A 47393-nucleotide genomic window follows, 5' to 3' on the forward strand; every position below is an offset into this window, starting at 1 on the left:
GACGGCGGTATCATGCCGGGCAAAAGCTAAACCCTTTACACCCTCGTCGATCCTAGTTCGCCCCCATCACCAGCTCACGGAGGAGGGTCCGTGGCCGCAGTGCCTAGAGGCCGCGACGTCACGTCTGGGCCCCATGAGCTCGTGGTGGAGGCGCCGGGTACTGCCCCCGGGTCCGAACGGCTTATTACGGTCGCGTTTATCGCCATAGCCGGACGAATCCGGCACGCTAAATATATGCTGGGAGGATTTGAATTAAAAGTGCCTGGACTCCGGGGCTTTCCCGGGCCTGGCCGGAACGCCGCCCCTTCCCATCGAGGACCCTTCCTTTGACGTCTCCCGCCCCCGATGCCCGCCCTGTCGCCTATCGTCCCGAAACGCCCTGGACGCCACTGGCCGCGGTCGGGGTCGTGCTCGCGGCGAGCGTTGCGCCGCTCGCCGTCGGCCTGCTCGCGTGGGCTGCGGAGGACGCCGGGCTGGTCGAGGCTCCCAGCCGGGCGGTCGGCGGCATTCCCTCGCTCGCCTCGCCGTTCGTGCTGGCGCAGATGATCGCGGGGCAGCTCCTGTCCCTCTCCATCATATGGGGGGCTGCGGGCTGGAAAGGGGCCCGCCGCGAGACGCTGCGGCTCGGCCGGCCGCAAACCGGCTGGCTCACAGCCGTGGGATACGGCCTCTTGCTGATCGCGGTCTTCGCGCCGATCGAGCTCCTCGTCTATCACCTTGCGGACGTCGCGCTCTTCACGGACGGACAATGGATCCTCGACGGCTTGAGCTCGCCCTACTGGTGGGCGGTCGTCTGCGCCGGCGTCGTGCTGGCGCCGCTGTCGGAGGAGATCACCTTCCGCGGCTTTCTGCTCTCGGCGCTGGCCAAAAGCCGCCTCGGCTTCTGGCCGGCGGCACTGATTTCGTCGACGTTGTGGACCGGGCTTCACGCCGGCTACTCCTGGCCCGGGCTCGTCAGCGTCTTCCTCGCAGGCGTCGGCCTGAGCTGGATCATGCTGCGAACGGGCTCGATGCGCGCCGTGGTGGTCGCCCACGCCGTCGTCAACGCCTTCTCGCTGACGATGATTTCGCTGTTTGCGCCATGATCCCGCGGGCGGGACTGGCGCGGGGCGCCGGTTTATCGTCCAGCGTGATCTCGGCCCGGAATCGGGATAGAAAAAAGCCATGCAACAGTATCTCGACCTCCTCAGCCGCGTGCGTGCCGAAGGCGTCGCCAAGTCCGACCGGACGGGGACCGGGACGCTGTCGATCTTCGGCCACCAGATGCGGTTCGACCTCGCCCAGGGATTTCCGCTTCTCACGACCAAGAAGCTGCATACGAAGTCGATCATCCACGAGCTGATCTGGTTCCTCGCCGGCGACACCAACATCGGCTACCTCAAGGCCAACGGCGTGCGCATCTGGGACGAGTGGGCGCGCGAAGACGGCAGTCTCGGCCCCGTCTACGGCAAGCAGTGGCGGAGCTGGGCGGCGCCGGACGGACGCGTCATCGATCAGATCAGCCAGGCCGTGGAGACGCTCAAGACCGACCCCGACAGCCGGCGCATCATCGTCTCGGCCTGGAACCCCGCCGACATTCCGAACATGGCGCTCGCGCCCTGCCACTGCCTGTTCCAGTTCTATGTCTCGGAGGGGCGGCTCTCCTGCCAGCTCTACCAGCGCTCGGCGGACGTGTTCCTCGGCGTGCCGTTCAACATCGCGTCCTATGCGCTCTTGACGATGATGATGGCGCAGGTCACGGGGCTCGAGCCCGGCGACTTCGTGCACACATTCGGAGACGCGCACCTCTACACCAACCACCTCGCGCAGGCGGACCTGCAGCTCTCGCGTACGCCACGGGCGCTGCCGCGCATGGCGATCAATCCTGACGTCCGCTCCATCTTCGCCTTCCGCTACGACGATTTCGCGCTCGAGGGGTACGAGCCCCATCCGCACATCGCGGCGGCGGTGGCGGTTTAGATGGCCGTTGATTTGCGATCCACGTGTCTGGCCACCGGCCTCCGCCGGTGTGACGGAGCGAGGGAGATGAACGGCGTCCTGACCCCCTGCCGTCATCCCGGCGCAGGCCGGGATCCAGACACGTTTCAGATCATCCGCGGACGTCACCTCCGCGCAGCACCTGCGGTGGTATAAAAGGATGCGCGTCTCCCTCATCGTTGCCGTCGCCGAGAACGGCGTCATCGGAGCCGGCGGCAAGCTGCCCTGGCGGCTGTCGGCCGACCTCAAGACCTTCCGGCGGCTCACCATGGGCAAGCCGCTCATCATGGGGCGCAAGACGTTCCAGTCGCTCAAGGGGCCCCTCGACGGGCGCGACAACATCGTGCTGACGACCGACCCCTTCTTCGAGGCGCAAGGCGTGAGCGTGGTGGCCTCGTTCGCCGACGCGCTGACGCTGGCGCGAACGCTCGCCCGCACGCGCGGGGCGGACGAAGTGATGGTGATCGGCGGGGCAGAGGTGTTCCGCGCCGCCCTGCCGCTCGCGGACCGCATCTACTGGACGGCGGTCGACGCCAGCCCCGAGGGCGACGTCCGCTTTCCCGATGCCGACCTTTCCGGCTGGACGGAGGTGGAGCGGAACGCGCTTCCCAGCTCCGAAAAGGATGACGTAACGGCCACCTTACGGGTGCTCGACCGTAAGGGCTGAGGGGGACAGCGCGAATTGGCTTGCCGCTCGTCTTGACTCATCCCCTCCGCACACCAATCTCCGTGCCGAGGGTTTGCGTCGCCGGGGGTCCTCCCCTATAAGCAAAGCGCAATTGCCATCCGGGACTTACGCGAGCCGAGGCCTATCGCCCGGTGCTCTCCTCCGCGGTTCCCGACCATCATCCACACAGCAAAGGGCCAACGACATATGCCTTGGAGCAATCAGAGCGGCGGCGGTGGAAACGGCGGCGGCTGGAAAGGCGGAAGCGGGGGCGGCGGAGGCGGGGGCGGCCCGTGGGGGCAAGGCCCCGGCAACCAGCCCCCCGATCTCGAGGAGATGCTGAGACGCAGCCAGGACCGCATGAAGCAGGTCATGCGCGGCGGCGGCATCCCGGGTCCGCTCGCGTTCCTCGCGGCCGTCGCGGCGGCCGCGGTCGTCGCCTGGTACGCCTTCTTCTTCCGCGTCGATCCCGACGAGCTCGGCGTCGTCATGCGGTTCGGCGAGTTCGTGCGCCAGGAGCCGCCGGGACTGCACTTCCGCCTGCCCTATCCCATCGAGGAGGTCGTCAAGCCCAAGGTGACGCGGCAGAACATCATCGAGATCGGCATGCGATCGGCCGCCTTCGATCGCGGCTTCGGCGGCGGCGTGCAGGACGTCAAGGAAGAGAGCCTGATGCTGACCGGCGACGAGAACACGGTCGACATCGACTTCGTCGTCTACTGGCGCATCAAGGACGCCGCGCAGTACCTCTTCAATATCCAGAACGCGGACAACACCGTGAAAGAGGTGGCCGAGAGCGCCATGCGCGAGGTGGTCGGGCAGTCGAACATCCAGCCGATCCTCACCGAAGCGCGCGCGAAGACGGAGCTGGCCGTGCTCAACCTGATCCAGCAGACGCTGGACAGCTACAAGGCCGGCATCCAGATCGACCAGGTGACGCTGCAGAAGGTGGACCCGCCGACCGACGTCATCGACGCGTTCCGCGACGTGCAGGCCGCACGCGCGGACAAGGAGCGTCTGCAGAACGAAGCCTTCGCCTATGCCAACAAGGTCGTGCCGGAAGCGCGCGGCGAGGCGGAGCGCATCCTCCAGGGGGCGGAAGGCTTCAAGCAGCAGACGGTGGCGGAGGCGCAAGGCCAGACGGCGCGCTTCCTCCAGGTCTATGACGAGTACAAGAAGGCCCCCGACGTGACGCGCAAGCGCATCTTCCTCGAAACGATGGAACGTGTCCTCGGCGGCACAGACAAGGTGATCATCGACGGCAAGAGCGGTCAGGGCGTCGTGCCGTACCTGCCGCTGGACCAGCTCCAGCAGCGCCGCCAGCAGCCGACCGAGGGAGGGAACTGATCATGCGCGCGTTTCTTCTGTTCCTCATCGTCCTCCTCGGCGCCGCCGCGGCCGCGGTCTACGCCTCGGCGTTCATCGTGCACCAGAACGAGCAGGCGCTCGTGCTCGAGTTCGGCAAGCCGAAGCGCGTGGTGTCGCAGCCGGGGCTCAACTGGAAGCTGCCGCTCGTCGAGACGGTCGATATCTTCGACAAGCGCATCCTCGACATCGACACGCAGACGCAGGAGGTCACGGCCTCCGACCAGAAGCGCCTGATCGTCGACGCGTTCGCGCGTTACAAGATCGTCGATCCGCTCAAGTTCTACCAGACGCTGCGCTACGAGGGCGCGGTGCGCTCGCGCCTCGGCCCGATCGTCGAATCGGCGCTCAGGCGCGCGCTCGGCGCGGCGACGTTCCAGGACGTCGTGCGCGACAGGCGCGAGGAGCTCATGAAGCAGATCGCCGCCAACGTGAACCAGGAGGGCCGCGACTTCGGACTCGAGGTCGTCGACGTGCGCATCAAGCGCGCGGACCTTCCCGAGCAGAACCAGAAGAGCGTGTTCGACCGCATGCGCGCCGAACGCCAGCGCGAGGCGGCCGAGTTCCGCGCCCAGGGCACGGGCGAAGCCAACCGCATCAAGGCGACCGCCGACCGCGAAGTCACCGTCATCAAGGCGGAGGCGACGCGCAAGGGCGAGGAGCTGCGCGGCCAGGGCGAGGCGGAGCGCAACCGGATCTTCGCCGAAGCCTTCGAGCGCGACCCCGACTTCTTCGCCTTCTATCGCTCCATGCAGGCCTACGAGGAGGGCCTGAAGCCGGGTGATACGCGCCTCGTCATCTCGCCCGACGGCGACTTCTTCAAGTACTTCTCCAATCCGCAGGGAGCCGCGTTGCCGAATCCGCAATGAGCGATCTCATCGTCGCCTTCGGGCTGGTGCTGGTCATCGAAGGGCTCCTCTGGGCCCTGTCGCCCGAGCTCGGGCGACAGCTTCTGGCGGTGGCCTCGGCCACCCCGGAGGCCAGCCTCAGAAAGGCCGGATGGGTGGCTGTCGCCATCGGCGCGCTCGTTGTCTGGATGGTTCGAGGCTGACGGACATCCGCGGCCGCCTGCCCTGAACCGCCGCCGACGCGCCGCGTTGACAGCCCAACGGCGATCTCACACTTTGGACGGCGGCCACCAAAACCACCCCGGCCCCATGCCGGATCGCCAGGGTCCGGCACGATGCGGACCAGCGAAGGAGCGTCTGATGACCACGACCCTCGGGCAGCATATGACGGCCGGATACCGCATCGCCCGGCGCGGGACGGCACGAAAAGCCCTGATCCTCGCAGCCCTCGCGACGCTCGGGCTCGGCGCGGGGCCGGCGCCAGCGCAGGAGAACGGGCCCAAATCGGTGGCGCCCGTCGCCGAGAAACTCATCGACGCCGTGGTCAACATCTCGACCAGCCAGATCGCCAAGGGTCCCGAGGGCGTGCCGCTGCCGCAGGTGCCCAAGGGCTCGCCATTCGAGGACTTCTTCGAGGACTTCTTCAACAAGAGGGGCGGCCGGGCGCCGCCGTCGGACCGCAAGGTCTCGTCGCTCGGCTCGGGCTTCGTGATCGACGGCACCGAGGGCCTGATCGTCACCAACAATCACGTCATCGACGGCGCCGACGAGATCATCGTCAACTTCCATGACGGCTCGAAGCTCAAGGTCGACAAGGTGGTCGGCCGCGACACCAAGACCGATCTCGCGCTGCTCAAGGTGACGCCGAAGAAGCCGCTCGCCGCCGTGGGCTTCGGCTCGTCCGGCACGCTCCGGGTCGGCGACTGGGTGATGGCGATCGGCAATCCGTTCGGCCTCGGCGGCTCGGTGACCGTCGGCATCATCTCGGCCATGCAGCGCGACATCAACGCCGGCCCCTACGACGACTTCCTGCAGACGGACGCCGCCATCAACAAGGGCAACTCCGGCGGGCCGCTCTTCAACATGGACGGCCAGGTCGTCGGCGTGAACACAGCCATCATCTCCCCCACCGGCGGCTCGATCGGCATCGGCTTCGCCGTGCCCGCCGACACGGTCACGGCCGTCATCTCGCAGCTCAAGGAATTCGGCCAGGTCAAGCGCGGCTGGCTCGGTGTCAAGATCCAGTCGATCAGCGAGGACATCGGCGAAAGCCTCGGCGTGCCGGAGAACACCGGCGCGCTGGTCGCCGGGGTGACGCCGGAGTCGCCGGCGGCCAAGGGCGGTATCGAGCCCGGCGACGTGATCCTCAAGTTCGACGGCAAGGACGTGACGACCATGCGCGGCCTGCCGAAGCTCGTCGCGCAGGCGCAGATCGGCAAGTCGGTCGCGGTCGAGGTGCTGCGGCAGGGACAGAAGAAGACGCTGACCATCGCCGTCGGCATGCTCGACGACGAGGAAAGCAAGCCGGAGCCCGCCCCCGAAGGCGGCAAGGAGCAATCGCCGCATCCCTCGACGACCGTGCTCGGGCTCGTCCTCGCGCCGCTCACCGACGAGATGCGCAGCCGCTTCGGCTTCGACGCCAAGATCAACGGCGTGCTCGTCACCGACATCGATCCCGCGAGCCAGGCCGCCTCGAAGAACGTCAGGCCGGGCGACGTCATCACCGAAGCTCAGCAGGAGCCGGTGCGGGAGATCAAGGACGTCGAGGCCGCCGTGGAGAAGGTCAAGAAGGCAGGCGGCAAGAGCGTGCTGCTGCTGGTGGAGGACGCCAAGGGCGACACGCGGTTCGTGGCGATCCCGTTCTGAGGCGCCTTCGGCGCCTCAGTGGCAAGCTTGCACATCGAATGGCCGCGCCCCGACCGGGGGGACGCGGAGCGGAGGACGGAGTTGTCGGATCGTCATTCTTTGCTGGACACCATCACGGACAGTCTGGCGCCCGTGCATCGCGACGGGCACAAGTTCGTCGCGATCGGCCTCGTCGTCGCGCTGCTCCTGTTCCTGATCTGGTCGCCGCTCGGCTGGATCGCGGCGCTCGTCACTGCGTGGATCATCTACTTCTTCCGCGATCCCGATCGCGTGACGCCCCTGCGCGACGGGCTCGTCATCGCGCCGGCTGACGGCAAGGTCTCGCTGATCGAGACGGTGCGCCCGCCGGCCGAGCTCGGGCTCGGAGACGAGCAGCGGGTGCGGATCTCGATCTTCCTCTCCGTCTTCGACGTCCATATCCAGCGGGCGCCGGTCGCGGGCCGCATCGTCCGCTCGCTCTATGTCCCCGGCGCCTTCCTCAACGCGGAGCTCGACAAGGCGTCGGAGGAGAACGAACGGCGCGCGATCGCGATCGAGACGGCGGCGGGCGTCAAGATCGGCGTGGTGCAGATCGCGGGCCTCGTGGCGCGGCGGATCGTGACGTTCGCCTCGGAGGGCGACAGCCTCGGCGTCGGCGAGCGGTTCGGGCTCATCCGGTTCGGCTCGCGCGTCGACACGTATCTGCCGGTTGGCGCCTCTCCGGCCGTCGCCGTCGGGCAGCGGGCGGTCGGCGGAGAGACCGTGCTCGCGGACCTGAAATCCACGGAACCCGAGCGCGAGGCGCGCCGGCACTGATCGCAAGAGACCTCTGCTCCCGAGGAGGGTGAGATGGACCCCATCGTACCGCAACTCGAAAAGCATACGCGCCTGCGGCGGAGGCGGCGCATGTTCAGCCGCGCGCGCATTCCCGTGCGCATGATGGTGCCGAACTTCTTCACACTGCTCGGCCTCTGCGCGGGCCTCACCTCGATCCGCATGTCGATCGAGGGGCGCTACGACTTCGCGCTGGCGGCGATCGTGTTCGCGGCGCTGCTCGACGGGCTCGACGGGCGCATCGCACGGCTGCTCAAGGCATCGTCGCGCTTCGGCTCCGAGCTCGACAGCCTGGCGGACTTCGTCAACTTCGGCGTCGCGCCAGCCATCATGATCTTCACCTGGGGGCTCGGCGAGCAGCGGAGCCTGGGATGGATCGCGGTGATGCTGTTCGCGATCGCCTCGGCGCTGCGTCTCGCGCGCTTCAACACGCTGATCGACGACGAGCGGCCGAAGTGGCAATCCGACTTCTTCCAGGGCGTGCCGACTCCGGCGGCGGCCATCCTGGTGCTGCTGCCGATCTATCTCGAGCATCTCGGCCTCGACCTCAGGGCTTCGCCGATCCTGCTCAACCTCGTACTGGCCTACGTCACGCTGATCGGCCTGCTCATGGTCTCGATCGTTCCGACGTACTCGGGAAAGCTGCTCGGCGAGCGGATCGGGCGGGAATGGGTGCTGCCGCTGTTCATCCTGTCCATGCTGGCGGTGGCGTGCCTGCTCACCTACCCGTACGCAACGCTGAGTATCGTCTCGATGGCCTATCTCGCGGCGCTGCCGTGGACGTGGAAACGCTTCCGCGAGCTCGAGCAGCTCCACGCGGCCCCCGCAGCGGGTGCGTCTGAGGCGGGCGCGATGCCCGGTGCCGCCGGTGCCCACGGGCCCGGCGACGAGACGGCGCGCGCGCCCGAAAGCGACAGCCCGCAGGTCATCGAGATCCGGCCCGGCGAGCAGAAGCGCTGAGGCGAGCGGTCCGGTTCGCGGACGAGGGCTGAACCGCCCTCAGCGCGGTATGTGCGGCCTCAAGAGGCGCTCGCGAAGCGCCATGCGCGCGCTGGACTGGCGCTCGGGCTGGCCGGGCTCGGGCGCGTACCGCACGGGCGGCGGCTCGCTTCGGGCGAGAGGTGCCAGAGGCGGCGGGCCATCCGGCGACCCGGACGGCGTCGCGGTCTCGCGCAGCGACGGCTCACGCCGTGGCGGAGCTGGGAACACCCGCTGCTCCTCGCAGGGCGGATCTGACAAAGCCGGCTCGGACGCCCGGCGGCTCAGGAAAAACTCGCCGACCTCGCGCTCGATCGCCTCCCGGTCCACGGGCTGGGCTTCCGCGACAGGCTCGCGGACGGCCGTTTCCGGTAGGGCATGCCCGGCGACCGGCGCGCGCTCGGGTTGCGCCGACAGCGCGGCCGACATGCGCACCGCGTCGGCGAGCTGCTGCGCCTGGGTCGACGAATCGATCTGCCCCGAAACGCCGGCGGCGCGCCAGCGTTCGATCACGGCCTCGAGGAAGCCCTCGTCACCAAGCGACTCCTGCCATTTCGCCGAGAACTGGGCCGTCGTCGAGCGCGGAAGGGCATCGGACGGCAGCTCGTCGAACTTGATGCGAACCGGGATCGGAACGCCGTCGCCGAAGGCGATGGCCTCGCGCGCACCGAGCGCGGGCAGAAACTCGATGAGACCGGTGCCCGTATCGGACACGGCGGACGCGACGATCGCCTGATCGCGCTCGTTCGACATGCGCAGGGCGAAGACGGTGTTGCACTGGGAGAGGATGGTCGGATCGATCTCCGCCGGACGCTGCGTCACGATGCAGAGCGAGGCCCCGTACTTGCGGCCCTCCTTCGCGATCTTGGCGATGGCGCGCTTGCAGGGCTCGAACCCCATCTCGGGATTGAGCGGCACGTAGCGATGCGCTTCCTCGCAGACCAGCGTCACCGGGATCTTTCCCTCGCCCCAGAGTGCGAAGTCGAACGCCATGCGGCAGAGCACGGAGACGACGACGTTGACGACCTCGGGCGGGAGGCCCGTCAGCTCGAGGATGGTGATGGGCTTGCCGTCGACGGGCACGCGGAAGATCCGCGACAGCACCTGGCTCATGCTGTCGTAGACGGTCACGGAGCCGAACATGAAGCCGTAGCGGCCGTCCTGCACCAGGGTCTCGATGCGCGTCTTGAGCTGGCGATAGGGCGTGAGATCCTTGCGGCTCTCGAGCTTGCCCATGCGCTCGTCGATCAGGTTGGTCAGGTCCGAGATGCGGTAGGGAACCGGCGTGTCGACGGTGAACCTGCTCGAATCGTAGCGGCGGACCTTGGGCTGGTCGGCCGAGAGCCGCCCGGCGCCGTAGCGCGCTTTCGCGAGCGGGATCAGGTCCTGCAAGATCTCGATCTCGGCCTTGTGCTCAACGTTGCCGACCAGGACCTCGACGGCCTCCTCGAAATTCAGAAGCCAGAGCGGAAGCTGCAGCGTGCGCGGCGAGATCACCTCGGCGCGCGCGCCGAAGGCGGTCGCGTACTCGTTGTGCGGATCGAGGAGCACGATGTGCGCGTTGGGATTGCGCTCCAGGATGGCGCGCAGGATGAGCGCAGTCGAGCACGACTTGCCGGTGCCCGTCGTGCCGAGGACGGCGAAATGCTTGCCGAGCAGCTCATCGACCCGGACGGTCGCCGGGATCGAGGGCTCCTGACGGATCGAGCCGATGCGGACGGTTTCCGTCTCGTTGCCGGCGTAGGTGAGCTGCAGCTCGTGGCGGGTCGCGAAGCGCGCGCGGTCGCCGAGCGTGGGATAGGTCGTCGTGCCGCGGTGGAAGTTCGAGGGCCTGCCGTCGGCGCCTCTGCTGAGCTCGCCGACGAGCCCCAGCTCGGCAATGCGGATCTCCTGCTCGCTGCCGTGAGCCGGCAGCGGAACGCTCAGCGCCGAGACGGTCGCCAGAACGGTGGCGGCCCCGGTATCGATCGCTAAGAGCGTGCCCATCTCCGGGCGGTCCGCGCGGCTCCTCGGATCGTTCTCGCTTACGGCATCGAGCAGCAGGATGGCCTTCGAGCCCGTCACGGATGCGATGCGCCCGATCGAGCGCGGCAGCACGTGGTACTGGGGTTCCTTTGGACTCGCACTCGAATGCATGGCGACAACCCGGACCTAAATGACGGCAGCGGCGCGGAGCACCGCGTCGCCCGGCTCGCTCGGCACGACGTGATGCACGGCCGGCAGCTTGACCGTGACATCCGTTCCCGAGCCCTTCACGCTGGCGATCAGCAACTGGCCGCCGTGCAGCTCCACGAGCGACTTGGCGAGGGTGAGGCCCAGGCCCGCGCCCTCGCGCCAGCGCGTGCGCGCGCGGTCAACCTGACCGAACGGCTCGAGCGCGACCGGCACCTCGTCGGGCGCCATACCGATTCCGGTATCGCGGACCGAGATCATGACGCCGCCGCCACCCTGCTCGAGGACGTCCACCGACACGGTGCCGCCGCGCGGGGTGAACTTGATGGCATTCGAGATGAGGTTGGTGAAAACCTGGCCGAGCCTGGTGTCGTCTCCGCGCACATGGGGCAGTGCGGACGCGATCCGGCGGGTGAGCCGAACGCCGGCCTCGGCCGCCCGGGGCTCGGCGGCAGCGATGCAGTCGCCGAGCACGACCGCGATGTCCACCTCGAAGGCGTCGAGGGCATAGGTGCCGCTCTGGATCTTGGTGATGTCCAGGATGTCGTTGACGATGGTGAGCAGATGCTCGGCGGACTCGTTGATGAGGCTCGCGTACTGGACGATCTCGGCGTCCGACAGGCGGCGCTCGCCATGCTCGCGCATCAGCTTCGAGAAGCCGAGAACGGTGTTGAGCGGCGTGCGCAGCTCATGGCTCACGTTGGCGATGAACTCGGACTTGAGGCGGTTGGCGTGCTCGGCATCGAGACGCGCCTGACGCTCGGCCAGGCGGGTCCGCTGCCGCAGAACGGCGTCGCCGACGAGCGACGCGTATTCCTGCATCAGGGTCTTCGCCCTGCCCTCGCCTGAGCCACCTTTGAGCATATCAACCAAACGCAAACGTCCAAAACCGCGCGACCACGTTAGAGTCCCAATCGATAAGACGTGGTTAATCTGCATCCATTGCCGGATAGAGGAATGGCCAGCCGGCTGGACCTGCTCCGGGCCGTTGTTTTCATGCCTCGGTTGGGCTTTGATGGGCCGCATGCAACCCGGGCGGGGAGAAGCCCATGGATCGTCGCGAATTCCTGATCACCAGCAGCGGCGCGGCGGTTGCAGCCGCATCCGCGACGCCTGTCCAGGCCGGGGACGCCCCGGCCCCCGCCGCCGGCGCCCCCCTTCCCGGGACCGTCCCCCTGCTGCGCCTCGCCATGCCCTGGACCGATAGGCCCCAGGGCCCCGCCGACGGCGCGCATCGGCTTGCGCGGCGTCTCGAGGCGCTCACCGGGGGGCGCTACCGGATCGAGATCGCAGCCTCCGTCGGGTCCGTCCCGGACCATGACGCCGAACTCGCGCTCTGCCCGGCCCATGACTTCGCGCCGCTCCATCCAGCCTTCGCCTATTTTGCCGGCCTGCCGGGCTCGGGCGGGCTCGGCGCCCAGGACCTCGCGCACTGGATCACCATCGGCGGCGGTCAGATGCTGTGGGACGACCTTTCGCGCCGCCACGGCTGGAAACCCCTGCTGGCCGGACATTTGGGAGAGGCGCCCCCGCTCTGGTCACGTCAGCCGATCGGCGGCCTCTCCGATCTCGCCGGCCGGCGCATCGCGGCACCGGGCCTCGGGGGGGACGTTGCGCGGGCGCTCGGGGCGGAGGCAGGCGATGGTCTGCCGACCCGCGATGCCGCCGCCGCGCTTGCCGAGGGGACCCTCTCCGCGGCGGAGGCAGGCGGGCTGATGACGAGCCTTGCCCTTGGCCTCGCCGACTCCGCCGCGTATGCGACCGGAGAGGGCCTCAACGGCCACGGCACCGCACTTGCGCTCAACGTGCGGCTGGCGCTGTGGGAGCGCTTGTCCGATACGGACAAGGCCATTTTCGCCGCGGCGGCATCCGCGGAGCTTCAGCTTTCGCTGGCCGAGCAGCGCGCACACGCGGGCCTCGCGCGCCGCGTGCTCGAAGCGCGCGGAGTGCGATTCGCGCCGTGGCCCGCCGATATCGCCGAGGCGCTCGACAGGGTCGCGGAAGCGACGATCGCGCATGTGGCGGGACGGGACGAGATCGCTGTCAGCATCGACCAGAGCTACGCGGCCTTCCGCAACCTCCTCTCGGAAACGAGCACGCCGCGCGGCTCGCGCGCCACTGCGGCATACGGCCCGGCCGGCGCGCCCCGTCGCACCGGCCCGGCCGGCGCTATTTCTTGACGAGCGCGTCGCGGATCTCGCGCAGGTAGACTTCCGACGGCGACGGCCCGGGAGGAGCCTCGGCGGCCGCCGGCTTCTTGAACCTGTTGATGGCGCGGATGAGGAGGAAAATCGCGGCCGCCGTTATCAGGAACTTGAAGACGGCGTTGAGGAACAGGCCGTACCTGATCTCGACCCCGTCGTCGGTGGGCGTAGGCAACGTGATGGCGAGCGCGCTGAAATCTATGCCGGCCAGAATGTAGCCGATCGGCGGCATGATGATGTTCTCGACCAGGGTCGAGACGATCGGCGCGAAGGCGGCGCCGATGATCACGCCGACGGCGAGGTCAATGACATTGCCCCGCATTGCAAATTCCTTAAATTCGGACAGTATCGACATTTCGGAATCCCTTCCGTCATCCTCTATCCCGACTCGCTTTTGAGCCGTGCGCGGATGCTACGGGAGCGGGGGCGAGGCGGCAATTCTCAAAGGGCGGGGTATCGCCTCAATGGAACCACAAGTCCCGCGCACGTCATCGTGACCGCAACGGCAAACCGGGGAACCCGTCATGATCGAACGGCGCGAGCGAAAGCCCTATTGGCGGCACACGAAGTGGCAGATGCTGGCGAGCCTGGTGCCGTTCCTGGCCGTCATCATCGTGCTCCCTCTCTATGCCGGCCGCCTCAACGACAGCAGGTTCATGGGATTTCCGCTCGGCTACTTCCTCTGCCTGCACGGCATCGTGCTGATCGCGGTCGTCACGGTGGCGAGCTTCGTCAATCGCCAGGACGCGATCGACCACTGGCACGGGGCGCATGAGGATGTCTGAGGATTGCCGCTCCCGGACGCGCGGTGTCCGGGCGGAGCGCTGAGGCATGCCGTTCGCCCGCCGTACCGGCTACGTTAATCCGCGCCTCGGGACGTATTTCGGCATCTTCATGAGCGCGTTCGCCGCGCTGGCGCTGATGACGCTCATCCTCGAAGGACTGGGCGTCAGCGACGAGGCGTTGCGCCTCATGATGTTCCTCGGGCCGATCGCGCTCTATGCCGCCATCGGCATCGTGGCCTATACGCAGGAGCCGATCGACTACTTCGCGGCGGGACGGCGCGTGCCCGCCTTCTACACCGGGCTCGCGCTGGCGCAGACCGCGCTCGGCGCCACGGGGCTCGTCGCGCTCACCGGCGTCTTCTTCCTGATCGGGTTCGACGCGCTGTGCATGGTCATCGGCGGCCTTGCGGGATTTGTGGTGATGGCGGTGGCGCTCGCGGCCTTCTTCCGCAAGTTCGGTGCGTTCACCGTGCCGAGCTATCTCGGCAAGCGTTTCGACAGCCACGTGCTGAGGCTGTTGGCGGGCGGGATCCTGGCCGTTCCGATGCTGCTGCTCATGGCGGCGGAGCTGCGGATCGGCGCCCATGCGGCGACATGGTTCCATCCGATGCCGCAGTCCGTCGCGGTGATGGGGCTGGTCGCGACGGTCGCGGTCACGCTTGCGGCCGGGGGCATGCGCTCGCTCGCCTGGTCATCGGCGGCGCAGAGCCTCGCCGCGCTCATCGCGCTTCTGGTTCCGGTGGTCATCGTCGCCGTGATCGTCACCAACCTGCCGCTACCGCAACTGTCCGCCGGGCCCGTGCTGCGCACGGTCGCGCGGGCGGAAGCGGCACAGGGCCTGCCGATCATCCTGCCGCCGGCCCTGGCGTTCGACATGCCCGGCGAGGGGCTGTCGCTCATCGCCAAGCGCTATTCCGACGCGTTCGGCAGCGTGGGGCCGCTCGCCTTCGTGATCGTCATGCTGTCGCTCGCCTCGGGGCTCGCGTGCGCGCCATGGCTGCTGCCGCGCGTCGCCGGGACGCCCGGCGTGTATGAAGCGCGCAAGTCGCTCGGCTGGGCCACGCTGCTGTTCGGCATCGCGATGCTCACGATCGGTGCGATCGCAATCTTCATGCGCGACTACCTGACCGACATCGTGACGGCGGCAGGCCCCGTGCGCTTCCCGCCATGGTTCGAAACGCTGCAGGAGCGCGGCATCCTCACCGTGTCGGCGGAAGCCGGGCGTCCCACGCTCGCGAGCTTCAGCGTCTCGCGCGACGACGTGCTGCTCAGCCTGCCGATCGTCGCAGAGATGCCGGCAGCCCTCGTCTATCTGGCCGCGGGGGGCGTCGTCGCGGCGGCGCTCGCGACCACCGGCGCTGTCGCCGTCGCGCTCGGCAACATCCTCTCCGAGGACATCGTTTACGGGCTTGCGTCCCAGCCGGTGAAATCCGGCCCGCGGCTCATCGTGGCGCGCTTGGCGCTCGGAGCGGCCGCGGCGCTCGCGGGGCTGATCGCGCTCGCGGCGCCGACCGATCCGCTGAAGCTAATGCTCTGGGCGATCGCGCTCACCGGGGCGTCCGCGTTTCCGGTGCTCGTGCTCTCCATCTGGTGGAAGCGCCTCAACGCGTTCGGCGCCGCGGCCGGCCTCGCGACCGGGTTCGGCGTCACCGTGCTCGCCATCGTCGCGGGTGAAGCGGGGCTTACGGGCACCGACGGGGCGCTGGCGGCCGCCATCGGGCTTCCGGCAGGCGCGATCGCCGCCGTCGCGGTCGCCTATGCCACGCCCGCGCCCTCGCGCAACCTGCTCGAGCTCGTGCGCGACATCCGCGTGCCGGGCGGCGAAATCCTCTACGATCGCGAAATGCGCCACCACCGGCGCAAGAAACTCTGAGGCGCGACGACCACCTCCGCGAGACTCGCGGCTGGCGGCGGTCTCAACCCCGGAGCCTCGAGCGCGAGCAGACCTGGACCAAACGATCATGCCGTCCCAAGACCGCTTCACGCCCTATCCGCCGCGCGAGCTTTTCAACGAGGGCTTTCTCGAGACCGGAGACGGGCATACGCTCTATTTCGCCGAGTGCGGAAATCCGAACGGAGCGCCCGCGCTGATCGTGCACGGCGGGCCCGGCGGCGGCTGCAATCCGGCCATGAGGCGCTTCCACGATCCGCAGCACTATCGCGTCATCCTGCTCGACCAACGCGGGTGCGGCCGCTCCACGCCGAATGCGTCGATCGAGACCAACACGACCTGGCACCTCGTCGCCGATATGGAGCGGTTGAGGCGTCACCTCGGCCTTCCGCGCTGGCAGCTCTTCGGCGGCTCATGGGGCTCGACGCTGTCGCTCGCTTACGCGGTCACGCATCCGGAGCGCGTCACGTCGCTCGTGCTGCGCGGCATCTTCCTCCTGCGCCAGAGCGAGCTCGCCTGGTTCTACCAGGACGGTTGCAGCGCCCTCTTCCCGGAGGCGTGGGACGCCTTCACGCGCCTCATCCCGGAAGACGAGCGCGGCGACATGATCGGCGCCTATTACAGGCGCCTCACCGATCCGGACCCGAAGGTCCACATGCCCGCCGCCGAAGCCTGGAGCGTCTGGGAGGGCACGACGCTGTCGTTGATCGAGGATCCGATGCGCGTGCGCTCGTTCGCCAATCCGGACTACGCGCTCGCCTTCGCCCGCATCGAGTGCCACTACTTCGTCAACGGCGGCTTCTTCGCCGAGGACGGCGCCCTGCTCAAAGAGGCACACCGCCTGGCCGGGATCCCCGGCATCATCGTCCATGGCCGCTACGATGTCGTCACCCCCATTCGCGCCGCATGGGATCTCAAGAAGGCGTGGCCATCGGCCGAGTTGCGTATCGTTCCCGACGCGGGGCATGCCATGACGGAGCCCGGCATCGTCCACGAGCTCGTCCGGGCCACCTCGCACTTCCGGGACACGGCGCAGACGGCCGGTGCCTAGGGGCGGCCACCGACCACGGGGCGGGCTGCTCGCTTCGTTTGCTATGCACCCCGATAGGGCTGGCCCGATTGCCCCAGGTGCAGATAAAGTGCCCGTGAGACCGGGAAGCCGGGCGGTCCTCGCCTCCTCCCCGCTTTGGAACGTCCTCCATCCGATGCCGAAAGAAATTCGCCGCAACATCGCGATCGCCGACAAGAACCCCGTGGTGCGCACGGGGCTCGTCGACATCATCACGCGCGACGGACGCTTCACCGTGACGGCCACCGTCCCGAACGGGACGGCGCTGCTCGAGCGCATGCAGGCGCATCCGGCCGAGGTCGAGATCGCGATCCTCGGCTGGGCGCTGCCGGACATGACCGGCGGCGACATCCTCGCCGAGCTCAAGCGGCGACGCTCGCCCGCACGGGCGATCGTCTACACGGGAGAGCCGGGACTCGACGTCCTCAGGCGCACCATCAAGGCGGGGGCGTGGGGCTTCATGTCGAAGTGCGATGAGCCGGAGGTGCTCATGGAGACGATCTCATCCGTCTCGCATGGACGCGTCTCCTTTCCCTACGTGGACATGGAAGCGGCGCGCAACGATCCGCTCGATGTCCTCACCATGCGCGAGCGCGAGCTTCTGGCGGCGCTCGCGGACGGCTGGTCCAACCTGCAGATCGCGGCGCGCATCGGCATTTCGCGCAACACGGTTAAGTATCACCTCAAGAACCTCTACGATAAACTCGACGTGCACAACCGTGCCATGGCGGTGGCCTTGTTCATGACACAGCAGTCTCAGCAGCGCGATCCGCGCTGAGGGGCGATGCCCGCGCGCTCGAGACGCACGCGCCCGGCCGCAGGCCACGCTCCCGAATTTGCCGCAGGGGTGGGTAGGCGAAAACTACCCAACCGGGCATTTCCCAGTACCGCCCTCGCGGCTCATAAGCCTACCCAAGAGATCTTCTGCCGATGCCTCTCCGGGTGTTGTGCATGCTTGGCGAGCTGTTAAAACTTGTCGCGAAAGGCATTCATTCCGACACGGCGCTCAGGCGTGCCCGGGGACTTCATTCACAGCGATCTGCGACACGATACGACGTCCGCAAGACCCCTGGCTCCCAGCGCGGAGCAGGTGTCAGTTTCGGCTGACGTTTCGGAATCGAGGCGCTAAGGTCGGGGCAAAGAAACTCGAAACGTTATTCTGGAGGAGACGTACATGACCAATATGGTGAAGCCGCACCTTTTCATCCCCGGTCCGACCAACATTCCCGACGCCGTCCGTATGGCGATGAACCTGCCCATGGAAGACATGCGCAGCCCCGAATATCCCAAGCTCACGCTGCCGGTGTTCGAGGACCTCAAGAAGGTGTTCAAGATGAAGGACGGCCGCGTCTTCATCTTCCCGTCGTCGGGCACGGGCGCCTGGGAGTCGGCGATCACCAACACGCTCGCCGTCGGCGACAAGGTTCTGATGAGCCGCTTCGGCCAGTTCTCGCTGCTCTGGGTCGACATGGCCGAGCGCCTCGGCCTCAAGGTCGAGCTCTGCGACGAGGAGTGGGGCACGGGCGTTCCGCTCGAGAAGTACGCCGATATCCTCGCCAAGGACAAGAACCACGAGATCAAGGCCGTCTTCGCCACGCATAACGAGACCGCGACTGGCGTCTCCTCCGACATCGCCGGCGTGCGCAAGGCGCTCGATGCCGCCAAGCACCCCGCACTCCTGTTCGTCGACGGCGTGTCGTCGGTCGGCTCGCTCGACATGCGCATGGGCGAGTGGGGCGTGGACTGCTGCGTCTCCGGCTCGCAGAAGGGCTTCATGCTGCCGACCGGCCTCGGCATCCTCGCCGTCAGCCAGAAGGCGCTCGACGCCAACAAGAGCCTCAACGGCCGCATGAACCGCTGCTTCTTCTCCTGGGAAGACATGATCAAGACGAACGATCTCGGCTTCTTCCCCTACACGCCGGCCACGCAGCTCATCCGTGGCCTGAGGGCTTCGCTCGACCTGATCTTCGCGGAAGGCCTCGACAACATCATCGCGCGCCATAAGCGGCTCGCCACCGGCGTGCGCGCCGCCGTCGATGCCTGGGGCCTCAAGCTCTGCGCCAAGGAGCCCAAGTGGCACTCCGACACGGTGTCGGCGATCCTGGTGCCGGAAGGCATCGACGCCAACGACGTGCTGAAGACCGCCTTCTTCCGCTACAACACCTCGCTCGGGACCGGCCTCAACAAGCTTAACGGCCGCGTCTTCCGCATCGGCCACCTCGGTGCGCTCGACGAGGGCATGATCGGCACGGCCCTCTTCAACGTCGAAATGACGCTCAAGGACTGCGGCGTGCCGGTCAAGTTCGGCTCGGGCACGGGCGCGGCGGCCGAGTACTTCAGCAAGACGGCCACCAAGCCCGCCCTTTCCAAGGCCGCTTGATTTCGAGGCGGCGCGCCGCAGGCGCGCCGCCTTTTTTAAACCTTTCACGGGGTTGATCGCGATGGTCCGCGGCCGCGGACCATGCCGGCAGTCTCGAAGTGTCTCAAAAACGCTCTCATGCATAAGGAAACGTTCCGATGAGCTTCACTCTCTATCCTCTCAAGAAACAGCGTCTGCAGCGCTCCGAGCTCGCCGTGCCGGGCTCCAACACGACGATGATCGAGAAGGCGCTCACGAGCGCTGCCGACTACGTGTTCCTCGACTGCGAGGACGCGGTCGCGCCGCCCGACAAGGAGCAGGCACGCAAGAACATCATCCAGGCGCTCAACGATCTCGACTGGCGGGGCGCCGGCAAGACCGTGTCGGTGCGCATCAACGGTCTCGATACGCACTACATGTACCGTGACGTGGTGGACATCGTGGAGCAGGCCGGCTCCAAGCTCGACACCATCCTGATCCCGAAGGTCGGCACCGCGGCCGACGTCTACACCGTCGAGTGCATCGTGAGCCAGATCGAGGAGGCCAAGGGCTTCACCAACAAGATCGGCACGGAAGCCCTGATCGAGACGCCGCTCGGCATGGCGAACGTCGAGTCGATCGCCGCCGCACCGAGCCGCCTCGAGGCCATGCACTTCGGCGTCGCCGACTACGCCGCCTTCAACAAGGCGCGGACCGTCGTCATCGGCGGCCTCAATCCCGACTACCCGGGCGACCAGTGGCACTTCGCGCTGTCGCGCATGACGGTTGCCTGCCGCGCGTTCGGCCTGCGTCCGATCGACGGACCGTTCGGCGACTTCTCGGATCCGGCCGGCTACACCGCCGGCGCCAAGCGCGCTGCCGCGCTCGGCATCGAGGGCAAGTGGGCCATCCATCCCTCGCAGATCGAGCTCGCCAACGAGGTGTTCTCGCCGACCGCCAAGGAAGTCGAGCGCGCCGAGCGCATCCTCGCCGCGCTCAAGGAGGCCGAGGCCCAGGGCAAGGGTGCGGCTTCGCTCGACGGCAAGATGATCGATGCCGCCTCGGAGAAGATGGCAAAGAACCTCATCGCCACGAACGCCTCGATCAAGGCATCGGCTGCGGCCCGCGCGAAATAAAAGAAGCCAGCAAACAGCTCTCCCCAAGGAGGTCCACATGGACATTCACGAGTACCAGGCGAAGGAGCTTCTCTCGAAGTTCAACGTGCCCGTCCCCCGCGGCGGTCTCGCCTACAGCCCCGAGCAGGCGGTCTATCGCGCCCACGAGCTCGGCGGACAGAGATGGGTGGTGAAGGCACAGGTGCACTCGGGCGCCCGCGGCAAGGCCGGCGGCATCAAGGTGTGCAGCTCGGAAACCGAGGTCGAGGCGGCAGCCGAAGGGCTGCTCGGCAAGAAGCTCGTCACCATTCAGACGGGCCCTGCGGGCAAGCTCGTCTCGCGCCTCTACATCGAGGAAGCGACCGACATCGACAAGGAGATCTATCTCTCCTTCGTCATGGACCGCGCGGCCGAGCGCATCGTCGTCGTCTCGTCGGCGGCGGGCGGCATGGACATCGAGGAGATCTCGCATAGCCAGCCGGACACGATCATCAAGGTGCAGGTCGATCCCGCGGTCGGCATGCAGGCGTTCCAGGCGCGCGAGGTCGCATTCGGCCTCGGCGTCGACCCGGACCTGATCGGCAAGCTCGAGCGCGTCATCCTCGGCTGCTACCGCGCGTTCCGCGATCTCGACGCCTCCATGCTCGAGATCAACCCGCTCGTGATCACCAAGCAGAAGGCCATCGTCGCGCTCGACGCCAAGATGAGCTTCGACGAGAACGCGCTCTTCCGCCGTCCGCAGATCGCGGAGCTGCGCGACAAGAGCCAGGAGGACACGCGCGAGACCTATGCCAACGACCGCGGCCTCTCCTACGTGGGCCTCGACGGCGACATCGGCTGCATCGTGAACGGCGCGGGCCTCGCCATGGCGACGCTCGACATGATCAAGCTCGCAGGCGGAGAGCCGGCGAACTTCCTCGACATCGGCGGCGGCGCGAGCCCCGAGCGCGTGACGAAGTCGTTCAAGGCGGTGCTGCGCGACAAGAACGTCAAGGCGATCCTGGTCAACGTGTTCGCCGGCATCAACCGCTGCGACTGGGTGGCGAAGGGCGTCGTCGACGCGATCAAGGACCTCGACATCAAGCTTCCGATCGTCGTGCGCCTCGCCGGCACGAACGTCGAGGAAGGCCGCAAGATCATCGATCAGAGCGGCCTCACCATGATCAGCGCCGAGACGCTTGCAGATGCGGCAAACAAGGCCGTGGCCGCAGCCAAGAAAGCTGCGTAAGGAGGAAACGATGGCAATCTTCATCAACGAGAACACGCCGATCCTCGTGCAAGGCTTCACGGGCCGCATCGGCACTTTCCACGCCCAGGAAATGATCGACTACGGCACCAACGTGGTCGGCGGCGTGACGCCCGGCAAGGGCGGCACCACCCACCTCGGCCGCCCGGTGTTCAACACCATGAAAGGCGCGGTCGACGAGACCAAGGCCGAAGCCTCGATCGTGTTCGTGCCGCCGCCGTTCGCGGCCGACGCGATCATGGAAGCGGCCGACGCCGGCATCAGATACTGCGTCTGCATCACCGACGGCATTCCGACGCAGGACATGATCCGCGTGAAGCGCTACATGCGCCGCTACAAGAAGGCGAACCGCATGGTTCTCACCGGGCCCAACTGCGCCGGCACCATCTCGCCCGGCAAGGCGATGCTCGGCATCATGCCGGGCCACATCTATGCCCCGGGCCGCGTCGGCATCGTCGGCCGCTCCGGCACCCTCGGCTACGAGGCCGCCGCCCAGCTCAAGGCGCTCGGCATCGGCGTCTCGACCTCGGTCGGCATCGGCGGCGACCCGATCAACGGCTCCTCGTTCAGGGACGTGCTCGAGCACTTCGCCGAGGACCCCGACACGGATGCGGTGATGATGATCGGCGAGATCGGCGGCCCGCAGGAAGCGGAGGCCGGCCTTTACATCCGCGACCACTTCAAGAAGCCGGTCGTCGCCTACATTGCCGGTCTCTCGGCCCCCAAGGGCCGGCGCATGGGGCATGCGGGCGCCATCGTCTCGGCGTTCGGCGAGGCGGCCTCTGAGAAGGTGGACATCCTCCGGGACTGCGGCGTCGAGATCGCGCCCACGCCGTCGGAGATGGGCGCCACGGTTCAGAAGGTGCTCGCCGCCCGCAAGGCGGCCTAGAGCGTGGTCCTGTGATTTACGCTTCGGACCGGCAAGGTCCGAAGCGGTCATGGGTCCAGGCTTTCGCCCCACGCGCGTCTTCCGGAACGCCGGTTCCACTTTCCGGTAGCGCTTTGGGTTCGGGCCGGCCGTGCACCCGATGGCGGGGCCGGCCCGACAACCCGGCGGTCTCGCGGCCGCCGGGCTCCTTCCTTCTGCCTTGGGACTCACTGCACGAGCCCCGTGACGCGGGGCGGTCGAGGAGAATACGATGACGAAGAAGCCGTCCCCCGGCAGCCAGACGCTCGATGAGACGGCGCTGCGCGCCGAGCTCAAGGCTCTTCGGGCGCAGATCCCCGATCAGCCGACCTTGAATCCGATCGTCAGCGTCGCGTTCGACCTGTCGCGACGGCTCGAGGCCGGCGACATCACGTTCGCCGATCTCAGCACGCTTGCGACGCGCCTCATGGACAGCGCCTATGTCCATCGCGCGCTGCTGCTCAAGGAGCAGATCGGCGTCGAATCCGAGGCCGCGACCCACAAGGAATTCTCCGACTTCGTCGCCGAGTTCGCGACGGGCAAGAGCGAGGCCGACTTCGAGGCGTTCAAGGCGCGCTTTTCGCGCGCTCGCAACGGCATCGTGTTCACGGCCCACCCGACGTTCGGTCTTTCGGAAGCGTTGTCCAACCGCATGGCCGAGATCGCCATGTCGGGGACGGACAAAGGACATACCATCGGCCTTCCCCACCGCCCAGACGAGGTGCTGACGCTCGGCTACGAGCACGACCGCGTGCAAAGCGCGATCCGCAACATTCGCGATTCCTATACCGATCTTCTCGCCGACTTCTTCGCCACGGCCCACAAGGCATACGGCGACCGCGCCTTCAAGGCCGATCCGCAGCTCGCCACCATCGCCTCTTGGGTCGGCTACGACCTCGACGGGCGCACGGATATCAAGTGGACCTTCTCGTTCGTCGTCCGCCTCCGGGAGAAGGTGGCGGCGCTGTCGGACATCCGCGCGCGATTCCTGGCGCTAAAGCCCGTCCTCGGCGAGGGCGCGGAGATGGTGCGCCTCGCCCGCCAGGTCACGGGCAAGCTCGATCTCGGCATCGCCGCCTCTGAAGCGCAGGTGAGGGCGCTCGAAAGCATCGGCAAGAAGGGCTTCACGCTGGCGCATGCCGCCAACGCCATCACGCAGCAGGACGGGCACAACCTCGTCAGCGCCGAGCCCATCCTGACGCTGCTCGACCAGATCGTGGAAGCGGCGCCCGGCACGCAGGCGAAGATCGCCGTCGCCTCCCTCGCGGGGCTGCTCCGCGCGACCGGCCTCGGCATGAGCCACATCCACGTGCGCGTCAACGCGGTGCAGATCAACAATGCGTTCCGCGCCTTCGTGCACGAGAGCTGGACGCGCGATCTCACGGAGCGGCAGGCGCTCGCGCGCATCGTCGAGATGATCCATTCGGTGAAGCCGGAAACCGTCAACTTCGAGACGCTCGACCTCGAGAACGCGACGGCGATCCGGCAGTTCGCGCTCGCCGCACAGATCGCCAAGCACATCGACCGCGATACGCCGATCCGCTACCTCATCGCGGAATGCGAGAGCCCGGCGACGATCCTGATCGCCGTCTACTTCGCCAAGCTGTTCGGCGTGTCGGAGATCGTCGACATCTCGCCGCTGTTCGAGACGCCGGCCGCGCTCGAGACCGGCCCGCGCCTCGTCGAGCGTCTGCTCGCGGAAAAGGACTACCGCGACTACGTGACGAAGCGCGGACGGATCGCGGTGCAGACAGGCTATTCCGACGCCGGCCGCTTCATCGGACAGATCGCGGCGGGGCTCGCGCACGAGCGCCTCCACCACGGCCTCGCCGAGGTGATCCGCAAAGCGAACCTCAAGGACGTCGAGACGCTCATCTTCTCGACGCACGGCGAGAGCATGGGGCGGGGCGCGCACCCCGGCCCGCTCAGGCGGCGGCTGCGCTACGTGTTTCCGGGCGAATCGCGCTGGCGCTTCTTCCAGCACGGCCTGCCGGTGAAGCACGAGACGAGCTTCCAGGGCGGCGACGGGTATCTCTTCTTCGCCAACCGCGCGTTCGCGCAACGGGCGCTCGCCACCATCATCATGAGCGGCAAGGATCCCGGCGAGGGCGAGGATGCGTTCTACACGGACATCAACCTCGCGCTCGATTTCCAGATCCGGCTGCGCGACTACCAGCAGGAGCTTTTCGCGCATCCGGGCTACCGGGCGCTGCTCGGCGCGTTCGGGGCCAACCTCCTGTTCAAGACCGGCTCGCGCCCGGTGAAGCGGCAAGGCGACCACCATTCCGACCGCGGCGACCCGGCGCGCATGCGCGCCATCCCGAACAACGCCATCCTGCAGCAGTTCGGCTATGTGGCGAACGTCGTGGCGGGGCTCGGCGCGGCCGTCGGCAGCGAGCGCGAGCGTTTCATCGAGATGGCGAAGCACTCACCGCGCTTTCTGCCGCTGATCGAGATGATCGCGCGGGCCAAACAGCTTTCGAGCCTCAACGCCGTCGGCGCGAACGCCATCCTGTTCGACCCCGGCTTCTGGGCGCAGCGCGCCTCGTGGGGGCGCGAGCCGCATCTCGACGCGGCGTTCAAGTTCCTGGCCGAGCAACTGCTCGACGACGACCGGGCGCAGAAGATTGCCGGGCTTGCGCACTATCTGCGGCTCGACGCCATCGAGTTGCATCAGATCCTCGAGGAGATCGGTCTCGAGGGCGGCAAGATCCCCGACGATCACCGCCTCGAGCTCGACCTTCTGCAGGCGATCCGCGCCGCGCTTATCATGCGCATCTTCATCCTGACCGCGCAGCTTCCGCGTTTCACGCCCACCAACGAGGTGACGCACGCCGAGATCGTACGCAAGGCGCTCAGCCTCGAAATTCCCGAGGTGGTGCAGGTGATGCGCGAAGCGTTTCCGCGGCGCGTCGACGACCCGCGCGACGACGGCCTGTTTGTCGAAAAGGCGACCTACCTGCCGAAGGGCATCGACGATTACGGGCGCATCGAGACCGAGATCCTCGAACCCATGGAGACGGCTTACGAGCTCGTGCGCGAGATCGGCACCGGCATCTCTCATCACTGGGGCGCGTTCGGCTAGAGCGTGATCATTTTTGATTGAATCGGGATCACGCCCTCTCTCTTTTTGATGAGACCGATGAGTCACACTTCAGGCCGATAGGGCCTGAAGTGATCATGGTCTAAGCCAACGGCCCCGTATCGCTTATGCTCTTACGGTGGAGAGCGGTGCCTCAAGCACCCATTCGATCCCTCCCGGATCGAATGCCAGTTTGACCTGGCCGCCCGTCGATGTCGCGACCATCTGCTCGACGACCATGCGTCCAAAGCCCGCGCGCTTGGGAGGCTTGACCTCGGGTCCGCCGCGTTCCGACCATGACAGGCGAAACGCACCGGTTTCGGCCGTGTCGACGCTCCACCTGATGGCGACGCGGCCGCGGGTCGTCGACAGAGCTCCGTATTTGCAGGCGTTGGTCGCCAACTCGTGCAGCGCCATACCGATCGCTCGCACCGCTGCGGCGCAAAGCTCCATCTCGGGCCCGTCCACCTCGATCCGGTCATCCTCCGGCGGCAGAAACACCGCGAGCTGAAGCGTGACCAACTCGCACATCCTGGCCCGCTCGCCTTGGCCAATGGCCAGCGCATCCTGCGAGGCCGCGATCCCCGCCAGTCGATCGAGCAGCACGGCGCAAATGTCCTCGGAAGACCCGTAGGAGGCGCAGGTCTGGTTAACGATCGCCTGAATGACCGCTATCAAATTCTTCGTCCGGTGGGACAGCTCGCCCATCACGAACTTGAGGCGATCCTCGTCGGCTTTCTGCCGCGTGATGTCGTTCACGATGGAGATCAGCTTGACCGGCCTGCCTTCCTCGTCCCGAACAGCAGAGACCGTCAGATCAGCCCAGAACAACTCCCCGTTCGACCGGACGTACCGCTTCTGCATGCGGTAGCCCGCCATCTCGCCCCGCAGCAAGCCCTTCAGCATGGACAGGTTCGCGTCGACATCGTCGCGGAAGGTGATGTCCTGAAAGCGAAGGAGGGGAAGCGCATCCGGCTTCAATCCCATCATCTCGCAGAAGCGGTTGTTGGCCTCCAGGAAAGCGGCCCTCCGGGGTGACGTGGGCAATTCCCACACCGGCGTGCTCGAACGTCTCCCGATAGCCCGCCTTGAGGCGCTCCTTGCACTCGCCAAGACGGGCCAGCTCCTTCTCGAGCCCATGAGCGCGCTTATCCGCCATTGTCACCTCGTCCGACGTCGGAAGACCCGCACTGCCAGTTGTACTGCAGCCGGCAAATGTTCGACATCAGACGATAGTGCAAGCGTTAACCTTACGTCGTTCCGCCTCCTCACATCATGCCGAGCCAGCGCGGCAGGGCGAGCGAGAGCGCGGGCCAAAACGTCACCAGCATCAGAAAGGCCAGCATGGTCGCGAGCCAGGGCAGCACCGCGACCGAAAGCGTGGTGAGGCCCAGGCGCGAGATGCCGCTCGCGACGTAGAGATTCAATCCCACCGGCGGCGTCAGCATGCCGATCTCCATATTCACGACCATGATGATGCCGAAATGGACCGGGTCAATGCCGAGCTTAGCAGCGACCGGGAACAGGATCGGCGCCAGGATCAGCGTGACGGATGCCGGCTCCATCACGCAGCCAGCCAGCAACAGGATCACGTTCACCACCAGAAGGAACGTCACGGGCCCGAAGCCCTGGTGGATCAGCCAGTCCGCCATGGCCTGCGGGATCTGCTCATGGGTGAGCAGGAACGTGAACAGCACCGCGTTGGTGATGATGTAGAGCAGCATGGCGCTCATGCTGGCGGAGGCGAGCAACACGCGCGGCACGTCCTTCAGCGCCAGATCGCGATAGATGTAGACGGCGACGACGAATGCGTAGACGGCGCTGACGGCGGCTGCCTCCGTTGGCGTGAAGATGCCGCCGTAGATGCCGCCCATGACGATCACGATCAGCGCAAGTCCCCAGAAGCAATCGAGAAACGACGCGAGGCGCTCGCTCCAGGGCTGGCGCTCGGTGCGCGGGTAGCCGCGGCGTCGGGCCAGCCAGACCGTCGTCAGGCCGAGCAGCGTCGCCAGCACGAAGCCCGGGACAACGCCCGCCATGAAGAGATCGTCGACGGAGGCGGAATGCACGCGCTCGCCGGTCGGTCCCTCCGCCAGCATTCCGGCGGTGGCGACGCTGTAGAGCACCATGACGATGGACGGCGGGATGAGGATACCGAGCACGCCGCCCGATGCGACCGCGCCGGCGGCGAAGCTCTTCGGGTAGCCGCGCGCCACCATAGCCGGAATCATGATGGAGCCGATGGCAACGACGGTTGCGGGCGACGAGCCGGAGACGGCGGCGAAGATGGCGCAGGCAACGACGGCGGCGAGGCCGAGGCCGCCCGGCCAATGGCCGGCCATGGCCGTCGCGAAGCGGATCATGCGGCGCGCGACGCCGCCGTGAGTCAGGAAGTTTCCAGCGAGGATGAAGAACGGCACGCACATCAACTCGAAACTCTCGATGCCGGTGAAGAGCTTGAGCGCGACGGCATCGAGGGGGACGTCCGTCAGCGCGAAGAGGACAGTAAGCACGGTCAGGCCGAGCGCGATTGAGACCGGCATGCCGACCAGCAGCAGCGCAACCAGCAGCAGGAAAATGAAGGCCGCCGTCATCGCGCCCCCTCCGCAGGGGTTGGCTGGTCGATGCCTTCCACCTTGCCGGGATCGTGGTGGGGCCTCTCGCCCGTTTTCCAGAAGTGCCACGCAACCTCGAGAAAGCGGAAGCACATCAAGTAGGAGCCGAGCGGCACCGCGAGATAGACGAGCCACATCGGCACTTCGAGCACGGCGGAGGTCTGCCCCGTGCGGGCGATGTGCCAGACGAGATGGGCGCCGAGCGTGCCGATGATGACGGTGAACAGCGCGCCGGCCAGCAGGCCGGCAACGATCATCGCGCGCTTTGCGTTTCCGGTCAGGGTCTCGACGAGGATGTCGACGCCGACGTGGATGCCGGTTCGCACGCCGTAGGCCGCGCCGAACTTGGCCATCCAGACGATCATGAAGATGCACAGCTCCTGCGCCCAGGTGAGCCGCACGTAGGCGAGGGTGAAGAACAGGCTTTTCGTAAAGCCCGTCAGCCAGGGAATGTCCTCGGCGCGCGACCAGCGGTAGACGGAAGCCACGCCCGAGAGGCCGTAGCGCTGCGCGACGGCCACGAAAATAAGAAGCGTCGCGGCGCCGATCAGCGTCGCGATGATGATCTCCTCCAGATGGTCGAGCAGACGCGTGGCGTCGCGCCAGCGGTCCCTCATCGGTCCTCCCGTGGTCGCGGGGGCATGTCCCGCGCGGTTTTGTTGTTTCGCCATGACATGGCACGGGTCGCGCCTGCCGTCACGGCCCTTGATGCCTGCGCACCCCCCTCCGTATTTCCGGCCGGCTGGCGATGTCGGCGCGGCGCCCTTAGGTTCGTCCTAGGGGAGAAAAACGCCGAAGGAGATTGCCATGGCTTACGTCGACGGATTTCTGCTGATCGTGCCGACCGACAAAATCGAGGCGTACAAGAAGCTGGCCAAGATAGCCGGCAAGGTCTGGAAAGAGCACGGGGCCCTCGAATACCGCGAATGCGTTGGTGACGACCTCGACTTGCCCTACGGGCGGCCGTTCCCCAAGCTCCTGAAGCTGAAGCCCGACGAGACGGCCGTGTTCTCGTGGATCGTCTACCGTTCGAAGGCGCAACGCAATCAGGTCAATGCCAAGGTGATGAGCGACAAACGTCTCGGGGGGATGGATCCCAAGTCCATGCCGTTCGACTTCAAGAAAATGTCGATGGGCGGCTTTAAGGTGCTGGTGGACGCGTGAGGGCGCTTCCGCGTTATTGCGTCGGTGGCTTGTGGCCGGTGACAGCGTAGATGCGGTCGATGAGGTCGCGGCCGACGCGGGAGGCCATCTCGTCGTGCACGGGCAGCAGTGCCGCCATCCAGGCCGCGCGCTCCTCGGGTGCGGGCTCGTGGAACGTGGTCTTTCCGGATCGGCGCATCTCGTCGAGCGCGTGCTCGTTCTCCTCGAGGGCGAGCTTGTTGGCGACGGGCGTCGTCTCGGCGATGGCCCGCTCGAGGCTCGCGCGGATGTCGGCCGGGAGCCCGCTCCAGAACTTGTCGTTCGAGATCACCGCGTAGCCGAGATAGCCGTGGTTGGTCAGCGTTGCGTGCTTCTGCACCTCGTACATTTTCTGGTTGTACATGTTGGCCGGCGTGTTCTCGGTGCCGTCGACCACGCCCGACGAGAGCGCCTGATAGGCCTCCGAGAACGCCAGCGCCTGCGGCAGGGCGCCCAGCGCCCACATCTGGGCCTCGATCACCTTCGAAGCCTGAATGCGCATCTTGAGGCCGAGCACGTCGTCGGGGCCATAGAGGGGGCTGTGGGCGGAGAGGATCTTGAAGCCGTTATTCCAGTAGGCGAGGCCGACGAGGCCCTTCGACTTCAGGCGGTCGAGAAGCTCGCGCCCGATCTCGCCCTCGGTGACCTTTGACAGCTCGTCATAGCCCGCGAAAATGTAGGGCAGGTCGAACACCTCGAAGGCCTTGATGCCGAGCGGCCCGAATTTGGACACCGACGGCGCCAGCATCTGCACGGCGCCGAGTTGCAGGGCCTCGAGCTCCTCCTTGTCCTTGTAAAGCTGCGAGTTGGGGTAGAGCTCGATGCGCACGCGGCCGTCCGTGTAGCGTTCGGCCAGCGTCTTGAAGTGCTCGGCGGCGCGGCTCTTGTGCGCCTGGGGCGCCGCGACGTGGCTGAACTTGATGACGATGGGCCCGGCAGCGTGCAGCGGTGCGCCGGTGAGCACAAGGGCGGCGAAAGCAAGAAGAAGGAACCCCCGCGCATTGCGGAGACGTGTCTGGACCCCGCTCTTCAGCGGGGTGACGTTGAGGTTTGGGCGAGCGGCTTCAGCAATACATGACGTCACCCCGGCGAAGGCCGGGGTCCAGACACGCCAGCCCAAGGAGATCCCCCCGCGACGGGCGCTTCGACCGGAGCCGCTCATGGAAAACCCCTCTTTGTCACGGCCGGTCTTGCGTCAGGCCCTCGGCCTCGCGCTTCAGCGCAGTCGCGCGATCCTTGTCCCAGCCGCGGATGACGCGGCGCGTCAGGCGGAAGACACGCCGGGCCCGCCGCCTGTCCTCGCGCCGCAGGCAAATGCAGCAACAGCAGAAGCCGGGACGCCGCGCAATCCGGAGCATCAGCTCCCGGTGCTTCCGGGAGCCGTCATCGGGGCCTTCGGTCATGCGCCTCTCGCGATCAGGATTCGTCTCTCAAAGCTCGGAGCGCGTCGGCGGGCAGTGCGAACAGCTCGCCCTCGCTTTGCTCCGTATCCAACCACAGAAACGGCACATCGGGGTATTCGGTTTCAAGCGTCTCCCGGCCCATGCCGATCTCGACGACGCACATCCCCTCAGGATTCAGGTGAACAGCAGCGTCCGCCAGGATGCGGCGTACGAGGTCCATGCCGTCGTCGCCGCCGAGATGCGCGAGCCGTGGCTCGGCTTTGTATTCCGGCGGGAACGACGAAACGGCGGCGGCGGTGACATACGGCGGGTTGGAGATGATCAGGTCGTAGGTCTTGGCGCCCAACGCGGCGAAGAGGTCCGACCGGTAAAGCGTCACGCGCTCCCCAAGGCCGTAATCGGACACGTTGCGCTTCGCCACCTCCAGCGCGTCGGCAGAAATGTCGACCGCATCGACCGCCGCATTCGGAAACGCGAGCGCAGCCAGGATGGCGAGGCAGCCCGAGCCCGTGCACAGATCGAGTACGCTCTCGATGCCATCAGGATCGGCGACGACGGCGGACAGGCCGTCGTCCAGAAGCTCGCCGATATAGGAGCGCGGCACGATCACACGCTCGTCGACGTAGAACCTGTGGCCTTTGATCCAGGCCGCGTTGACGAGGTAGGGCGCGGGCTTGCGGGTTGAGATGCGCGCCTCGATGAGGTCGGCGAGCCTTTGGCGCTCCGCATGCGTCAGCCGCGCGTTCAGCCAGGGCTCGAGCTGGTCGATCGGAAGATGCAGGGCCGTCAGGATGAGGAAGGCCGCCTCGTCGAGCGGCGTCTCGGTGCCATGACCGAACGCGAGACCCGTCTCGGTGAAGCGGCTCGTCGCGTAGCGCAGCCAGTCGCGGATGGTGGCAAGGTCCTCTACGGCGGTCGTGGTTACCATTCTGCTCTCATAGTCTGGCGCTTCTCATGGTCCGTAACACCGGCGGGCTCCGGCTTCGTCACTCAGGGGGCCTCCTTTTTGAGCGCAAGTTGCTCGTCATGCAAACGGCGGACGGGGGGTTCCGGGGTCATTGGTGCCAGATTCACCTTCATTCAAACCCTGGGGCCCGCGGGACCGGCGGCCCCGTCGCGTCATCGTGTCTAATTTTTCGCGACCCGCTTGGCGAAGCACGTACAAAAAGCCAATATCCGGCCACCTCGGCCCGCTCGAAATGGGACCGATCACAGAAAACGTCCATTCGGAGGGAACCCCTTGACGGTGAAATCAGACATCGAGATCGCGCGTGAAGCCAAGATGAAGCCGATCACGGAAGTGGCGGCGAAGCTCGGAATTCCCGCCGATGCTCTCATTCCCTACGGCTCCACCAAGGCCAAGCTGTCGTTCGACTTCATCAACGCGCTCGGCACGCGCCCCGACGGCAAGCTGATCCTCGTCACGGCCATCAGCCCCACACCTGCCGGCGAGGGCAAGACGACGACGACCGTCGGTCTCACCGACGGCCTCAACCGCATCGGCAAGAAAGCGATGTGCGCGCTGCGCGAGCCCTCGCTCGGACCGAGCTTCGGCATGAAGGGCGGCGCGGCCGGCGGCGGCTATGCGCAGGTGGTGCCGATGGAGGATATCAACCTCCACTTCACCGGCGACTTCCATGCGATCACGAGCGCCCACAACCTTCTCGCCGCCCTGATCGACAACCACATCTACTGGGGCAACAAGCTCGGCATCGACAGCCGGCGCGTCGAATGGCGCCGCGTTCTCGACATGAACGACCGCGCGCTGCGCCAGATCGTCAACTCGCTCGGCGGCGTCGCGAACGGATACCCGCGCCAGGACGGGTTCGACATCACGGTCGCATCCGAGGTGATGGCCATCCTCTGCCTCTCGTCCGACCTCAAAGACCTCGAGAGGCGGCTCGGCGACATCATCGTCGCCTACACGCGCGACAAGACGCCGATCCGGGCGCGCGATCTCAAGGCCGACGGCGCCATGGCCGTGCTGCTCAAGGACGCGTTGATGCCGAACATGGTGCAGACGCTCGAGAACAATCCGGCGTTCATCCATGGCGGCCCGTTCGCCAACATCGCGCACGGCTGCAACTCGGTGCTCGCCACCAAGAGTGCGCTCAAGGTCTCGGACTTCGTCGTCACGGAAGCGGGCTTCGGCGCCGACCTCGGCGCCGAGAAGTTCTTCGACATCAAGTGCCGCAAGGCGGGGCTCAAGCCGGCTGCGGCCGTGATCGTCGCCACCGTGCGCGCGCTCAAGATGCACGGCGGCGTGGCGAAGGACGACCTCAAGGGCGAGAACGTCGCCGCGGTCGCCAAGGGGTGCGAGAACCTCAACCGCCATATCGAGAACGTGAACAAGTTCGGCGTTCCGGCCGTGGTCGCGATCAACCGCTTCATCACCGACACGGACGCGGAGATCCAGGAGGTCATGAAGGCGGCCGAGAGCATGGGCACGCGCGCTTTCGTGTGTACGCACTGGGCCGACGGCGGCAAGGGCACCGAGACGCTCGCGCAGCACGTGGTCGAGATCGCCAACTCGGGCAAGTCGGCGTTCAAGCCGCTCTATCCGGAGGAGATGAAGCTGCGCGACAAGGTGAAGACCATCGCCACCGAGATCTATCGGGCCGCCGACATCTCCTGCGACGCCTCGGTCGAAGCCCGCTTCAAGGAGCTCGAGGCCCTGGGCTTCGGCCACCTGCCGGTCTGCATGGCCAAGACGCAGTACTCGTTCTCGACGGATCCGACCAAGCGCGGCGCGCCGACCGGGCATATCGTGCCGGTGCGCGAGCTGCGGCTCTCGGCGGGTGCCGGGTTCGTGGTCGTCATCACCGGCGAGATCATGACCATGCCGGGCCTGCCCAAGGTGCCGTCGGCGGATAGCATCCGCCTCAACGACAAGGGCCAGATCGAGGGGCTGTTCTAGAGTCGTTCCGACTTAGGTGGAAACATGGTCATGCGAGCAATTGGCGTGTCTGGATCCCGGCCTGCGCCGGGATGACGTCATTTGTATGCAGGCGGGCTACGCAAACTCAACGTCACTCCGGCGAAGGCCGGAGTCCAGACGGGCTTGCGCATGTCGAACCGCTGTTTCCATCTGAAACGGAAACTCTCTAGAGGCGCAGCAAGCACACCGAAAAGGCGTCAGGTCAGCCGGCCTGACGCCTTTTTTTGTTGCCGCTCGTACCGTGGCTCAGGCGGACGGTCCGGGCTCGTCGGCGGGCGACGTGGGTGCCGGCTGGCCGTTCGAAAGGCGTTGCTCCTCGCGCGCTCTCCGCAATTCGCGCAGCTTCTGCTCCTGCTGGGGACGGCGGACGAAGATCATGAACGCGTGGAACGCGATGCCGACGCCCCAGCCGAGAACGATCCATTGGATCCAGAAGCGGTCGCCGGAAACGAGATTGATCAGCGCCAGGCCGGCGATGACCGACAGAAAGACGATGAAGTGCGTGTAGAAGCCGTTGATGGCCTTGTCACGCTCGCTTTCCATCGCGTGCTCGAAGAGGTCGTCCATGGCGAAGCCTCCTGTTTGCTTGCCCGCCTTCCGGCTTCACGCCGTCTGACGGCCGCTCGCTCCCGAGCGGGCGAATGTCTGTTCGGCTTCCGGCACTCTACACCCATCCTGAGCGCATGACATGCCCCCCTTGCGGGACGGTCTAGCGCAACACGCCTGATGCTTAACGAGCCCGCGCGTGCGGCGTCCTAAGCTTCAAGCTCGAGCGGCTCCGTGGCCGGGCGCATGGCCTCGAACCCCTGTGCCACGAGGCGTCCCTCGGACGCATCGGCGACCATGGCGATCCGGGTGGCGGGGTTCAGCACAGGTGGGGCGAGCCAGGAGAAATCGGGCGCGAGGTCGGGGACGATGCGGTGCATCATGGCGGCGCGCTCGGCGCTTCGCTCGCCGCGCGGCCGGCCGCGCCAGCCCGTCGCTTCCCAATGGTTGGCGGCGACGTTGGCGCCCACATGCACGCGCGCGTCCGTCTCCGTGCGCTCGATGACGACCGTCTCGCTGGGCGTCAGACCGGCGAGAGAGAAGATGGCCGGCGTCGAGATCGGCGCCCGGGTGAGCCGCTCCCGGGCCTCGGCATAGTCGGCGGCGTCCTCGAACACGGATCTGAGAAGGTGGGCCGGGGTCGGATGCGGCATGGTCCAGACGCGGCGGCGGCTCACGGCCCAGTCGAGAACGTAGAACCCCACGGCTTTGCGCATCGGCGCCTGGTTCAGCGCGGCCGAAAAGCGCCCGGGCGCCATGCCCGTCAGCACGCCTGTATAACCGGGCCAGGTCAGCGTCACGAAGGAGCGGCCTTCCGGGCCGCGAACCCGTGCCGCGATGACGTTGCGGCCGAGCCCCGGCGTGCGCCAGTCGAGCACGCGGATCAGGCGCGCGCTCTTGCGGTCCGGCCCCGGCGCGACGCGGCACGTGCAGGCCCATTCATAGTTGACCGAGAAGAAATAGGCGCCGGGACGCGCAAGGCGCGCCGCGATGGCGTCGATCTCCGCCAGGTGCGCATTCTTCCACTTGGAGAGCCAACGGCGCGAGACCTTGTCGAGCTGGCGCAACGCCGCCGAGGGCAGCGGCCCGGTCGCAAGGTCGAGCAGCGCGTGCGCGCGCGCCTCGTGCGCCACCAGCGTCTCCATGGCAAACGAGGGACCCGTATCGAGAACCGGTATCGGCTCGCGGCTCAAAGAGGCAGGCGCAGCGGACAGCATGAGGAGGGCGGCCTCCAACCGCGCGGCAGATGTTTTTCGACGGAGACCTACAGGTAGGCTCAATTCCGATGCCGTCAAGCACGCGCGGTCTCCGTTTCCGCATGACCTGATCCAGGACAGCGACTAGCGTGTCGAGCGACAGCGAAACGCCCGAAGGAGCCCCCGCCGCGCTCGCGGTGCGGACGGAGTCCGGGGCCCGCCCCTCGATTGACTTTTCAGGGCGTGTCGCTCATAAGAGCGCCAGCGCGGCGGACCGGAGGTTTGCCGCGTCATAGAGCGCTGCCCGAGGTTCAGGTTGCACTTCGAAGCAATCCATTGAAAGTTCACGATTTTTCGTGGCACCACAGGGCGCGGACCAGACCCAGAGCGCAAGAGCGCGGAAAGAGGCCAGACCCATGTACGCTGTCATCAAGACAGGCGGCAAGCAGTATCGCGTCGCCAAGGACGACGTCCTGACCGTCGAGAAGCTCGACGCGGACGCCGGCAGGAACATCGAGCTCGAAGTGCTGCTCGTCGGCAGCGGTGCCGACGTCAAGGCCGGCAAAGCGCTCCCCTCGGACGCGAAAGTCACCGCCGAGTTGGTCGAGCATACGCGCGGGCCGAAGCTGATCGCCTTCAAGAAGCGCCGCCGCAAGAACTCGCGCCGGAAGCGTGGGCATCGCCAGGATCTCTCGACGATCCGCATCACGGGCATCACCGGCTAAGGACAGCGGAGCGCGCCAGGACGCTGCTCCCCATCAGAAGGACTTCCCCCCATGGCACAAAAGAAAGCCGGCGGCTCGACGAAGAACGGCCGCGACTCGCATTCGAAGCGTCTCGGCATCAAGCGGTACGGCGGCGAGCACGTCCTGCCCGGCAACATTCTCTGCCGCCAGCGCGGCACGCAATGGCATCCGGGCACGAACGTCGGCATCGGCACCGATCACACCATCTTCGCCACCGCCGAAGGTACGGTCGCCTTCGAGACCAAGCGCAACGGGCGCATCTACATTTCCGTGCTGCCCCAGAAGGTCGAAGCGGCCGAGTAGGCGCGCCGGGCTTAACCAACAGCTGAGGGGGGATGGGCGCCATCCCCCCTTTTGCATTTTATCGTGCCGCCTATGCTCAAGGCTCGAAGCGAACGGATCCCAATGTCCAAGCCGATCAGGACCCGGCGGCTCGTATTGCGCGAGCTCGACGACAGCGACGCGCCCGATCTGGCGCGCCTCGCCGGCGACTGGGACATCGCGCGCATGACGGCGCAGATCCCCTATCCCTATTCGGAAGATCTCGCACGCGAATGGATGGCGGCGCTCGCGCCCGGGGAGTTCGTGCGCGCGGTGACGTTCGAAGGGGCGCTGGTCGGCGCGATCGGCTATATCCCCGACGACGACAGGTCGTCGGCCGAGATCGGGTATTGGATCGGGCGGCCGTGGTGGAGACGCGGGTTCGCCAGCGAGGCCGCAGCCGCCCTCGTGCGCCACTGCTTCACGGACGGCGGCTTCAAACGTCTCACGTGCTGCCATTTCGACGACAACCTCGCCTCCGCGGGCGTCATCCGCAAGCTCGGCTTCCGGCTCAAGGGCGCGCACTCCGTCTGGTGCGACGCGCGGCAGGCGGAAATTCCCACGCAGTGCTATGAGCTCAACCGGCCAGTGATGGCCGTCCTATGGAGGCTCACCGCATGAAATTCCTCGACCTCGCCAAGATCTACATCAAGGCCGGCGACGGTGGCGACGGATGCGTCGGGTTCCGGCGCGAGAAGTTCATCGAGTTCGGAGGCCCTGATGGCGGCGACGGCGGCAACGGCGGGGATGTCATCATCGCGTGCGTCGACAATCTCAACACGCTGATCGACTACCGCTACCAGCAGCACTTCAAGGCCGAGCGCGGCACCAACGGCATGGGCCGCAACCGCGCGGGTCCCAACGGCCGCGACTGCATCGTCAAGGTGCCGCCGGGAACGGTGGTGCTCGCGGAGGACCAGGAGACGGTGCTCGCGGAGCTGACGGATGTGGGGCAACGCTTCGTCGTCGCACACGGGGGCAACGGCGGGTTCGGCAACGCGCACTTCAAGAGCGCGACCAACCAGGCGCCGCGGCACGCCAATCCGGGGCTCCCGGGAGACGAGCTCACGATCTGGCTGCGCCTCAAGCTGATCGCGGACGCGGGCCTCGTGGGACTGCCCAATGCCGGCAAATCGACTTTCCTCGCAGCGGTCTCCGCCGCAAAGCCCAAGATCGCCGACTACCCGTTCACGACGCTGCATCCCAACCTCGGCGTCGTGCGCGCGGGCGAGCGCGATTTCGTGCTGGCCGACATTCCGGGACTGATCGAAGGCGCTCATGACGGGGCCGGGCTCGGCACGCGCTTTCTCGGCCATGTCGAGCGGACGCAGGTCCTGCTGCATCTCGTCGACGCGACGCAGGAGGACGTGGCCGGCGCCTACCGGACCGTGCGGCGCGAGCTCAAAGCCTATGGCGGAGACCTCGCCAAGAAGAAGGAGATCGTGGCGCTGTCAAAGATCGATGCCATCGACGCGGAGATGCTGGCGCAACGCGTGGCGGAGCTCGAGAAGGCGGCCCGCAAGAAGCCGCTCGCGCTCTCCGCCGTGTCGGGCCTCGGCCTCAAGGAGGCGCTCTACGCCCTCACGCGCGAGATCGGCCGGGCCAAGGGCAGCGCGGCCAAACGCGCCGAGGCGGAGCGCAAGCCCTGGCGTCCCTAGGTGCGCCGTCCCGGCTCCCTACGGCATTGCCCGGATTGCGTCCCGCCCAAAGTCCATCACACATGGGTGTTAGAACAGGCGCCGTTGTTGGAAGGGGTGCCCTGCATGGGCCTCGAACGGGCCCATCGCGCGGCTTTCGCCGCCTCTTGCCGGTCCAAGGTGAAGCCAACCGCAAAAATCGGAACAAGCGGAGATAAATCGATAACTCATCAAGCGTAACCTATTGAAGTCGAACTCGTCATGATCCAAAAGTTAACCGTTGCAGAGGGCACTCGAGAGGGCCCTGGATACGGTTTTCCCAATGAGTTTTAGGGGGTTTCACGGTGCTCACGTCGTCGTCCAATCGCTGTGGGGCGAAAGATCTTCTGTTGCGTCTCGGCAGCGCCTCGCTGGCGCTCGGTCTTCTCACCCACACGGCTCTGTCCGCACCCGATGACCGCCGTGCCGAGCGCAGGGCCAAGCCGCAGCAGCAGTCCCGCGTCGAGGCGCCGATGCCGTCGGCCAAGACCGAGGGCCCGCTGCTTATGCTCATCTCGCTCAACCAGCAGCGGATGTACGTCTACGACGGCAACGGCTTCGTGCTGCAGACGCGCGTCTCGTCCGGCCGTGCCGGCCACGAGACGCCGGTCGGCATCTACAGCATCCTCGAGAAGAAGGTCGACCACACGTCGAACATCTACCTCGACGCGAAGATGCCGCACATGCAGCGCCTGACCATGACCGGCATTGCGCTGCACGGCGGCGTCATTCCGGGCTATCCCGCCTCCGGCGGCTGCGTGCGCCTGCCGTTCGATTTTGCGCGCCGCTTCTTCAACATGACCGACATCAACCAGCGGGTCGTCATCGCGCCGGACGTCAATGCACCGGCGCTGTTCGATCATCCGCGGCTGTTCTCGGCGCTGCCCTCCGTCGCTCAAACCGAAACCGGAGGCGACCGGGCCGAGCGCACCGACCGCACGGCGATCCAGGCCGGGGTCGATGCCGCCGAGGCGCTGCTCGGCGTCACCTCGGCGCATGCGGCAACGGACCCCACAGCGCGTACGCAAGAAACCGCGGCCGAGGCCCGGCGGGCGGAGCGCCAGGCTCTCGTGGACGCCATAGCGACCGCGGGCGAGCGGCGGACTGCCGCCGCCGAGGGCGAGGCTGCGGCGCAACGCGCCATCACCGACGCGAAGGCGGCCGCCAAGGCGCGGCGCAGCGACGCGAAGGCCGCCGACCGTGCGGCCGATGCGGCCAAGGCCGCCCTGCGATCGCAGGAGCGCGACCTCAAGAAAATCGCGGCGCGCCTCGCCAAGACCGCCTCCCGCATGCGGGCCGACGAGCTCGAAGCGTTGCGCGCGTCCGAGACCGCAGAGCGCGATCGCCTTGCGGGCCTGACCCAAGAGGTGCAGCGCACGGCGGATGCCGCCAAGGCCGCCGATGCGGCCGTCAAAGCCGCGGATGGGGCGATCGCGAAGGCCGCGAACGATCTCCAGGCGGCCAAAGCCGAGACCAAGACGGCCGCGGCTACCGAGACGGCCGCCACGAAAGCTGTCGCTGCGTTTGATCGCCGGGAGCAGAACCGCGGCCTTCCCGTATCCGTGTTCGTCAGCTCTGCGACCGGACTCGTCCAGGTGCGCCAAGGCTTCGAGCCGGTGATCGAGGCGCAGGCTGCGATCGAGAACCCGGACGTGCCGCTCGATACCTTCATCTTCTCGGCGGTCGACTGGAAGGACGAGAGCAAGACCGACCTCAGATGGCAGGCGACCGAGGTCAACGAGTATTCGACCGGCTTCAGCAGCTTCGAGGACGAGAGCCTCTCCTACAGCCGGAAGAAGACGAAGGCAGCCGGATCCGTGAGGATGCCCTCGGGGACCGACACGGACAGGGCCGCACGCACGCTCGACCGCATCAAGCTGCCGAAGGCCGTCACCGACCGCATCGCCGAGGTGGTGAAACCGGGCAGCACGCTGATCGTCTCGAGCTACGACGTGTCGCGCAGCGAAACGAAGTACGCCGGCACGGACTTCATCGTGCAGATGCCCGAGGTCGTCGCCAAGATCTCGAAGCCGACACCGCGGCCGAAGCCCGTCCAAGTGGTGGAGGATGACGGCGGCGGCAGTTGCTTCTTCTTCTGCTCGCCGTACTCCTCCAACAAGTCCAAGGAGAGGGACAAGCTCAGAGACCGGAAGCGCGAGCGCACCAGCGGCGGCAAGTCCTCGGTCTGGTGAATTCGAGCTCCGCTGGGTTCTCGTATAAAACCCCGGTCGCCCGCCTCGGCGACCGGGGTTTTCCGTTGGCAGTCCATGACGGGCGTCCTCATCGCCGCCCGTTCCCGGCTCAGGCGACGTGATCGGGCGGGCGCCGCAGGCCGCCGAGCACGACCGCAAGGACGACGCCCGCGACGAAGCCGCCGACGTGGGCCATGTAGGCCACGCCGCCCTGTTCCGTCGCAGCCGTATCGGCGATGGTGCCCACGCTGCTCACGAGCTGCAGCACGACCCAGAAGCCGAGGACGATGAACGCCGGCATGGCCACGACCTGGCGCCCGAGCAGAACGTCGACGCGCGCCCTCGGAAACATCAGGAGATAGGCGCCGAGCACGCCGGCGATAGCACCCGACGCACCGACGTTCGGGATCGCCGAGGCGGGATTGACGGCGTATTGGGCGAAGGTCGCGGCGAGGCCGGCCGCGAGATAGACCATGAGATAGCGGACATGGCCGAAGCGATCCTCGACGTTGTCGCCGAAGATCCAGAGGTAGAGCATGTTGCCGCCGAGGTGCAGCCAGCCGCCGTGCATGAACATGGCGGAGAACAGCGTCACCACATCGACGGACGGATTTTCCGAGAAGCGCGCGGGGATGAAGGCCCAGTCGTTGACGAAGCGGTCGCCGCGCTGAAGCTCGAGGAAGAAGACGACGACATTGAGGGCGATCAGCACGATCGTGACGACCGGCGTCAAGCGCCGCGCGCTGTTGTCGTCTCCGATCGGGAACATGGGGCCCTCTCGCCGGCCGCGCCGCAGATTGCCCGCCAGTGCATCACGATTCACGGCCGGATTTAAGAGTGTGCCGCGCCTTTTTCGTGCTGTCCGGGGGATTGGCGCATCGTCCGGCGAGGCCCGTGACCTCGGGATCCGATGAAGCCCGCGGGTTCAGGTGCGGGCGAGATGCACCGCCGGCGCGCCGAGCCCGCGCCGCACCGTTTCGCTCATGGTGCCGAAATGGCCGGCATCGACGTAGCTGACCTCAGCTGCGGGCAGGATCCGATGCACGGCGGAGATCAACCCCTGGCGCCTCGGCTCGGGAATGAGCTCGTCCCGCGAGCCGAACACGAAGCGGCTTCCCGGCGCGAGGTTGTCGAGGTTCTCGATCGTGTGCAGGCCGGCGAGAGCGCGCGTGAAGTCGGCGCAGCGGTAGCCCTTGGCCTCGGCCAGCTCCTTGACCTGCGCCGAAGCCGGGCTCTCCCACAGCGTGAGATCGCCGCGATCGGCGGAGGCGATGGAGCAGAGGCGCGCGCCGATGCGGTTGGCGAACACGGTTGCGACCGCCGTCCCAATGCTCAGGCCGACGACGAGGAGCTGTGCCGGCTCGAGACGCGTCTTTGCAAAAACGCCCATGGCGTCCTCGACGACGGCGTCGAGGGCGCGCACGCAGAGTTCGGGCTCGGAGCTGACGATGGCATTCGGCATCTCATAGCAGGCGAGAAAATTCTTCGGCGCGATGCGGGACACCCGCGCCAGCGGGTAGGGCATGCGCCACGGCAGAAAGCAGATGAGCGCAGCATTCGGATCGCCGTCGATGCGCGTGAACGCAATGGACGTGTCGTCACCAACCGACTGCGGGCGCAGGAATTCTCGACCCAGAGATCCAATCATGGCCTCGACCAACGCTGCGTGCCGGGCCTTGGTTCCCCGGCGCTCCCGGGGCCATCCATCGGTCATGTTTCGATCACTTCTATGACGCCGGGAACGGTTGTAATGCGGCCAATCGTCCTCGCGGAGAGATCATATCTTGCCTTCGGCACAATCGGAACCGGACGCGCGTAATCCGCAAGGCGGAGCTCGATCATGGCTTCGCCCTTGCCGGGCCGCAACAGGGTCTTGAGCTGGTCGAGCGCGGCCGGGTTGCGGCCGAGCGCATCGCCGTCGACGAGGATGCGGATCCTGCGCGGGATCTGCTCGACCGCCTCGTCGAGCGACTTCACGCTCTGTACACGCATCTTGAGCGCCTCGCCGTCGCGCTCGCCTTCGACATCGAGCAGCACGGCGTTGCCCGATTCCAGAAGGCTGCGCGCCTGGGCGAGGGTGTCCGAGAAGATGACTGCCTCGAACTGCCCGCTCGTGTCGGAGAACAGCGCGAATGCGAACTTGTTGCCTTTCTGCGAACGGCGCTCGCGGGCGGCAATGACGATGCCGGCGAGGCGGCCCGCGACAGCGCCGCGGGTGCTGGCCGCCTCGAAGTCCACGAAACGGCGCACACCGAGCTTCTCCAGCGCGCGCTCGTACTGATCGAGGGGATGGCCGGAGAGGAAGAATCCGACGGCGTCGAATTCCTTCTGCAGCTTGTCCATCGGTGTCCAGGCCTCGGCGGCCTTGAGGTCGAGAGTCGCTGCGCTATCCCCTGCACCGCCGAAAAGGTCGCTGGTGCCCAAGGCGGCATTATCCGAGATACGGTTGGCGAGCGCGATCATGCCCTCCACGTTCGCATACACCAGAGCGCGGCTCGGCTCGAAGGCGTCGAATGCGCCGGCAGCGGCGAGCGTTTCGAGCGCGCGCTTGTTGACGGCCTTGGTGTTGATGCGCGCGGCGAAATCCGAGAGCGACTTGTAGGATCCCTTGGCGTTGCGGCTCTCGACGATGGTCTCGACGGCGGAGGCGCCGATGTTCTTGAGCGCGGCGAGCGCGTAGCGGATGGCACCGTGCGCCTCCGCCTTTTTCGGCGGCTCGGCGATGAACTCGACGGCCGACGCGTTGACGCAGGGCGGCAGAACGCGGATGCCGCTCTTCCTCGCCTCGGCCGCGAACATGGCGAGCTTGTCGGTATTTCCCGCGTCGAGCGTCATGGAGGCGGCCAGGAACTCCTCGCGGAAGTTCGCCTTCATGTAGGCCGTGTGGTAGCTTACAAGCGCGTAGGCCGCGGCGTGAGACTTGTTGAAACCGTAGCCCGCAAACTTGTCGACCAACTCGAAGATGTAAACGGCATCGTCCTTCCTGACGCCGTTCTTCAGCGCGCCCTCGACGAAGCGCGCCTGCTGCTTCGCCATCTCGTTCTTGTCTTTCTTGCCCATGGCGCGGCGCAGAAGGTCGGCGTCGCCGAGCGAATAGCCCGCCATGACCTGCGCGATCTGCATCACCTGCTCCTGGTAGATGATGACGCCGTAGGTCTCCTTCAGGATGCTCTCGAGCATCGGATGCAGGTAGTCGACCGGCTCCTCGCCGTGCTTGCGGTTGATGTAGGTCGGAATGTTGTCCATGGGGCCCGGGCGGTAGAGCGCCACCATGGCGATGATGTCCTCGAAGCGGTCGGGCTTCAAGCGCTTCAGGCTCTCGCGCATGCCCGTGCTTTCGAGCTGGAACACGCCGGCCGTATCGGCCTTGGCCAGCAACTCGTAGGACGGCTTATCGTCGAGCGGCAACGCGAGCAGGTCGACATCGATGCCGCGCCCCTTTTTGACGAGATCGACGGCCTTGGTCAGTACCGTCAGCGTCTTGAGCCCCAGGAAGTCGAACTTCACAAGGCCCGCCGCCTCGACCATCTTCCAGTTGAACTGGGTGACGGGCATGTTCGACTTCGGATCGCGGTAGAGCGGCACCAGTTCGTCGAGCGGGCGGTCGCCGATCACCATGCCGGCGGCGTGGGTCGAGGCGTGGCGGTAGAGCCCCTCGAGCTTCTGGGCGATCTCGAGCAGGCGCGCGACCAAGGGATCGTTGTCGCGCTCCTCCTGCAGCTTGGGCTCGCCCTCGATGGCTTCCGGCAGCGTGACCGGATTGGCCGGGTTGTTGGGCACGAGCTTGCAGAGGCGGTCGACCTGGCCATACGGCATCTGCAGCACGCGGCCAACGTCGCGCAGCACGGCGCGGGCCTGCAGCTTGCCGTGGGTGATGATCTGCGCGACGCGGTCGGTGCCGTACTTCTCCTGCACGTAGCGGATCGTACGGTCGCGTCGCTCCTGGCAGAAGTCGATGTCGAAGTCCGGCATCGAGATACGCTCGGGATTGAGAAAACGCTCGAACAGTAGACCGAAGCGGAGCGGATCGAGATCAGTGATGGTGAGCGACCAGGCGACGAGCGAGCCCGCGCCCGAGCCGCGCCCCGGGCCGACCGGCACATCGTTGGCCTTCGACCACTTGATGAAGTCGGCCACGATCAGGAAGTAGCCCGGGAACTTCATGCGGCCGATGATGTCGAGCTCGTAGGCGAGGCGCTTTTCGTAATCCTCGCGCGTGAAGCCATCGGCGAGCGGGTTCACGGCGAGGCGAGCGCGAAGCCCCTCCTCGGCCTGGCGCTTCAGCTCTGCGGCTTCCGCTGCGAGCATTTCTTCATCGGTCATGCCCGCCGCATCGGCGGCGGCGACGAAGCGGGGCAGAATGGGCTTGCGCTTCAGCGGGCGGTAGGCGCAGCGCTGCGCGATCTCGATGGTGCTTTCGAGCGCCTCGGGAAGGTCGGCGAACAGCGCCGCCATGTCGTCGATGCTCTTGAAGTAGTGCTCGCGCGTGACGCGGCGGCGGTTGTCCTCCGTCACCATGCGCCCCTCGGCGATGCAGAGCAGCGCGTCATGGGCCTCGTAATCGTCGGGCTCTGCGAAGTAGACCTCGTTGGTGGCGACGAGCGGGATGCCGAGCTCGTAGGCAAGCGCGATCAGCTGCGGCTCGATCTCCTCCTCGCTCTTCGCGCCGTGACGCTGCAGCTCGACGTAAAGGTTTCCGTTGAAGATGCGGTGCAGGCGCTCGAGGCGATGGCGGGCAACGTCGGCCTGGCCCTCCGACAGCGCGCGGCCGATGGGGCCCTCCGGGCCTCCGGTCAGAACGATGAGGCCGCCGCGATGGGCTTCGAGGGCGTCGAGCTTGATGTGCGTCGGCTCGGCAGGGTCGGGCAGCAGGAACGCCTGGCTCGCGAGCTTGATGAGGTTGGCGTAGCCCTCGGCGCTGGCCGCGAGGAGCGCGAGGGGGCCCGCGGGGCGCACGGGCGGCGCGTTCTGGCCGAGGCGCGGGAGGCCGCTTGCATCAGCGGCTCCATCGCCGAAATCCGTATCGTAGGTGGCGCCGACGATGGGCTGGATGCCGGCGCCGGACAGCTTGTCCGAGAACTCGAGCGCCCCGAACAGATTGTTGGTGTCGGTGAGGCCGATGGCCGGCATCCCGGCCGCCTCGGCGAGCTTGGCGATCTTGCCGATCGGCAGCGCGCCCTCGAGCAGCGAATAGGCCGAGTGCGTCTTCAGGTGGATGAACTTCGGGAGCGTCGGCTGCGCTGTCATCGTGTCCCTCGAAACATCCCGTTCGTGGCACCCCCTCACCCGCGCAGCGTCATGGCGAAGCCATGCTTCGCATGGACGGGGAGAGGTCGGACGCGATTGAAGATCACGTCCGGGTGAGGCGCCCTCTCGCGCGATGAAGAAAGTTCATGGCCCATGAACCGGTCTAGAGCGATTCGGAGCGGCTCTCATTGCGCTAGGATCTCGGTTCGAGTTGTATGGCGTGTTTATCCAGAGGCAAAGCGGCAACGGTGTTTGGAGACGCGGCTTGCAAGCCGGCCGCAGGGCCGGTACCGCTCTCCCTCAATGGCAACTGCAATCACAAACGTCTGGCGGCTCGCGCGGGCGGGTATCGTGCTCGCGCAGCACGGGGTCCGGTTCGTCCCTCGAGGCCGGCCGGTGCCGCTGGCGCTGCGCGCCGCGCGGCTGGCGACGCTGCCGATCACCATCCTCGCCGCGCCGTTCAATGTCGGCAAGCCGAAGCAGCAGCGCATCTCGTCAGCGCTCGCCGCCCTCGGGCCCTCCTACATCAAGCTCGGACAGTTCCTGGCGACACGCGCCGACGTGATCGGCCCCGAGGCCGCCGCCGATCTCAGCCGGCTGCAGGACAAGCTGCCGCCCTTCCCCATGGCGGACGCGCGGCGCGCCGTGGAAGACGCGCTCGGCGGCAAGCTCGAGGATCACTTCGTAGAGTTCGGGCCGCCGGTCGCGGCCGCCTCGATCGCACAGGTGCACAAGGCCGTCACGCTCGACAAAGACGGGCAGCGGCGCGAGGTGGCGGTCAAGATCCTGCGGCCGGGCGTCGAGCGCCGCTTCAAGCGCGACCTCGACAGCTATTTCTTCGCCGCACGGCTCGTCGAGCGCGTGCATGCGCCGTCGCGGCGGCTGAAGCCGGTGGCCGTGGTCGAGAACCTCGCGCGCACGACCGAGCTCGAGATGGACCTCAGGCTCGAGGGCGCGGCGATCTCGGAGATGGCGGAGAACATCGCGCCGGACGAGCGCTTCCGCGTGCCGACCGTCGACTGGACGCGGACGGCCAAGCGCGTGCTCACCACCGACTGGATCGACGGCATCCCGATCTCGGACCACGCGCGCCTCAAGGCCGACGGCCACGACCTCAAGGCGCTCGGGCTCGTCGTGCTCAGGAGCTTCCTCACGCACGCCATGCGCGACGGCTTCTTCCACGCCGACATGCACCAGGGGAACCTGTTCGTCGACACGTCCGGCAACGTCGTTGCCGTCGACTTTGGCATCATGGGGCGGCTCGGCCACAAGGAGCGCCGCTTCCTGGCCGAGATCCTGTACGGCCTCATCACACGCGACTACCGCCTTGCGGCGGAGGTGCATTTCTGGGCCGGCTACGTGCCGCCGCATCATCCGGTCGAGGTGTTCGCGCAGGCGTTGCGCGCCATCGGCGAGCCGATCCATGGCCGCACGGCCGACGAGATCTCGATGGCGGACCTGCTCGGGCAGCTCTTCGCCTACACGGAGGTCTTCGACATGCAGACGCGGCCGGAGCTGATCCTGCTGCAGAAGAGCATGGTGATCGTCGAGGGTGTGGCGCGCGGGCTCGATCCCTCGCTCAACCTGTGGGTCGCGGCGGAACCGGTGGCGAAGGAGTGGATCTCGACGCACTACGGTGCGCGGGGCGCCGTGCGCAAGGCCGGCGAGGGTGCTACCACACTCGCGCGCGTGCTGGCGGAAGTGCCGGCCCTCCTGGCGGAAGCCGAGCGCGCGTCCGTGGGGCTTGCCGAGATGGCGCGCGAGGGGCTGAGGCTCGATCCCGCGAGCATCGAGAAGATCGGGGCGGCGTCGGGGCGGCGCGACCGCGGGACGCGGATTGCGGCCTGGATCGGGGCGCTCAGCCTCGCGGTGCTGGCGGCGAAGTATGTGGGCTTGGTCTGATCCTTTCGGGTCCCAAGCGACCGTGGTTTAGAGAGTTTCCGTTTCAGATGGAACAGCGGTTCGACATGCGCAAGCCCGTCTGGGCTCCGGCCTTCGCCGGAGTGAC

General features: G+C 66.9%; 41 protein-coding genes and 1 other RNA gene. 27 read left to right on the forward strand and 15 right to left on the reverse strand.

Annotated elements, in window-relative coordinates; translation table 11 throughout:
- Nucleotides 1-262, reverse strand: a transfer-messenger RNA (tmRNA) gene (gene ssrA / locus V7082_RS10135); the annotation flags it as partial.
- Nucleotides 263-326: 64 nt separating this feature from the next.
- Here ssrA and V7082_RS10140 point away from each other — a divergent pair.
- From V7082_RS10140 to V7082_RS10180, 9 genes are all read left to right on the forward strand, one after another.
- Nucleotides 327-1085 (forward strand): CPBP family intramembrane glutamic endopeptidase, encoded by a 759-nt coding sequence (locus V7082_RS10140; protein ID WP_334148158.1) that lies wholly within the window; start codon nucleotides 327-329, stop codon nucleotides 1083-1085.
- Between the two features lie 79 nt (nucleotides 1086-1164).
- Nucleotides 1165-1959 (forward strand): thymidylate synthase, encoded by a 795-nt coding sequence (locus tag V7082_RS10145; protein ID WP_334148160.1) that lies wholly within the window; start codon nucleotides 1165-1167, stop codon nucleotides 1957-1959.
- A gap of 178 nt (nucleotides 1960-2137) precedes the next feature.
- Entirely contained in the window at nucleotides 2138-2644 is a 507-nt protein-coding gene (locus tag V7082_RS10150; RefSeq protein ID WP_334148162.1) for a dihydrofolate reductase, read from the forward strand.
- A gap of 207 nt (nucleotides 2645-2851) precedes the next feature.
- Complete coding sequence (hflK, locus tag V7082_RS10155; RefSeq protein ID WP_334148165.1) at nucleotides 2852-3991, forward strand: FtsH protease activity modulator HflK; 1140 nt, start codon at nucleotides 2852-2854, stop codon at nucleotides 3989-3991.
- A gap of 2 nt (nucleotides 3992-3993) precedes the next feature.
- A complete protein-coding gene (gene hflC / locus V7082_RS10160; RefSeq protein WP_334148167.1) occupies nucleotides 3994-4878 on the forward strand; it encodes a protease modulator HflC in 885 nt (294 codons plus the stop codon).
- The gene (locus V7082_RS10165) at nucleotides 4875-5060 is read left to right on the forward strand and encodes a DUF2065 domain-containing protein (protein WP_334148169.1); all 186 of its coding nucleotides are present in this window, start codon (nucleotides 4875-4877) and stop codon (nucleotides 5058-5060) included. The genes hflC and V7082_RS10165 overlap by 4 nt, the downstream gene beginning before the upstream one ends.
- A 157-nt stretch (nucleotides 5061-5217) precedes the next feature.
- The gene (locus V7082_RS10170; RefSeq protein WP_334148171.1) at nucleotides 5218-6723 is read left to right on the forward strand and encodes a Do family serine endopeptidase; all 1506 of its coding nucleotides are present in this window, start codon (nucleotides 5218-5220) and stop codon (nucleotides 6721-6723) included.
- 81 nt (nucleotides 6724-6804) lie between these two features.
- Nucleotides 6805-7518: a phosphatidylserine decarboxylase gene (locus V7082_RS10175; protein WP_334148173.1), complete on the forward strand. Its 714-nt coding sequence runs from the start codon at nucleotides 6805-6807 to the stop codon at nucleotides 7516-7518.
- Between the two features lie 33 nt (nucleotides 7519-7551).
- On the forward strand, nucleotides 7552-8496 hold the full coding sequence (locus V7082_RS10180; protein ID WP_334148176.1) for a CDP-alcohol phosphatidyltransferase family protein: 945 nt from the start codon (nucleotides 7552-7554) through the stop codon (nucleotides 8494-8496).
- A gap of 39 nt (nucleotides 8497-8535) precedes the next feature.
- On the opposite strand, the gene V7082_RS10185 is transcribed toward V7082_RS10180, so the two are convergent.
- Together V7082_RS10185 and V7082_RS10190 are read right to left on the reverse strand one after the other, a co-directional pair.
- The gene (locus tag V7082_RS10185) at nucleotides 8536-10611 is read right to left on the reverse strand and encodes an ATP-binding protein (RefSeq protein ID WP_334148177.1); all 2076 of its coding nucleotides are present in this window, start codon (nucleotides 10609-10611) and stop codon (nucleotides 8536-8538) included.
- A 54-nt stretch (nucleotides 10612-10665) separates the two neighbouring features.
- A complete protein-coding gene (locus V7082_RS10190) occupies nucleotides 10666-11508 on the reverse strand; it encodes a sensor histidine kinase (RefSeq protein ID WP_334148179.1) in 843 nt (280 codons plus the stop codon).
- Between the two features lie 227 nt (nucleotides 11509-11735).
- On the opposite strand from V7082_RS10190, the gene V7082_RS10195 reads away from it, so the two are divergent.
- A complete protein-coding gene (locus V7082_RS10195; protein ID WP_334148181.1) occupies nucleotides 11736-12866 on the forward strand; it encodes a hypothetical protein in 1131 nt (376 codons plus the stop codon).
- Here V7082_RS10195 and mscL read toward each other — a convergent pair.
- Nucleotides 12856-13245: a large-conductance mechanosensitive channel protein MscL gene (gene mscL / locus V7082_RS10200; RefSeq protein ID WP_334148183.1), complete on the reverse strand. Its 390-nt coding sequence runs from the start codon at nucleotides 13243-13245 to the stop codon at nucleotides 12856-12858. The genes V7082_RS10195 and mscL overlap by 11 nt on opposite strands.
- Before the next feature lie 169 nt (nucleotides 13246-13414).
- Here mscL and V7082_RS10205 point away from each other — a divergent pair, with 169 nt between their 5' ends.
- The 9 genes from V7082_RS10205 to V7082_RS10245 all read left to right on the forward strand — a co-directional run bounded on the left by V7082_RS10205 (nucleotide 13415) and on the right by V7082_RS10245 (nucleotide 25326).
- A complete protein-coding gene (locus tag V7082_RS10205; RefSeq protein ID WP_334148185.1) occupies nucleotides 13415-13675 on the forward strand; it encodes a DUF4212 domain-containing protein in 261 nt (86 codons plus the stop codon).
- A gap of 46 nt (nucleotides 13676-13721) precedes the next feature.
- Nucleotides 13722-15548, forward strand: coding sequence for a solute symporter family protein (locus V7082_RS10210; RefSeq protein WP_334148187.1), 1827 nt, complete (start codon nucleotides 13722-13724; stop codon nucleotides 15546-15548).
- Nucleotides 15549-15636: 88 nt separating this feature from the next.
- Nucleotides 15637-16617: a prolyl aminopeptidase gene (pip, locus tag V7082_RS10215; RefSeq protein WP_334148189.1), complete on the forward strand. Its 981-nt coding sequence runs from the start codon at nucleotides 15637-15639 to the stop codon at nucleotides 16615-16617.
- Nucleotides 16618-16771: 154 nt separating this feature from the next.
- Complete coding sequence (locus V7082_RS10220; RefSeq protein WP_334148191.1) at nucleotides 16772-17413, forward strand: response regulator transcription factor; 642 nt, start codon at nucleotides 16772-16774, stop codon at nucleotides 17411-17413.
- Between the two features lie 396 nt (nucleotides 17414-17809).
- On the forward strand, nucleotides 17810-19015 hold the full coding sequence (locus V7082_RS10225; RefSeq protein ID WP_334148193.1) for an aminotransferase class V-fold PLP-dependent enzyme: 1206 nt from the start codon (nucleotides 17810-17812) through the stop codon (nucleotides 19013-19015).
- A 137-nt stretch (nucleotides 19016-19152) separates the two neighbouring features.
- Nucleotides 19153-20109 carry an HpcH/HpaI aldolase/citrate lyase family protein gene (locus V7082_RS10230; RefSeq protein ID WP_334148195.1) on the forward strand — a complete coding sequence of 319 codons (957 nt, stop codon included), beginning with the start codon at nucleotides 19153-19155 and terminating at the stop codon, nucleotides 20107-20109.
- A gap of 37 nt (nucleotides 20110-20146) precedes the next feature.
- Complete coding sequence (locus V7082_RS10235) at nucleotides 20147-21316, forward strand: malate--CoA ligase subunit beta (protein WP_334148197.1); 1170 nt, start codon at nucleotides 20147-20149, stop codon at nucleotides 21314-21316.
- Between the two features lie 10 nt (nucleotides 21317-21326).
- Entirely contained in the window at nucleotides 21327-22223 is an 897-nt protein-coding gene (sucD, locus tag V7082_RS10240) for a succinate--CoA ligase subunit alpha (RefSeq protein WP_334148198.1), read from the forward strand.
- A gap of 250 nt (nucleotides 22224-22473) precedes the next feature.
- Nucleotides 22474-25326: a phosphoenolpyruvate carboxylase gene (locus V7082_RS10245; RefSeq protein ID WP_334148200.1), complete on the forward strand. Its 2853-nt coding sequence runs from the start codon at nucleotides 22474-22476 to the stop codon at nucleotides 25324-25326.
- Nucleotides 25327-25449: 123 nt separating this feature from the next.
- Here V7082_RS10245 and V7082_RS10250 read toward each other — a convergent pair whose 3' ends face one another.
- The 3 genes from V7082_RS10250 to V7082_RS10260 form a co-directional block, all read right to left on the reverse strand.
- The gene (locus tag V7082_RS10250) at nucleotides 25450-26370 is read right to left on the reverse strand and encodes an HWE histidine kinase domain-containing protein (protein WP_334148201.1); all 921 of its coding nucleotides are present in this window, start codon (nucleotides 26368-26370) and stop codon (nucleotides 25450-25452) included.
- 221 nt (nucleotides 26371-26591) lie between these two features.
- Nucleotides 26592-27917, reverse strand: coding sequence for a TRAP transporter large permease (locus V7082_RS10255; protein WP_334148203.1), 1326 nt, complete (start codon nucleotides 27915-27917; stop codon nucleotides 26592-26594).
- Complete coding sequence (locus tag V7082_RS10260) at nucleotides 27914-28555, reverse strand: TRAP transporter small permease (RefSeq protein WP_334148205.1); 642 nt, start codon at nucleotides 28553-28555, stop codon at nucleotides 27914-27916. Before V7082_RS10260 ends, V7082_RS10255 begins: the two co-directional genes overlap by 4 nt.
- Nucleotides 28556-28745: 190 nt before the next feature.
- Here V7082_RS10260 and V7082_RS10265 point away from each other — a divergent pair, with 190 nt between their 5' ends.
- Nucleotides 28746-29102 carry a DUF1428 domain-containing protein gene (locus V7082_RS10265; protein WP_334148207.1) on the forward strand — a complete coding sequence of 119 codons (357 nt, stop codon included), beginning with the start codon at nucleotides 28746-28748 and terminating at the stop codon, nucleotides 29100-29102.
- Between the two features lie 13 nt (nucleotides 29103-29115).
- Here V7082_RS10265 and V7082_RS10270 read toward each other — a convergent pair whose 3' ends face one another.
- Genes V7082_RS10270 through prmB form a run of 3 tightly spaced genes read right to left on the reverse strand, consistent with a single transcriptional unit; the run spans nucleotide 29116 to nucleotide 31451 of the window.
- Complete coding sequence (locus V7082_RS10270; RefSeq protein WP_334148209.1) at nucleotides 29116-30282, reverse strand: TRAP transporter substrate-binding protein; 1167 nt, start codon at nucleotides 30280-30282, stop codon at nucleotides 29116-29118.
- A gap of 16 nt (nucleotides 30283-30298) precedes the next feature.
- On the reverse strand, nucleotides 30299-30523 hold the full coding sequence (locus V7082_RS10275; protein ID WP_334148211.1) for a hypothetical protein: 225 nt from the start codon (nucleotides 30521-30523) through the stop codon (nucleotides 30299-30301).
- A 13-nt stretch (nucleotides 30524-30536) separates the two neighbouring features.
- Nucleotides 30537-31451, reverse strand: a complete 915-nt coding sequence (gene prmB, locus V7082_RS10280) for a 50S ribosomal protein L3 N(5)-glutamine methyltransferase (protein WP_334148213.1) — start codon at nucleotides 31449-31451, stop codon at nucleotides 30537-30539.
- A gap of 354 nt (nucleotides 31452-31805) precedes the next feature.
- On the opposite strand from prmB, the gene V7082_RS10285 reads away from it, so the two are divergent.
- Nucleotides 31806-33440 carry a formate--tetrahydrofolate ligase gene (locus V7082_RS10285; protein WP_442909778.1) on the forward strand — a complete coding sequence of 545 codons (1635 nt, stop codon included), beginning with the start codon at nucleotides 31806-31808 and terminating at the stop codon, nucleotides 33438-33440.
- Nucleotides 33441-33707: 267 nt separating this feature from the next.
- Here the strand turns inward: V7082_RS10285 and V7082_RS10290 are convergent, their stop codons facing one another.
- Both V7082_RS10290 and V7082_RS10295 read right to left on the reverse strand, forming a co-directional pair.
- Nucleotides 33708-34028 carry a 2TM domain-containing protein gene (locus tag V7082_RS10290; RefSeq protein ID WP_334148217.1) on the reverse strand — a complete coding sequence of 107 codons (321 nt, stop codon included), beginning with the start codon at nucleotides 34026-34028 and terminating at the stop codon, nucleotides 33708-33710.
- Nucleotides 34029-34216: 188 nt separating this feature from the next.
- Complete coding sequence (locus V7082_RS10295; RefSeq protein ID WP_334148219.1) at nucleotides 34217-35224, reverse strand: hypothetical protein; 1008 nt, start codon at nucleotides 35222-35224, stop codon at nucleotides 34217-34219.
- 395 nt (nucleotides 35225-35619) lie between these two features.
- Here V7082_RS10295 and rplU point away from each other — a divergent pair, with 395 nt between their 5' ends.
- From rplU to V7082_RS10320, 5 genes are all read left to right on the forward strand, one after another.
- Entirely contained in the window at nucleotides 35620-35928 is a 309-nt protein-coding gene (rplU, locus tag V7082_RS10300) for a 50S ribosomal protein L21 (protein ID WP_334148221.1), read from the forward strand.
- Nucleotides 35929-35979: 51 nt separating this feature from the next.
- Nucleotides 35980-36252, forward strand: a complete 273-nt coding sequence (rpmA, locus tag V7082_RS10305) for a 50S ribosomal protein L27 (RefSeq protein WP_334148223.1) — start codon at nucleotides 35980-35982, stop codon at nucleotides 36250-36252.
- Nucleotides 36253-36354: 102 nt separating this feature from the next.
- Complete coding sequence (locus tag V7082_RS10310; RefSeq protein ID WP_334148225.1) at nucleotides 36355-36891, forward strand: GNAT family N-acetyltransferase; 537 nt, start codon at nucleotides 36355-36357, stop codon at nucleotides 36889-36891.
- Nucleotides 36888-37928, forward strand: coding sequence for a GTPase ObgE (obgE, locus tag V7082_RS10315; RefSeq protein WP_334148227.1), 1041 nt, complete (start codon nucleotides 36888-36890; stop codon nucleotides 37926-37928). Before V7082_RS10310 ends, obgE begins: the two co-directional genes overlap by 4 nt.
- 368 nt (nucleotides 37929-38296) lie before the next feature.
- Complete coding sequence (locus tag V7082_RS10320; protein WP_334148229.1) at nucleotides 38297-40138, forward strand: L,D-transpeptidase family protein; 1842 nt, start codon at nucleotides 38297-38299, stop codon at nucleotides 40136-40138.
- Nucleotides 40139-40247: 109 nt separating this feature from the next.
- Here the strand turns inward: V7082_RS10320 and V7082_RS10325 are convergent, their stop codons facing one another.
- From V7082_RS10325 to dnaE, 3 genes are all read right to left on the reverse strand, one after another.
- Nucleotides 40248-40907 carry a rhomboid family intramembrane serine protease gene (locus V7082_RS10325; protein ID WP_334148231.1) on the reverse strand — a complete coding sequence of 220 codons (660 nt, stop codon included), beginning with the start codon at nucleotides 40905-40907 and terminating at the stop codon, nucleotides 40248-40250.
- A gap of 156 nt (nucleotides 40908-41063) precedes the next feature.
- Nucleotides 41064-41852, reverse strand: a complete 789-nt coding sequence (locus tag V7082_RS10330) for an alpha/beta fold hydrolase (RefSeq protein ID WP_334148233.1) — start codon at nucleotides 41850-41852, stop codon at nucleotides 41064-41066.
- On the reverse strand, nucleotides 41849-45385 hold the full coding sequence (dnaE, locus tag V7082_RS10335; RefSeq protein ID WP_334148235.1) for a DNA polymerase III subunit alpha: 3537 nt from the start codon (nucleotides 45383-45385) through the stop codon (nucleotides 41849-41851). The genes V7082_RS10330 and dnaE overlap by 4 nt, the downstream gene beginning before the upstream one ends.
- A 303-nt stretch (nucleotides 45386-45688) precedes the next feature.
- On the opposite strand from dnaE, the gene ubiB reads away from it, so the two are divergent.
- Nucleotides 45689-47287, forward strand: coding sequence for a 2-polyprenylphenol 6-hydroxylase (ubiB, locus tag V7082_RS10340; protein WP_334148237.1), 1599 nt, complete (start codon nucleotides 45689-45691; stop codon nucleotides 47285-47287).
- The last annotated feature ends 106 nt before the right edge of the window (nucleotides 47288-47393 follow it).

The sequence above is a fragment of the Hyphomicrobium sp. genome, assembly GCF_036833075.1.
GTDB lineage: Bacteria > Pseudomonadota > Alphaproteobacteria > Rhizobiales > Hyphomicrobiaceae > Hyphomicrobium_C.

What these genes read in the sequence shown, in the direction of transcription:
- V7082_RS10265 (WP_334148207.1), top strand. Translation starts at nt 28,746, where the DNA reads ATGGCTTACGTCGACGGATTTCTGCTGATCGTGCCGACCGACAAAATC.
- rplU (WP_334148221.1), top strand. Translation starts at nt 35,620, where the DNA reads ATGTACGCTGTCATCAAGACAGGCGGCAAGCAGTATCGCGTCGCCAAG.
- V7082_RS10150 (WP_334148162.1), top strand. Translation starts at nt 2,138, where the DNA reads ATGCGCGTCTCCCTCATCGTTGCCGTCGCCGAGAACGGCGTCATCGGA.
- V7082_RS10285 (WP_442909778.1), top strand. Translation starts at nt 31,806, where the DNA reads ATGAAGCCGATCACGGAAGTGGCGGCGAAGCTCGGAATTCCCGCCGAT.
- V7082_RS10255 (WP_334148203.1), bottom strand. Translation starts at nt 27,917, where the DNA reads ATGACGGCGGCCTTCATTTTCCTGCTGCTGGTTGCGCTGCTGCTGGTC.
- V7082_RS10220 (WP_334148191.1), top strand. Translation starts at nt 16,772, where the DNA reads ATGCCGAAAGAAATTCGCCGCAACATCGCGATCGCCGACAAGAACCCC.
- V7082_RS10165 (WP_334148169.1), top strand. Translation starts at nt 4,875, where the DNA reads ATGAGCGATCTCATCGTCGCCTTCGGGCTGGTGCTGGTCATCGAAGGG.
- V7082_RS10290 (WP_334148217.1), bottom strand. Translation starts at nt 34,028, where the DNA reads ATGGACGACCTCTTCGAGCACGCGATGGAAAGCGAGCGTGACAAGGCC.
- V7082_RS10270 (WP_334148209.1), bottom strand. Translation starts at nt 30,282, where the DNA reads ATGAGCGGCTCCGGTCGAAGCGCCCGTCGCGGGGGGATCTCCTTGGGC.
- V7082_RS10310 (WP_334148225.1), top strand. Translation starts at nt 36,355, where the DNA reads ATGTCCAAGCCGATCAGGACCCGGCGGCTCGTATTGCGCGAGCTCGAC.
- V7082_RS10295 (WP_334148219.1), bottom strand. Translation starts at nt 35,224, where the DNA reads ATGCTGTCCGCTGCGCCTGCCTCTTTGAGCCGCGAGCCGATACCGGTT.
- V7082_RS10210 (WP_334148187.1), top strand. Translation starts at nt 13,722, where the DNA reads ATGCCGTTCGCCCGCCGTACCGGCTACGTTAATCCGCGCCTCGGGACG.
- hflK (WP_334148165.1), top strand. Translation starts at nt 2,852, where the DNA reads ATGCCTTGGAGCAATCAGAGCGGCGGCGGTGGAAACGGCGGCGGCTGG.
- mscL (WP_334148183.1), bottom strand. Translation starts at nt 13,245, where the DNA reads ATGTCGATACTGTCCGAATTTAAGGAATTTGCAATGCGGGGCAATGTC.
- V7082_RS10230 (WP_334148195.1), top strand. Translation starts at nt 19,153, where the DNA reads ATGAGCTTCACTCTCTATCCTCTCAAGAAACAGCGTCTGCAGCGCTCC.
- V7082_RS10225 (WP_334148193.1), top strand. Translation starts at nt 17,810, where the DNA reads ATGACCAATATGGTGAAGCCGCACCTTTTCATCCCCGGTCCGACCAAC.
- V7082_RS10330 (WP_334148233.1), bottom strand. Translation starts at nt 41,852, where the DNA reads ATGACCGATGGATGGCCCCGGGAGCGCCGGGGAACCAAGGCCCGGCAC.
- obgE (WP_334148227.1), top strand. Translation starts at nt 36,888, where the DNA reads ATGAAATTCCTCGACCTCGCCAAGATCTACATCAAGGCCGGCGACGGT.
- sucD (WP_334148198.1), top strand. Translation starts at nt 21,327, where the DNA reads ATGGCAATCTTCATCAACGAGAACACGCCGATCCTCGTGCAAGGCTTC.
- V7082_RS10190 (WP_334148179.1), bottom strand. Translation starts at nt 11,508, where the DNA reads ATGCAGGAATACGCGTCGCTCGTCGGCGACGCCGTTCTGCGGCAGCGG.
- rpmA (WP_334148223.1), top strand. Translation starts at nt 35,980, where the DNA reads ATGGCACAAAAGAAAGCCGGCGGCTCGACGAAGAACGGCCGCGACTCG.
- pip (WP_334148189.1), top strand. Translation starts at nt 15,637, where the DNA reads ATGCCGTCCCAAGACCGCTTCACGCCCTATCCGCCGCGCGAGCTTTTC.
- V7082_RS10170 (WP_334148171.1), top strand. Translation starts at nt 5,218, where the DNA reads ATGACCACGACCCTCGGGCAGCATATGACGGCCGGATACCGCATCGCC.
- V7082_RS10195 (WP_334148181.1), top strand. Translation starts at nt 11,736, where the DNA reads ATGGATCGTCGCGAATTCCTGATCACCAGCAGCGGCGCGGCGGTTGCA.
- V7082_RS10205 (WP_334148185.1), top strand. Translation starts at nt 13,415, where the DNA reads ATGATCGAACGGCGCGAGCGAAAGCCCTATTGGCGGCACACGAAGTGG.
- hflC (WP_334148167.1), top strand. Translation starts at nt 3,994, where the DNA reads ATGCGCGCGTTTCTTCTGTTCCTCATCGTCCTCCTCGGCGCCGCCGCG.
- dnaE (WP_334148235.1), bottom strand. Translation starts at nt 45,385, where the DNA reads ATGACAGCGCAGCCGACGCTCCCGAAGTTCATCCACCTGAAGACGCAC.
- V7082_RS10180 (WP_334148176.1), top strand. Translation starts at nt 7,552, where the DNA reads ATGGACCCCATCGTACCGCAACTCGAAAAGCATACGCGCCTGCGGCGG.
- ubiB (WP_334148237.1), top strand. Translation starts at nt 45,689, where the DNA reads ATGGCAACTGCAATCACAAACGTCTGGCGGCTCGCGCGGGCGGGTATC.
- V7082_RS10235 (WP_334148197.1), top strand. Translation starts at nt 20,147, where the DNA reads ATGGACATTCACGAGTACCAGGCGAAGGAGCTTCTCTCGAAGTTCAAC.
- prmB (WP_334148213.1), bottom strand. Translation starts at nt 31,451, where the DNA reads ATGGTAACCACGACCGCCGTAGAGGACCTTGCCACCATCCGCGACTGG.
- V7082_RS10260 (WP_334148205.1), bottom strand. Translation starts at nt 28,555, where the DNA reads ATGAGGGACCGCTGGCGCGACGCCACGCGTCTGCTCGACCATCTGGAG.
- V7082_RS10245 (WP_334148200.1), top strand. Translation starts at nt 22,474, where the DNA reads ATGACGAAGAAGCCGTCCCCCGGCAGCCAGACGCTCGATGAGACGGCG.
- V7082_RS10275 (WP_334148211.1), bottom strand. Translation starts at nt 30,523, where the DNA reads ATGACCGAAGGCCCCGATGACGGCTCCCGGAAGCACCGGGAGCTGATG.
- V7082_RS10325 (WP_334148231.1), bottom strand. Translation starts at nt 40,907, where the DNA reads ATGTTCCCGATCGGAGACGACAACAGCGCGCGGCGCTTGACGCCGGTC.
- V7082_RS10145 (WP_334148160.1), top strand. Translation starts at nt 1,165, where the DNA reads ATGCAACAGTATCTCGACCTCCTCAGCCGCGTGCGTGCCGAAGGCGTC.